Origin of the sequence: Bacillus sp. 166amftsu, from assembly GCF_900107445.1 — a bacterium.
Lineage (GTDB): Bacteria > Bacillota > Bacilli > Bacillales > Bacillaceae_G > Bacillus_A > Bacillus_A arachidis.
In genome coordinates, this window is record NZ_FNQA01000002.1 from 403,701 (window position 1) to 461,371 (window position 57,671).

61 protein-coding genes and 2 pseudogenes (2 of these 63 cut by a window edge) are annotated in these 57,671 nt (G+C 34.4%); 49 read left to right on the plus strand and 14 right to left on the minus strand.

All coding sequences use genetic code 11. The annotated features are described in order from the left end of the window. Positions 1–115, plus strand: the 3' portion of a protein-coding gene (locus BLV40_RS08825; RefSeq protein WP_090689082.1) for an alpha/beta fold hydrolase. The gene continues 800 nt to the left of window position 1, outside the view; 115 of the gene's 915 nt are visible here — the last part of the coding sequence; its start codon lies off the left edge, out of view; it ends in the stop codon at positions 113–115. A gap of 50 nt (positions 116–165) precedes the next feature. Here the strand turns inward: BLV40_RS08825 and BLV40_RS08830 are convergent, their stop codons facing one another. Both BLV40_RS08830 and BLV40_RS08835 read right to left on the minus strand, forming a co-directional pair. Next, complete coding sequence (locus tag BLV40_RS08830; protein WP_090689085.1) at positions 166–741, minus strand: nucleotidyltransferase family protein; 576 nt, start codon at positions 739–741, stop codon at positions 166–168. A gap of 78 nt (positions 742–819) precedes the next feature. Beyond that, positions 820–1,617: a lipid II flippase Amj family protein gene (locus BLV40_RS08835; RefSeq protein ID WP_090689088.1), complete on the minus strand. Its 798-nt coding sequence runs from the start codon at positions 1,615–1,617 to the stop codon at positions 820–822. 162 nt (positions 1,618–1,779) lie between these two features. Here BLV40_RS08835 and BLV40_RS08840 point away from each other — a divergent pair, with 162 nt between their 5' ends. The 8 genes from BLV40_RS08840 (at position 1,780) to BLV40_RS28855 (ending at position 9,101) form a co-directional block, all read left to right on the plus strand. Continuing rightward, positions 1,780–2,445: an HAD family hydrolase gene (locus BLV40_RS08840; protein ID WP_090689091.1), complete on the plus strand. Its 666-nt coding sequence runs from the start codon at positions 1,780–1,782 to the stop codon at positions 2,443–2,445. Between the two features lie 231 nt (positions 2,446–2,676). Beyond that, positions 2,677–4,116, plus strand: coding sequence for a GntP family permease (locus BLV40_RS08845; protein WP_090689095.1), 1,440 nt, complete (start codon positions 2,677–2,679; stop codon positions 4,114–4,116). Positions 4,117–4,224: 108 nt separating this feature from the next. Next, the gene (locus BLV40_RS08850) at positions 4,225–5,430 is read left to right on the plus strand and encodes an iron-containing alcohol dehydrogenase (RefSeq protein ID WP_090689099.1); all 1,206 of its coding nucleotides are present in this window, start codon (positions 4,225–4,227) and stop codon (positions 5,428–5,430) included. A 53-nt stretch (positions 5,431–5,483) separates the two neighbouring features. Beyond that, positions 5,484–6,923, plus strand: coding sequence for a GntP family permease (locus BLV40_RS08855; RefSeq protein ID WP_090689101.1), 1,440 nt, complete (start codon positions 5,484–5,486; stop codon positions 6,921–6,923). A gap of 124 nt (positions 6,924–7,047) precedes the next feature. After that, positions 7,048–7,773: an aspartate/glutamate racemase family protein gene (locus BLV40_RS08860; protein ID WP_090689104.1), complete on the plus strand. Its 726-nt coding sequence runs from the start codon at positions 7,048–7,050 to the stop codon at positions 7,771–7,773. Between the two features lie 95 nt (positions 7,774–7,868). Continuing rightward, the gene (locus BLV40_RS08865) at positions 7,869–8,342 is read left to right on the plus strand and encodes an SAM-dependent methyltransferase (RefSeq protein ID WP_026594281.1); all 474 of its coding nucleotides are present in this window, start codon (positions 7,869–7,871) and stop codon (positions 8,340–8,342) included. Further along, positions 8,339–8,779 (plus strand): GNAT family N-acetyltransferase, encoded by a 441-nt coding sequence (locus BLV40_RS08870; RefSeq protein ID WP_026594282.1) that lies wholly within the window; start codon positions 8,339–8,341, stop codon positions 8,777–8,779. The genes BLV40_RS08865 and BLV40_RS08870 overlap by 4 nt, the downstream gene beginning before the upstream one ends. 160 nt (positions 8,780–8,939) lie before the next feature. After that, positions 8,940–9,101 (plus strand): hypothetical protein, encoded by a 162-nt coding sequence (locus tag BLV40_RS28855; protein ID WP_176527677.1) that lies wholly within the window; start codon positions 8,940–8,942, stop codon positions 9,099–9,101. 98 nt (positions 9,102–9,199) lie between these two features. Here BLV40_RS28855 and BLV40_RS08875 read toward each other — a convergent pair whose 3' ends face one another. Next, positions 9,200–9,739: an HAD-IIIA family hydrolase gene (locus tag BLV40_RS08875; protein WP_090689106.1), complete on the minus strand. Its 540-nt coding sequence runs from the start codon at positions 9,737–9,739 to the stop codon at positions 9,200–9,202. A gap of 26 nt (positions 9,740–9,765) precedes the next feature. Beyond that, positions 9,766–10,197, minus strand: a complete 432-nt coding sequence (locus tag BLV40_RS08880) for a GNAT family N-acetyltransferase (RefSeq protein WP_026594284.1) — start codon at positions 10,195–10,197, stop codon at positions 9,766–9,768. A gap of 188 nt (positions 10,198–10,385) precedes the next feature. On the opposite strand from BLV40_RS08880, the gene BLV40_RS08885 reads away from it, so the two are divergent. The 4 genes from BLV40_RS08885 (at position 10,386) to BLV40_RS08900 (ending at position 13,901) form a co-directional block, all read left to right on the plus strand. Further along, a complete protein-coding gene (locus tag BLV40_RS08885) occupies positions 10,386–11,111 on the plus strand; it encodes an ABC transporter ATP-binding protein (protein ID WP_090689110.1) in 726 nt (241 codons plus the stop codon). Beyond that, on the plus strand, positions 11,089–12,285 hold the full coding sequence (locus BLV40_RS08890) for an ABC transporter permease (RefSeq protein ID WP_090689112.1): 1,197 nt from the start codon (positions 11,089–11,091) through the stop codon (positions 12,283–12,285). Before BLV40_RS08885 ends, BLV40_RS08890 begins: the two co-directional genes overlap by 23 nt. A gap of 280 nt (positions 12,286–12,565) precedes the next feature. Then, positions 12,566–13,141, plus strand: a complete 576-nt coding sequence (locus tag BLV40_RS08895; protein WP_026594287.1) for a YpjP family protein — start codon at positions 12,566–12,568, stop codon at positions 13,139–13,141. A 127-nt stretch (positions 13,142–13,268) separates the two neighbouring features. Then, positions 13,269–13,901 carry an HAD family hydrolase gene (locus BLV40_RS08900; protein ID WP_026594288.1) on the plus strand — a complete coding sequence of 211 codons (633 nt, stop codon included), beginning with the start codon at positions 13,269–13,271 and terminating at the stop codon, positions 13,899–13,901. A 207-nt stretch (positions 13,902–14,108) separates the two neighbouring features. Here BLV40_RS08900 and BLV40_RS08905 read toward each other — a convergent pair whose 3' ends face one another. Next, positions 14,109–15,566, minus strand: coding sequence for a serine hydrolase (locus BLV40_RS08905; protein ID WP_090689114.1), 1,458 nt, complete (start codon positions 15,564–15,566; stop codon positions 14,109–14,111). A gap of 257 nt (positions 15,567–15,823) precedes the next feature. Between BLV40_RS08905 and BLV40_RS08910 the strand changes: the two genes are divergently transcribed. From BLV40_RS08910 to BLV40_RS08930, 5 genes are all read left to right on the plus strand, one after another. Further along, positions 15,824–16,780 (plus strand): thymidylate synthase, encoded by a 957-nt coding sequence (locus tag BLV40_RS08910; RefSeq protein ID WP_026594290.1) that lies wholly within the window; start codon positions 15,824–15,826, stop codon positions 16,778–16,780. Positions 16,781–16,800: 20 nt separating this feature from the next. Continuing rightward, positions 16,801–17,289: a dihydrofolate reductase gene (locus BLV40_RS08915; RefSeq protein WP_090689116.1), complete on the plus strand. Its 489-nt coding sequence runs from the start codon at positions 16,801–16,803 to the stop codon at positions 17,287–17,289. Positions 17,290–17,475: 186 nt separating this feature from the next. Then, positions 17,476–19,461 (plus strand): penicillin-binding transpeptidase domain-containing protein, encoded by a 1,986-nt coding sequence (locus BLV40_RS08920; RefSeq protein WP_090689120.1) that lies wholly within the window; start codon positions 17,476–17,478, stop codon positions 19,459–19,461. Between the two features lie 237 nt (positions 19,462–19,698). Next, a complete protein-coding gene (locus tag BLV40_RS08925) occupies positions 19,699–20,334 on the plus strand; it encodes an FMN-dependent NADH-azoreductase (RefSeq protein ID WP_090689123.1) in 636 nt (211 codons plus the stop codon). A 111-nt stretch (positions 20,335–20,445) separates the two neighbouring features. Continuing rightward, positions 20,446–21,165, plus strand: coding sequence for a lysophospholipid acyltransferase family protein (locus BLV40_RS08930; protein ID WP_026594294.1), 720 nt, complete (start codon positions 20,446–20,448; stop codon positions 21,163–21,165). 35 nt (positions 21,166–21,200) lie between these two features. Here BLV40_RS08930 and BLV40_RS08935 read toward each other — a convergent pair whose 3' ends face one another. Then, a complete protein-coding gene (locus BLV40_RS08935; RefSeq protein ID WP_026594295.1) occupies positions 21,201–21,857 on the minus strand; it encodes a PAQR family membrane homeostasis protein TrhA in 657 nt (218 codons plus the stop codon). A gap of 191 nt (positions 21,858–22,048) precedes the next feature. On the opposite strand from BLV40_RS08935, the gene tatA reads away from it, so the two are divergent. The 4 genes from tatA (at position 22,049) to BLV40_RS08955 (ending at position 24,404) form a co-directional block, all read left to right on the plus strand. Further along, positions 22,049–22,213, plus strand: a complete 165-nt coding sequence (gene tatA, locus BLV40_RS08940) for a twin-arginine translocase TatA/TatE family subunit (RefSeq protein ID WP_026594296.1) — start codon at positions 22,049–22,051, stop codon at positions 22,211–22,213. A gap of 46 nt (positions 22,214–22,259) precedes the next feature. Beyond that, positions 22,260–23,003, plus strand: coding sequence for a twin-arginine translocase subunit TatC (tatC, locus tag BLV40_RS08945; protein WP_026594297.1), 744 nt, complete (start codon positions 22,260–22,262; stop codon positions 23,001–23,003). A gap of 154 nt (positions 23,004–23,157) precedes the next feature. Beyond that, entirely contained in the window at positions 23,158–23,409 is a 252-nt protein-coding gene (locus BLV40_RS08950) for a DUF2535 family protein (protein ID WP_026594298.1), read from the plus strand. 152 nt (positions 23,410–23,561) lie between these two features. Beyond that, positions 23,562–24,404 (plus strand): DegV family protein, encoded by an 843-nt coding sequence (locus tag BLV40_RS08955; protein ID WP_035415791.1) that lies wholly within the window; start codon positions 23,562–23,564, stop codon positions 24,402–24,404. A 176-nt stretch (positions 24,405–24,580) separates the two neighbouring features. On the opposite strand, the gene BLV40_RS08960 is transcribed toward BLV40_RS08955, so the two are convergent. Further along, positions 24,581–25,558, minus strand: coding sequence for an MBL fold metallo-hydrolase (locus tag BLV40_RS08960; protein WP_090689129.1), 978 nt, complete (start codon positions 25,556–25,558; stop codon positions 24,581–24,583). Between the two features lie 345 nt (positions 25,559–25,903). Here BLV40_RS08960 and BLV40_RS08965 point away from each other — a divergent pair, with 345 nt between their 5' ends. Further along, a complete protein-coding gene (locus BLV40_RS08965; RefSeq protein ID WP_026594301.1) occupies positions 25,904–26,488 on the plus strand; it encodes an SCO family protein in 585 nt (194 codons plus the stop codon). 51 nt (positions 26,489–26,539) lie between these two features. On the opposite strand, the gene BLV40_RS08970 is transcribed toward BLV40_RS08965, so the two are convergent. Next, positions 26,540–27,007 carry an Hsp20/alpha crystallin family protein gene (locus BLV40_RS08970; protein WP_026594302.1) on the minus strand — a complete coding sequence of 156 codons (468 nt, stop codon included), beginning with the start codon at positions 27,005–27,007 and terminating at the stop codon, positions 26,540–26,542. A gap of 218 nt (positions 27,008–27,225) precedes the next feature. Here BLV40_RS08970 and asnB point away from each other — a divergent pair, with 218 nt between their 5' ends. The 9 genes from asnB (at position 27,226) to BLV40_RS09015 (ending at position 35,574) form a co-directional block, all read left to right on the plus strand. Further along, positions 27,226–29,127 (plus strand): asparagine synthase (glutamine-hydrolyzing), encoded by a 1,902-nt coding sequence (asnB, locus tag BLV40_RS08975; RefSeq protein ID WP_003197399.1) that lies wholly within the window; start codon positions 27,226–27,228, stop codon positions 29,125–29,127. Positions 29,128–29,220: 93 nt separating this feature from the next. Beyond that, positions 29,221–29,580 (plus strand): GNAT family N-acetyltransferase, encoded by a 360-nt coding sequence (locus BLV40_RS08980; RefSeq protein ID WP_090689132.1) that lies wholly within the window; start codon positions 29,221–29,223, stop codon positions 29,578–29,580. 56 nt (positions 29,581–29,636) lie between these two features. Then, positions 29,637–29,966 carry a hypothetical protein gene (locus BLV40_RS08985; protein ID WP_026594304.1) on the plus strand — a complete coding sequence of 110 codons (330 nt, stop codon included), beginning with the start codon at positions 29,637–29,639 and terminating at the stop codon, positions 29,964–29,966. Between the two features lie 101 nt (positions 29,967–30,067). Further along, a complete protein-coding gene (locus tag BLV40_RS08990) occupies positions 30,068–31,048 on the plus strand; it encodes an N-acetylmuramoyl-L-alanine amidase (protein ID WP_090689134.1) in 981 nt (326 codons plus the stop codon). Positions 31,049–31,238: 190 nt separating this feature from the next. Next, complete coding sequence (locus BLV40_RS08995) at positions 31,239–32,198, plus strand: ABC transporter substrate-binding protein (protein ID WP_026594306.1); 960 nt, start codon at positions 31,239–31,241, stop codon at positions 32,196–32,198. 133 nt (positions 32,199–32,331) lie between these two features. Continuing rightward, a complete protein-coding gene (gene dat, locus BLV40_RS09000) occupies positions 32,332–33,207 on the plus strand; it encodes a D-amino-acid transaminase (RefSeq protein WP_090689137.1) in 876 nt (291 codons plus the stop codon). A 102-nt stretch (positions 33,208–33,309) separates the two neighbouring features. Further along, the gene (locus BLV40_RS09005) at positions 33,310–33,957 is read left to right on the plus strand and encodes a nitroreductase family protein (RefSeq protein WP_090689140.1); all 648 of its coding nucleotides are present in this window, start codon (positions 33,310–33,312) and stop codon (positions 33,955–33,957) included. A 275-nt stretch (positions 33,958–34,232) separates the two neighbouring features. Beyond that, positions 34,233–34,721 (plus strand): hypothetical protein, encoded by a 489-nt coding sequence (locus BLV40_RS09010; protein WP_026594309.1) that lies wholly within the window; start codon positions 34,233–34,235, stop codon positions 34,719–34,721. Positions 34,722–35,025: 304 nt separating this feature from the next. Next, entirely contained in the window at positions 35,026–35,574 is a 549-nt protein-coding gene (locus BLV40_RS09015; RefSeq protein ID WP_090689984.1) for a cysteine hydrolase family protein, read from the plus strand. Positions 35,575–35,639: 65 nt separating this feature from the next. Here BLV40_RS09015 and BLV40_RS09020 read toward each other — a convergent pair whose 3' ends face one another. Then, entirely contained in the window at positions 35,640–36,089 is a 450-nt protein-coding gene (locus BLV40_RS09020) for an NUDIX hydrolase (RefSeq protein ID WP_090689144.1), read from the minus strand. Positions 36,090–36,358: 269 nt separating this feature from the next. Here BLV40_RS09020 and BLV40_RS09025 point away from each other — a divergent pair. From BLV40_RS09025 to BLV40_RS09045, 6 genes and pseudogenes are all read left to right on the plus strand, one after another. Continuing rightward, positions 36,359–36,665, plus strand: a pseudogene (locus tag BLV40_RS09025) (hypothetical protein). 37 nt (positions 36,666–36,702) lie between these two features. Beyond that, positions 36,703–37,821 (plus strand): GAF domain-containing sensor histidine kinase, encoded by a 1,119-nt coding sequence (locus tag BLV40_RS09030; protein WP_026594312.1) that lies wholly within the window; start codon positions 36,703–36,705, stop codon positions 37,819–37,821. A 14-nt stretch (positions 37,822–37,835) separates the two neighbouring features. Further along, positions 37,836–38,471, plus strand: a complete 636-nt coding sequence (locus BLV40_RS09035; protein WP_026594313.1) for a response regulator — start codon at positions 37,836–37,838, stop codon at positions 38,469–38,471. A 27-nt stretch (positions 38,472–38,498) separates the two neighbouring features. Beyond that, positions 38,499–38,639 (plus strand): annotated as a pseudogene (locus tag BLV40_RS27935) (6-phosphogluconate dehydrogenase (decarboxylating)); the annotation flags it as partial. 149 nt (positions 38,640–38,788) lie between these two features. Further along, complete coding sequence (locus BLV40_RS09040; protein WP_090689149.1) at positions 38,789–39,325, plus strand: NADPH-dependent FMN reductase; 537 nt, start codon at positions 38,789–38,791, stop codon at positions 39,323–39,325. A 182-nt stretch (positions 39,326–39,507) separates the two neighbouring features. After that, the gene (locus tag BLV40_RS09045) at positions 39,508–40,302 is read left to right on the plus strand and encodes a VOC family protein (protein WP_090689152.1); all 795 of its coding nucleotides are present in this window, start codon (positions 39,508–39,510) and stop codon (positions 40,300–40,302) included. 104 nt (positions 40,303–40,406) lie between these two features. Here BLV40_RS09045 and BLV40_RS09050 read toward each other — a convergent pair whose 3' ends face one another. Together BLV40_RS09050 and BLV40_RS28860 are read right to left on the minus strand one after the other, a co-directional pair. Then, the gene (locus BLV40_RS09050) at positions 40,407–40,829 is read right to left on the minus strand and encodes a DUF1801 domain-containing protein (RefSeq protein WP_090689156.1); all 423 of its coding nucleotides are present in this window, start codon (positions 40,827–40,829) and stop codon (positions 40,407–40,409) included. Positions 40,830–40,984: 155 nt separating this feature from the next. Next, the gene (locus BLV40_RS28860; protein WP_026594317.1) at positions 40,985–41,197 is read right to left on the minus strand and encodes a hypothetical protein; all 213 of its coding nucleotides are present in this window, start codon (positions 41,195–41,197) and stop codon (positions 40,985–40,987) included. Between the two features lie 545 nt (positions 41,198–41,742). Between BLV40_RS28860 and BLV40_RS09060 the strand changes: the two genes are divergently transcribed. The 9 genes from BLV40_RS09060 (at position 41,743) to hcp (ending at position 53,017) form a co-directional block, all read left to right on the plus strand. After that, positions 41,743–42,300 carry a YdcF family protein gene (locus BLV40_RS09060; protein WP_090689160.1) on the plus strand — a complete coding sequence of 186 codons (558 nt, stop codon included), beginning with the start codon at positions 41,743–41,745 and terminating at the stop codon, positions 42,298–42,300. A 103-nt stretch (positions 42,301–42,403) separates the two neighbouring features. Then, on the plus strand, positions 42,404–43,354 hold the full coding sequence (locus tag BLV40_RS09065) for an ABC transporter ATP-binding protein (protein ID WP_026594319.1): 951 nt from the start codon (positions 42,404–42,406) through the stop codon (positions 43,352–43,354). Between the two features lie 3 nt (positions 43,355–43,357). After that, the gene (locus BLV40_RS09070; RefSeq protein WP_026594320.1) at positions 43,358–44,869 is read left to right on the plus strand and encodes an ABC transporter permease/substrate-binding protein; all 1,512 of its coding nucleotides are present in this window, start codon (positions 43,358–43,360) and stop codon (positions 44,867–44,869) included. Between the two features lie 218 nt (positions 44,870–45,087). After that, complete coding sequence (arcD, locus tag BLV40_RS09075) at positions 45,088–46,515, plus strand: arginine-ornithine antiporter (protein ID WP_090689988.1); 1,428 nt, start codon at positions 45,088–45,090, stop codon at positions 46,513–46,515. A gap of 94 nt (positions 46,516–46,609) precedes the next feature. Then, positions 46,610–46,873 carry a hypothetical protein gene (locus BLV40_RS09080; RefSeq protein ID WP_026594322.1) on the plus strand — a complete coding sequence of 88 codons (264 nt, stop codon included), beginning with the start codon at positions 46,610–46,612 and terminating at the stop codon, positions 46,871–46,873. A 105-nt stretch (positions 46,874–46,978) separates the two neighbouring features. After that, positions 46,979–48,790, plus strand: coding sequence for an McrB family protein (locus BLV40_RS09085; protein WP_090689165.1), 1,812 nt, complete (start codon positions 46,979–46,981; stop codon positions 48,788–48,790). Further along, entirely contained in the window at positions 48,780–50,630 is a 1,851-nt protein-coding gene (locus BLV40_RS09090; RefSeq protein WP_090689168.1) for a hypothetical protein, read from the plus strand. Before BLV40_RS09085 ends, BLV40_RS09090 begins: the two co-directional genes overlap by 11 nt. 398 nt (positions 50,631–51,028) lie before the next feature. Further along, positions 51,029–51,625: a hypothetical protein gene (locus BLV40_RS09095; protein ID WP_026594325.1), complete on the plus strand. Its 597-nt coding sequence runs from the start codon at positions 51,029–51,031 to the stop codon at positions 51,623–51,625. A 105-nt stretch (positions 51,626–51,730) separates the two neighbouring features. After that, positions 51,731–53,017 (plus strand): hydroxylamine reductase, encoded by a 1,287-nt coding sequence (gene hcp / locus BLV40_RS09100; RefSeq protein WP_090689169.1) that lies wholly within the window; start codon positions 51,731–51,733, stop codon positions 53,015–53,017. 160 nt (positions 53,018–53,177) lie between these two features. Here the strand turns inward: hcp and racA are convergent, their stop codons facing one another. Then, positions 53,178–53,666: a chromosome-anchoring protein RacA gene (gene racA / locus BLV40_RS09105; protein WP_090689172.1), complete on the minus strand. Its 489-nt coding sequence runs from the start codon at positions 53,664–53,666 to the stop codon at positions 53,178–53,180. A gap of 384 nt (positions 53,667–54,050) precedes the next feature. Between racA and BLV40_RS09110 the strand changes: the two genes are divergently transcribed. Next, positions 54,051–55,385: a hemolysin family protein gene (locus tag BLV40_RS09110; RefSeq protein ID WP_035415785.1), complete on the plus strand. Its 1,335-nt coding sequence runs from the start codon at positions 54,051–54,053 to the stop codon at positions 55,383–55,385. A 57-nt stretch (positions 55,386–55,442) separates the two neighbouring features. On the opposite strand, the gene BLV40_RS09115 is transcribed toward BLV40_RS09110, so the two are convergent. Continuing rightward, on the minus strand, positions 55,443–55,835 hold the full coding sequence (locus BLV40_RS09115) for a YueI family protein (protein ID WP_090689176.1): 393 nt from the start codon (positions 55,833–55,835) through the stop codon (positions 55,443–55,445). Between the two features lie 179 nt (positions 55,836–56,014). Between BLV40_RS09115 and BLV40_RS09120 the strand changes: the two genes are divergently transcribed. Beyond that, entirely contained in the window at positions 56,015–57,148 is a 1,134-nt protein-coding gene (locus BLV40_RS09120; protein WP_090689179.1) for a BA2291 family sporulation histidine kinase, read from the plus strand. 40 nt (positions 57,149–57,188) lie between these two features. Here the strand turns inward: BLV40_RS09120 and BLV40_RS09125 are convergent, their stop codons facing one another. Beyond that, on the minus strand, positions 57,189–57,671 hold the 3' portion of the coding sequence (locus tag BLV40_RS09125; RefSeq protein WP_090689182.1) for a DUF4397 domain-containing protein. Its footprint extends 267 nt past the window's final position; only the last 483 of its 750 coding nucleotides appear in the window; the start codon falls outside the window, past its right edge — the gene reads right to left on this strand; it ends in the stop codon at positions 57,189–57,191.

The window sequence follows — 57,671 nt, forward strand, 5'->3', positions numbered from 1 at the left end:
GTTCAAAAGAGACGTACAAAGTGGTAAAGTCATAGTTTTTGAAGAATGTGGTCATACACCGCATTATGAAGCGGCAGATCGATTCGCAGAAACTGTCATTGATTTTTTGAAGTGAATTAGGAAAAGGTGCTTCCGAAAAATGAGAAGCACCTTTTTTCTTTATGTTTAAATTTCAGGATGGAAGATTGTAATGTTAGGCCATTTACTCTGCCAATTCTTTTTTTGTAATCTCGTTTCATACATATTTGTGAGCTCTTTCGTTTTGAGGAAATGAGGTGTTGGCTTCACTTGCAGTGTGAGAATGTCTTCTATTCCGCAAGGGGCAGTTAGCACCACATTATCTTGTTCATCTAATGTGACTCCAAGAGCAGTCGCTGTTTCTGAGAATTTAGAAATGGCATCGACTGAAGATAAATAAGGGGGCATGTTATTGACTACATGCATGCGAGCTTGATTTTTCACGGACCACGGAATTGTAGAATCTATATGTTTAAGCCTATTTTCTAATTTTTTTTCGGTGGATTCACTAATATGTAATGGGTCAAAATAGATGATATCTATGTCTGGCGTTGGCGTTCTTACGTCATATCCATGAAGAACATCCCAAATTTTAGAACGAACAAATCCAGCGCAAACCCACCAATCAGGAAGTTGTAGGGTTTTTGCGGTCTGTAATATTTTCATCATCCAAGTATCGTTTTGTATGAGTTTAATAATATCTTGCTCTGTTTTAATATACATACATTTCTCTCCTTATTAAATATACTCTTCATTAAGTATTGCTTCTGTTAATCGAGCTGCCATAATGAGAAGCATCATTCACTGCGTAAGTTTAATAATCCATAAAATCCAATATGCACCAGGTACAAATATGAGCTGTGCTAATAATGTACCAAGAAATCTTGAAATCATAAGCCAACCAAACATCTTACTCATTGTATCAGCACCATTTTCTGATTGAAGCGCTCGCTCTGTTAAAAGGGCAATACGCGGATCTAGCAACACAGTTAATAAGATTGTAGCAAATCCATTAATAAGGCCAGAAGCCGTGATTGCTTTCGTTGCATAAGCCGGATTTAAATAAGAAGCATATAAGGCGGAAAGGACCCCCGCAGTATAAATTGCGGTTGCAAACATATTAATTAACATAATTCGTTTTGGAATGCCGCCCACTCGCATACGGTGGATCATTTCGAATTTTGGAAATCTAACATATTTTTTTGTATACTTCAATTTTTGCACATTGTTTGTTTTCATCATTCGAATGAATGAACCATCTGTTTCGAAGCGCTGAATTACATATCCAAAGAGTTTTGTTAAAGTTGGATATAGAATGATTGCGAGCAGTGTACCGATAGAAGCGGATAATAAAACGAGGCGTATCGTACTTTCTAAATTAATTGAAGCGCCACTCTTCGCTTGATCGATAATGCCACCAAGTAAAAAAGCTTGTAGCAAGTTGGATGTTCGTGAAATAAGTAATACCATCCCAACTACAGATAATGCAACGGCAATTTTCTTTAAACGAACACCTGCAAGCCGAATACTATAAGAACTTGTTTCGACGGCATGGATGATAATCGTGAAAGTCATTATAAAAGTTAATGTTGTCATCATTTTTGGTCACCATGTTTCTATGAAATTATGCTCATCATACAACAGAACGATATCTACCTTTGAATTGAGTAATAACGTGCACGAAAAAATAAAAGTTAAAAACGAATGAATATTTTGATAATATAGAAAGGATGGTGATTTGTCAATTAGGGGTGGAGAATTATGTATACAACTTTTCTATTTGATTTAGATGGAACATTAACAGATCCGAAAGAAGGAATTGTAAATTCGGTTTTATATGCATTGCGAAAAATGGGAATAGATGAACCGAATCAGAAAGAGCTAGATTCTTTCATTGGTCCACCAATTCAGCATTCGTTTGCAGGTAGATACAGAATGGACGAAAAGCAAGTAGAGCAAGCTGTTACTTATTTTCGTGAATATCTAAAGCGAAGCGGCCTACTTGAGAATTGTGTATATGAGAGGATTCCGTATATTTTACAAGAATTAAAAGATGAAGAGAAACGATTATTTGTTGCAACTTCCAAGCCTACTATATTTGCAAAACAAGTGTTAGAACACTTTAACTTGATTCATTTCTTTGAAGAAATAGTAGGTAGTAATTTAGATGGAACCCGAATCAAGAAAGATGAAATTATTGAATATATTTTGCATACCAATCCAGAGCTGCAAAGAGAAGAGGTAGTAATGATTGGGGATAGAAAGCATGACATAGTAGGAGCGAATTGTAATGGAATTGATTCTATCGGTGTATTGTATGGATATGGGAGTGAAAAAGAATTACAAGAAGCAGGAGCGACGCATATTGTGAAACATGTCGAAGAGTTGCGAAACTTTTGTGCAAAAGACAAAAGTTTTAAAATATAAAACAAAAAGGAAAATCCCTTTATAACGAGCGATAGTTAAATTGTTTTCGTTTAAAGGGATTTTTTACATGTAATAGAATAGTAATAAATATGCTATTTTAATCATAAAAATTTTGTTGGAAAAGGGGGAGGAATGTTAGGGTTTGGAGTGTTATAAAAACGATATTTTGTAATACATAGAAAAAATCTAGGGTGAAAGGATTGAATTTTCAATTAAATAGAGGTGAGAGAAGTGGAACTAGTTATTATTTTATTAGCACTTAGTTTACTTATGTTTGTTGCCTATAGGGGATTTTCAGTTATTTTATTTGCACCAATTTTTGCTCTATTTGCAGTATTCTTAACGGAACCTAGTTTTGTACTACCTTTCTTTTCGAATATTTTTATGGAGAAAATGGTAGGATTTATTAAATTATATTTTCCAGTTTTCTTACTTGGTGCGATTTTTGGTAAAGTAGTAGAAATGTCTGGAATTGCAGATTCCATTGCTAAGACAATTATTGAGATAGTGGGTGAAAAACGGACCATTTTGGCTATCGTTTTAATGGGGGCTGTTTTAACTTATAGCGGTGTCAGTGTTTATGTTGTTGTATTTGCAGTATATCCATTTGCTGCAAAACTGTTTCGTCAAGCGAATATTCCGAAGCACTTAATACCTGGAACAATCGTTCTTGGAGCTGTCACATTTACAATGGATGCACTCCCAGGATCACCGCAAATTCAAAATGTAATCCCGACAACATTTTTTAAAACAGATATTTATGCAGCGCCAATACTTGGTATTATTGGGGCTATTTTTGTCTTAACGTTAGGATTGATCTATTTAGAGAGTAGACGTAAGAAGGCGAAAGCAGCTGGAGAAGGCTATTTTGGTTTTGAAGATGGGGGTTCTGAAATGGCTGCATCACTAGTGTTAGAGCAAAAGAATCATACTGCTCTTCAAAGTATTGAAATTTCGAGATTACAGCAAGTCGTAGCATTTATACCACTTATTTTGGTAGGGGTTATGAATAAGGTTTTTACAATCACAATACCGAAGTGGTATCCAAATGGTTTTGATTTTTCTTCAATTGGAATGAAAGCGTTTGGTAAGGTAGAGCTAAGTGCAGTACTTGGTATTTGGTCGGTAGAATTAGCACTTATCATTGGAATTATAACAACGCTATTATTATATTGGAAGCGTGTGGTGACAGGGTTCCAAGCAGGACTGAATACAAGTATTGGAGGAGCGTTGCTGGCAACAATGAATACAGGAGCGGAATTTGGTTTTGGTGGTGTGATTGCAGCGCTTCCAGGGTTTGCGATTATGCGAGATAGCATTTCTGCAACGTTTACGAATCCACTCGTGAATGGAGCGGTAACAACAAATATTCTTGCTGGTATTACAGGTTCGGCTTCAGGAGGCATGGGAATTGTTTTAAGTGCTATGGGTGATAAATTTATTGCAGCGGCAGAACAATATCATATTCCGCTTGAAGTTATGCATCGTATTGTCTCTATGGCATCCGGAGGAATGGATACACTGCCACATAATGGGGCAATTATTACAATCCTTACTGTTACAGGATTGACACATAAACAATCGTATCGTGATATATTTGCTGTGACAATATTGAAAACGATTGCTGTATTTTTAGTAATTGCTGTTTATACATTTACAGGAATTTACTAATAAAATTATTAGTCTGGGAGGAAATAATAAAGCGAAGTAGAATATTAAATTTGATAATTTATGTAGTAGAAGGTTCACATTATAAAATATTTAGTAGGGAAAGAAGGGGTGGGTTACTTGCAAGAAATCGCAGAATTTCGTATGCCAAAGAACGTTTTATATGGGAGAAATTCACTAGATAAATTAGGAGAACAAGCAATTAAGCTAGGAAAAAGAGCTTTCATTATCAGTGATTCTATTATGAAAAAGCTTGGATATATTGATGCGTGCGTGAAACTACTAAAAGCAAAAAAAATAGATGTTATTACCTATGAAAATGTAAATGCCGAACCAACAAATATTCATGTTTCGGAAGCGTTAACGATATGTGCAGAGTCAAAATGTGATTTGGTTATTGGACTTGGTGGAGGAAGTTGTATTGATGCAGCAAAGGCTGTAGCAGTTCTGTTTACAAACGGGGGAGAGATTGAAGATTATGTTCAAAATCAAGTAGAAATAGAAAAGCAAGCCTTACCTCTTATTGCAATTCCAACAACATCTGGTACAGGCTCAGAAGTTACAAGTGTTGCTGTGATTACAAATACAAAAACAGATGTCAAAATGATGATTAAGCACACAAATTTCACACCACAAATAGCGATTATCGATCCTTTATTGACACGTTCTGTTCCGCAGAATATTACTGCAGCAACAGGTATTGATGCACTATGTCATGCAATTGAAGCATATCTTTCTAGATTTTCACAGCCGCTTACAGATGTATTAGCACTTGCGGCAATTGGAACGATTATGAAACATTTGCGGATTGCTTATGAAAATGGGACAAATATAGAAGCACGAGAAGCAATGATGATTGCTTCCTTACAAGCTGGCATTGCCTTTTCAAATGCGTCGGTCACTTTAGTTCATGGAATGTCACGTCCAATCGGAGCACTATTTCATGTACCCCATGGGATATCAAATGCGATGTTATTACCAGCAGTTTTAGATTTCACAAAGGTTTGTTGCGTCAAGCGACTTGCAGATATCGGACGGTACATCAATCCAAATTTACATTTACTTCCTGACGAAGAGGTTGCTAATCATGCGATTTTTGAAATAAAGAAACTTTGTTTGGATCTACGTATCCCGAATCTTAAAGAGTATGGAATTGATCAGGTTGAATTTGAAAATGCTCTTTCAAAAATGGCGAAAGATGCACTAGCTAGTGGAAGTCCGAGTAACAATCCACGCATTCCTTCTTATCATGAGGTGAAAAAATTATATCGTATATGTTTTGACTATCAATATGAAACTTCTGTGATTGTGTATTGAAAATTCTGAATATTTTTGAAATATTTCCTCGGAAATGAAAAGGGGTGCAGGAGATGGAATTAGTAATTATATTATTGGCTCTTTGCATGCTGATGTTTGTTGCCTATCGTGGTTTTTCAGTTATATTGTTTGCTCCAATTTGTGCACTATTTGCGGTTTTATTAACAGAACCAAGTCACGTATTACCTTTTTTCTCTAATATCTTTATGGAAAAAATGGTTGGATTTATTAAATTATATTTTCCTGTATTCTTACTCGGAGCCATTTTCGGTAAGGTAGTAGAAATGTCAGGTATTGCGGAGTCTATTGCAAAAACTATTATTCAGCTAGTAGGTGTGAAACGATCCATGCTAGCAATAGTTCTAATGGGGGCTATATTAACTTATAGTGGTGTTAGTTTATTTGTAGTTGCTTTTGCGGTATATCCATTTGCAGCTAATTTATTTCGAGAGGCTAATATTCCAAAACGATTAATACCGGGAACAATTGCTCTTGGAGCGATTACGTTTACAATGGATGCGCTTCCAGGGACACCGCAAATTCAAAACGTTATTCCAACCACGTTTTTTAAAACAGACATTTATGCAGCACCATTTCTTGGAATTATTGGGGCAATCTTTGTATTTCTTGTTGGTATGTTGTATTTAGAAAGAAGACGAAAAAAGGCCAAAGAAAGTGGCGAAGGATATTATGGGTTTGGAGATGAAAATCCTGAAATGGCTGCTACAACAGAAACAGAACAAAATATAAAGCCAGCTATTCCTGTTTCTGAAATTACACCGCTTCGTCAAGTACTTGCTTTTGTACCACTTATTTTAGTAGGGGTAATGAATAAAGTGTTTACAGTATTGATTCCAACCTGGTATCCAAAGGGGTTTGATTTTTCATCGATTGGATTAAAGGCGTTTGGTAAAGTGGAGCTTACCGGTGTGCTAGGCGTATGGTCTGTGGAACTGGCTCTTTTAATCGGAATTATTACAACGATAATTTTAAATTGGAAACGCTTAGTTACAGGGTTTCAAGCTGGCTTAAATGCAAGTATTAGTGGTGCATTGCTTGCTGCTATGAATACGGGAGCTGAATATGGATTTGGAGGAGTTATAGCAGCATTACCTGGTTTTGGTGTCATTCGAGATAGTATTTCTACAACGTTCACCAATCCACTTGTAAATGGCGCAGTGACTACAAACGTTCTTGCCGGGATTACTGGATCAGCATCAGGAGGCATGGGAATCGCTTTAAGTGCGATGTCAGAGAAATATATTGCGGCAGCTGAACAATATAATATTCCATTTGAGGTCATGCATAGAGTTATTTCAATGGCATCAGGAGGCATGGATACATTACCGCATAATGGTGCCGTTATCACATTGTTGGCAGTAACTGGATTAACACATAAACAATCATATCGTGATATTTTTGCAATTACAATTATTAAAACATTGGCTGTTTTTGTGGTGATTAGTGTTTATAGCTTAACGGGAATTGTATAATATTTGTGATATTGGATAAAACACGACTTTAAAGTTTAAGTAAAAGTCGTGTTTTATTGTGTGGAAAATATATAATAATAATAGAAGAATAATCTGTTATTCCAAACAAGGAGGAGAGATAATTATGAAAGTGATGGGTCTTATTGGTGGAATGAGCTGGGAGTCTTCAGCAGAATATTATCGTATTATCAATGAAGAAGTAAAGAACAGGTTAGGAGGATTACATTCAGCAAAATGTCTTTTATATAGCGTTGATTTTGAAGAGATTGAACAATATCAATCTGAGGGTGATTGGGAACAAGCAGGAAGCGTATTGGGAGAAGCTGCATATTCTCTTGAGAAAGCTGGTGCAGACTTCATTGTTATTTGTACGAATACAATGCATAAGGTGATTGGTAATATTAAAGGGAAAGTGAGTATCCCTATTTTACATATTGCAGATGCAACAGCTATGGAAATAAAAAAACAAGGAATTCGATCAGTTGGTTTACTTGGAACGAAATATACGATGGAACAAGATTTTTACAAATCACGTATAGAAGAAAAGGGTATGAAAGTAATAATACCAAATCAAACAGAAAGGGAAATAGTAAATAGAATCATATATAACGAGTTATGTTTAGGAAAGATTAATCAAACATCAAGAGATTCCTATAAAAAAATAATACATAGTTTAGTACAAAATGGAGCAGAAGGAATTATATTAGGGTGTACGGAAATAGGGTTATTAGTAAAACAGGAGGATACTCAAGTTCCTTTATTTGATACAACTTTTATACATGCTGTTGAAGCTGTGAATATTTCCTTAGGTAGCTATTTGGATGCAGTACAAGAGAATAAAATACAATAACATAATTTTATTATGTAAACTGATGTGATTGTATAGATGGAAAACATTCAGAAAATATTTTATAATGAAAGTGGTTACAAAAAGGGGGAGTATGGATGTTTTCACTTCAGCCAATTGCTTTTGTACATAATGAAAGAAAAATGATAATGGATGATGAATGGGGAGATGTACAATCTCTTATTACGTTAACTGATGCATATGCAGAAGAGAGTATACAAGGAATTGAAAGTTTTTCGCATATTGAAGTAATCTTTTATTTTCATAAAGTGAAAGATGAACAGATTCAATATTCGGCTAGACATCCACGAAATAATAAGGAATATCCGAAAGTAGGTATTTTTGCACAGCGAGGGAAAAATCGTCCAAATCGATTAGGAGCGACAATTGCAAAAGTTGTAAGGCGAGAAGGAAAATCAATTGTAGTTGAAGGATTAGATGCAATTGATGGCACACCTATATTGGATATAAAACCCGTTATGAGAGAGTTTGTACCGAATGATGGAATTACACAACCCGAATGGGCAACGAACATTATGAAAGAGTATTGGAAAGGGAGCGGAACAAAATGAAAATATATGAAGCAAAAATTACAGATTTAGATGGATTAGCGGTTGTATTTAATAATTATCGCATGTTCTATAGACAGGAATCGAATGTAGAAGAAGCAAAAATGTTTTTGCGTAATCGCATAGAAAGAGAAGAATCTATTATTTTTGTAGCAGTAGAGGATGGCCAATACCTTGGATTTACCCAATTGTACCCTTCTTTTTCATCGGTTTCGATGAAAGAGTTATGGATATTAAATGACCTTTTTGTACAAGAAAGTAAACGCGGAGCTGGAATTGGAAAGAAATTATTAGAAGCAGCTAGAATCTTCGCATTAGAGAATGGCGCCAAAGGATTAAAACTGCAAACAGAAATAGATAACAAATCAGCCCAGCGATTATATGCTGAAAATGGTTATTTGAGGGATAATCGCTATTTTCATTATGAACTAACATTCTAAAGTTAATATGGATGCAGGTGAAAACACAAACAGAACGCTATCATTCAACATATGTTGCTATTGTACAAGCTAACTCGTCTGTTCTTATAACTTATATATGATAGGGTGAAGTTGTTTTGCCACAGAATCCATACCTAAATCCACACCTTGTGATAAGCCAGTGCAATTAATTGATTTCTACATGAGCCCAGGAAATCTATATTTATTTTTTGCTGAAATGGTTGAAGTATTAGGAGTTTATTTATGTGAATCATTTGGTTTTATCCCAGTTATTGTACCAATTTCTATGAATACAACGTACAATATTATTTGTGATTGTTAGTATATTTGTATATAAAAAATAAAAAGCTTAACATATTACGCTTGATTAATGTGTTAAGCTTTTTATGTGGTACTAATTGTTGAGAAGAAGGTTATTCTTTAAAATTGTATTATATGTTGCAGCAGAATCCAGTTGACAGCATCTTGAAAGTTTTCTGCAATATAATCTGGTTCCATATCAGCCCATTTATCGCGATATGTGTGCAAAGCATCATATCCAGCTCCGGTTTGAACTAAGATCGTTGTTGCATTCACATTTATACCAGCAACGATATCAGTCCAGCGATCACCGATGACAATACATTTTGTTAAATCTAGCACATGTTTTTCTGCTGCTTGCAAGAGCATACCTGTACTTGGTTTTCGGCATTCACATCCATCTCCATGTCTGTGAGGACAAAGGTACACATCATCAAAACCGAATGATTCCAATTCTTGAATAAAATCTTCTATAGTTGCTTTCCCATCAGCAATACCAGGTTGATTTGTAAAGGAAAATAGTTTTATATTCTGTGCTTTTAATGCACGTAAAGCGTCATGTGTAAAGGGAAATAAGGTAAATTCACCAGGATAATGTACGGTAGTATCTCCTCCAATGGTTCCATCACGATCGATAAATATTGCTTGAATGTTTGTCATAATAATAATTCCTTTCAACTAGTAGATTAAAAGTATTTTACAAATCGATAACCATTTACTTCGTAGCCTAATTTTTTATAGAACGGATGAGCTTCTTTTCTTTGTGTACCACTTACAAGCCATGTTCCAATACAGTTATGTTTTTTTGCTAGTTGTTCTGCATAATCCATTAAAATTTGGCCAATTCCTTTTCGGCGTGCTGACAGATCAACACTAATAATGGATATCTCCCCATATCGTGTTACATCTTCTAAGTTTTCTCGTATGCGAAATCCGAGGAATCCGAATATCACATTATCTTCTTCGTAAACATATAGGAAATCAAACGGACTCATTTCAACAAATTGTAAGCGGTTTTGCATGTCGACATGAGAAATATTAGAGCCTTTTAATTCTTTCGTGAGTGAACAAAGTGCTTCTATATCATTCACAGTCGCTTTTCGAATGTGAGATTCCATTCTCTCAACTCCATCTATAAATGTAAATTAACAACTCCAAATGTTAAATATTCTGTTAAAAATCGTTTTTTCCTGCTAATAATACGAATATGAATATTTAATATATTAGATATATAGAATGATATTTTAAGGGGAAATATGTTATAATTCCCCTGGAGTTTATTGTAAGTGGGAAGAGGGGAAGTAATTTGTTACAGGTCAATATTCAATCGGCGGGTTATGAAGCAGGAGAAAAAACAATCCATGACATAGCATTTTCAATTGGAAAAGGTGAATTAGTCGCTCTTATTGGTGCAAATGGCGCTGGAAAAAGTACGACGATTAAATCAATGCTTGGCTTGCTTGTGCATATGGATGGCGAAATTTTATTTGGTGAAAAAGAGAATCCGTATGCCTATGTACCGGAACATCCAACATATTATGATTACTTAACGCTATGGGAGCACATTGAATTGTTAATGGCTGCACGTGGGTGTGAAGCAGGGAGCTGGGAGGAGCGGGCACAGGAGTTTTTACATACATTTCGAATGGAGAAGCATAAACACGAATATTTATCGAAGTTTTCAAAAGGTATGAAACAAAAATCGATGTTGATTTTAGCGTTTTTAACGGAACCAGACTTTTATATTATCGATGAGCCGTTTATTGGATTAGATCCGGTAGCAACACGAGAATTTTTAAATTTCTTATATAAAGAGAAAGAGCGAGGCGCAGGAATTTTACTTTGTACGCACGTATTGGATACAGCCGAAAGAATATGTGAACGATTTTTACTTATTTCACAAGGTACTTTAGTAGCAAATGGGAATTTAGAAACGATTCAATCGTTAGCAGAAATGCCGGAAAGGTCATTATTAGATTGTTTTGATGCAATCGTAAGGCGGGAACAACATGATGAAACAACAATTTTATAAAAGGTTACGTTATGAATGGCAGAGGAAATGGAAATCGATTCGATCTGTTACGGATTGGACGGTAGCTCTCTATATTATAATTCCAGCGGTTATATTTAGTGGAATCTATTACCGTTCATTATGGACACGAGAATTAACAGTTGAAGAACCTGCTTATTTTTTAATAGGTTTGTTTGTGTTTTTCTTTGCTACATATTCAAGAGGGATGCGTTCGTTTTTTGAACAAGCAGATAGCCTGTTTTTAATTCAACATCCAGTTCATATGCAAAAGTTAATAAAGTGTGGAATGATATATACATGTATTCGAATAAGTATAATGAATAGTATTGTAACGCTCATTATGTTACCTATATTGGTTAAGAGTATGGGGGCTTCTCTTTTACAAGTTGTATTATTTTGGCTGTCCTTTACCGTTTTTCGGTGCATGTTATCACTATTGGTAAGATGTATAGATGTGCGTGGTGGAAAGCGCTGGGTATTATGGATTGTAAAGATTATCGTATTTTTTATGAGTTTTATTTGCTTGGGAAGTGGTGTGTTTTTAGGTTTTAAACATCCAGTATATGCAGTGTTATTTATCATTGCATTGATTGGAATTAGTTTGATATTGATAAAACAAAAAATGAACTATCAACGTTTCTTTTTTAAGGAAGTTGAAAAAGAAAAGGAAGAGAGTATGCGCTGGACGAGGGAAATTATGCACTTTAGTGGTCAAACTACGAAGCCAAGTAATAATTCAAGACCATGGTTGTTTCCACGCTCGAAGCATATACTGGGAAAAAAATCGGATTCGCGTATTATTGAATCATTTATAAAGGAATATTTTCGATCAGGTACTTCTTTAAGTTTTTATATTAAAATTATCTTGATGAGTGCAACATCTATAAAAGTAACACCATGGTGGATTGCGCTTATTATTATCGTATTTTCCTGTGTTGCAATTGCACGTTATTCTGGTGATCAATGGAATGAGTTTGCAAAGAAAATGTTTCTCCAATTGTATTGTGAGCAAGGGAAGTTATTATGGTTAAAAGGAAGGGCAACGATGTGTTTGTTTATTCCAGCTGTTTTGATTTATGGAACAGTTATACTCGCACAGTTTTATTTATTACCAGCTATCATCATTGGTATTTTCTTATTAATCGTAATAGGCTGGATTGTATTTTTGCCATAGAAAAAGAGCCAGGATGGCTCTTTTTTAATCTGTAATAGACTGGTAAATAAAATATAAGAGAACAAAAATGCTTACGACGGAGTACATGACATCTAGAGTCATAAAAAATCCTCCTCACTATAGTTGTATTTATATTGTATGAAATCTTACTATTCCATATTCAAATGAAAAAAATATGAAAATTAATAAATTTGTAAAGTGCAAAAATTAGCATCATTTTGTATAATGGAAGAAACAACCGTTATAGAAATATAAGTAGTGAAAGAGGAGGGAATAAAAAATGCCAAATTGGTTTAGAAAAACGTTAGTCGCATTAATTACTGTGTTTACATTTGGCTTAGTGACGCCTCCTTCTATTTTGCTTGATAATGCAAAAGCGGACAAGCCTACAAGGCAACAAAATTTGGAGCAGACGTCCTATACATATGAACAAGATCGTGAGAGGTTAACCGCAGATACCTTTATCACATATGCAATGCAAGAGGCTGAAAAACAATCTATGCAAAAGTTTGGTTCTAAAATCGGTCCTGTCATTGAAGATGAGTTTAAAGATATTATTTTACCTAAAATAGAAGAGGCAATTGCAGAGCTTGCTACAGATTTACCAGAAGAGTCATTACAATCATTAGCAATTTCACAAAAACCAGCAGGTGGTAATAATGAAAAGATTTTTCATGTATATGACACAAAAACAGGAAACGACTTACTGCGTTTTCATGTAAGACGTGATCATCCACCGCAAAATGGATATTATTTTAATTTCCATTACCACCGCTTTGATGATGGTTATACAGCGCACCATGAGCTAGGAGATATTTATTGGAATACGAATATGCCGCCGAAATGGCTGTCTTAGTGAAAAAGAACAAGGGCGATGCCCTTGTTCTTTTTTGTTTTTATAGATGTGAAGGTGAAGTAGGCCTTAACAGCGAATAGAATGATGTTTAGATTTGTTTGAAAAAGAGGATAAAGGAGTATTCATTATGTTGAAATATATTGTATTTGACTTTGATGGTACATTAGTAGATTCACAAGACATATTTGTGCCTATTTATAATCAACTTGCTGAAAAACATGGGTATAAAACAGTAAGTGAAGAAGAAATTGAGCCTTTGAGAAAGTTATCTATTCCGGAAAGATGCAAACAGCTGCATGTACCACTGTATAAATTACCTGTATTAGCGCTAGAATTTTATAAGCTATATCAGCCAGCTATTAAAGATTTAGTTTTATTTCATGGAATGAAGGAAGTATTAGATGAATTAGATAGGAAGGGGTATAAAATAGCAGTAATATCTTCTAATTCAGAAGAGCATATTAGAACGTTTTTACATAATAATCAAATAGAAAATATTCAAGAAGTTTTTTGTTCGAAAAATCTGTTTGGTAAAGATAAAATCATCAAGAAATTTTTAAAAACAAAAAAAATAACAGAAAAAGATATGTTATATGTTGGAGATGAACAACGAGATATTGTTGCATGTAAAAAAGTTGGAGTAAATGTGATATGGGTTGGATGGGGATATGATGTGATAGAAACGGTCAAGGAAGATTCTCCAGATTATATGGTAAATACACCGAATGAAATTTTACATGTCGTTGAGTCAATGTATTAAAATGATAGAAAGAAAAGGGGATGCAGCAGTTTGAACCAGGTATTTATTATATTGAATTTTGGGTAACCAATATACAGTGGATTTTTATGATTCGAACGGTTTTGTCGTAGAAGTTTCTTATACGCCTAATGCTGAAATGTGGGCTCGGTCAGAACAATAAAAATAGAGGGAAGTATAGTACTCCCTCTATTTTGTATATCGGTATTTTTATTTTATTTTTGTAAATGCTAGAGGTTGTGTACTTAACATAACTGGTACGTGTAATTGAATCGTTTGGAATTCCCCATTTGTGTTCATCTCATAAGCAAGCAACACATTCATTTCTGTTTGGAATAAGTCTAATGTTGCACAAAACATATCGTAGTGATAATGCTGTAATTGGACTTTCATTTCTGTAAATTGTAAATATAACTCTTCATTTTGCTTATATACTTCTAGTGTTCCATAAGCTGGATGTTCAAATGTTCCAGTATAGTCTCCTAATGTATGAGAAGGCACTGTTCCTTTTACTTGCTCTGGAAGTGATTGGTTTACTTCTTTCATCATTTCCTTCAATTTAGCGGTGTCTTCTATAGCGCGCTTATGCCAATCAATTGTTTCTAATCCAAGGAGTTCATCATAAATTTGATTTGCAAGATAACTAGGAAGTAATGTATTTCCAGAGTTGGTTAATATAACAAGACCTATATTTTCTTTTGGAATGAATGAAACAAGTGCTGTAAAACCATCGATATTTCCGCCGTGATGGATCACTTTATAACCTCGATAAGCACTAATAAACCAGCCAAGACCATAACTATTTAATGGAGATTCAGGTGTAGATAAAATAGGTTGATCAGGAATTGTATTGTGCGGTGTATACATTTGTTGTAGTAGTTCAGAAGATAGTAATTCATGCTCTCCAATTTTTCCTTGATTTAGATGGAACAGCACCCAATTTGCCATATCTTCAATTGTAGAATTGATGCATCCAGCAGCTCCTACAGTGTCAATATTACGGAATGGTACTTCTTGTATTTCCCCATCTTTCTCAACGTAAGGAAAAGCATAGTCATTCGTATCTTGTGAGTCTATGACAGAGAAGTTTGTTTGTTCCATTTGAAGTGGTTCTAATATATGTTCTTTGGCGTATTGTTCCCATGTTCGATCTGTAATGTTTTCTACCATATAGCTAATTGTTGCATACATTAAATTGTTATATAAGAAAGCGGTACGGAATGGAGCATCGAGTGATAAATGCTTTATTTTTTCAACGAGTTCTTTTCGCTTTAAGGAAGAGTTGTACCAAAGAGCATCATGACGACTTACGCCAGAGCGGTGGGAAGCTAAATCTCGAGCTGTAATTTGGGAGCTTGCAAATACATCGGATAAAGAGAATGTAGGAATATAAGCTTGGACAGGAGCATCCCAATCAAATTTTTTCTGCCCTGCTAATAAGCTTAAAGAAAGCGTACCAAACGCTTTTGTCGCAGATCCAATTGCAAAATGTGTTTGAGGAGTAACCGGATCTTTCTGTTCTAAATTTCGATAGCCAAATCCTTCTGAAACAATGACCTCACCATCTTTTATTACTGCTACAGCAGCCCCAGGGACGTGTAAATCTTTCATCATTTTTTCAATTGTTGTTTGTAATGTACAAACAACAGGGGTTTTTGTTTTACTCATGCTTCTAACCTCCAAATATTATTTTATACTTCCGCACTATATTTTCTTTGATAAGAAGTTAAATCCCTCTGAAAAGATGAAAAGTTAAGAATTTTGTAAGATTCATTAAAATTGAGATTCCAAATTAAAATTCAGTTAATACTTATTATATTGAAATGTTTTTTTATATGTTTTACGGAGAGTTTTGCATGCAGAATTATTTTTTGTATGATAAACTCCATATAGGAAATAGATGCGAAAGAGGGTTTTTCTTACATATGAAACATGCTGAATATGAATACTTAAATTTATGCCGCCATGTTATGGAGCATGGTACAAAAAAAGAAGATCGTACAGGAACAGGGACTGTATCTGTATTTGGATATCAAATGCGTTTTAACCTTAGTGAAGGATTTCCTTTATTAACGACAAAACGTGTACCATTCCGCTTAGTAGCCAGTGAGCTTCTTTGGTTTATGAAAGGTGATACAAACATTCGTTATTTGCTTCAAAATAACAATAATATTTGGAATGAATGGGCGTTTAAAAACTGGGTGGAAAGTGATTCTTATAAAGGACCAGATATGACAGACTTTGGACTTCGTTCTCAGCAGGATGAAGAATTTAAGAAACACTATGATGAGCAAATGGAATTGTTTAAAAAGAATGTATTAGAAGATGATGATTTTGCAAAGCAATATGGTTCTTTAGGAGATGTGTATGGAAAGCAATGGCGCGCGTGGAAAACAACAGCTGGAGAAACACTTGATCAGTTAAAAGATGTAATTGAAATGATTAAGAAAACACCAGATTCTCGTCGTTTACTCGTTTCTGCATGGAATCCTGAAGATGTGCCAAGCATGGCATTGCCTCCATGTCACACGCTATTCCAATTTTACGTAGCAGACGGAAAACTATCATGTCAGTTGTATCAACGAAGCGGTGATATTTTCCTTGGCATTCCATTTAATATTGCAAGCTATTCGTTGCTAACACATTTAATTGCGCATGAATGTGGTTTAGAAGTAGGAGAGTTTGTTCATACAATTGGAGACGCGCATATCTACACAAATCATTTCGAGCAAGTGGAAAAGCAATTAGCGCGTGAACCACGCCCATTCCCGACGTTAAAATTGAATGCAGATGTAAAGTCTGTTTTTGATTTTGAAATGGAGGATTTAACATTAGAAGGCTATGATCCACATCCTGCAATTAAAGCGCCTGTCGCAGTGTAAACATAAAAGGAGATGAAAATATGATTATTTCATTTATGGTCGCAATGGATGAAGATAAAGTTATCGGTAAGGATAATAAGTTACCATGGCATTTACCAAGTGAATTGCAATATGTTAAGAAGACAACAATGGGTCACTCACTTATTATGGGAAGAAAAAATTATGAGGCAATCGGAAGGCCACTTCCGGGAAGACGAAATATTATTGTAACGCGTAATATGAATTATCATGTAGAAGGTTGTGAAATTGCGCATTCAGTAGAAGAAGTATTTGAGCTATGTAAAAATGAGGAGGAAATTTTCATATTTGGCGGAGCGCAAATTTACGAATTATTTTTACCATATGTAAACAAACTTTATATAACGAAGATTCACCATTCATTTGGAGGGGATACTTTCTTCCCAGAAATGAATATGAAAGAGTGGAAAGAAGTTTTTGTAGAAAAAGGCGTTACGGACGAAAAGAATCCATATACATACTACTATCACATATATGAAAAACAACAATAATTATAAAAAGATTGATGTGGGATGTTCACATCAATCTTTTTATTTGGATAACAAGATAAGACTTTATGGATGAACTTTCTTGGTGATATAATGGGAGAGGTTGTAAGTTTTAGGATTTTAGCAAAATTCTATAAAAGAAAGATTTCCATTTATAAATTCTTTGTTTAGCTAAAGGAGGAGAATCGATTGAAAAAATTATGGGGATTGCTTTTTCTTTGTTTTACACTCATGCTAGTAGGGTGTGGGAAAGAAGAGAAGCCAGAACAAGCATTTGATACATATGCAAAAGCGTGGAATAAGCAAAAGTTTGCAGATATGTATGATCAATTATCAGAAAATGCAAAAAAAACCATTTCAAAAAAAGATTTTACAGAGAAGTATCAAAAGATTTATGCAGGTATTGAAGTTAAAAATTTAAAAGTAGAAACAGGAAAAGTTAAAGAAGATAAAGAAGATAAAGGACCAGTTCCTTTTAAGGTGAGTATGGATACAGTTGGCGGGAAAATTTCCTTTTCGCACGAAGCAAAACTTGTGAAAGAAAAAGATGGAGATAAAGAATCTTGGAAAATAGATTGGACTCCAGATTTTATTTTTCCAGGGATGACAAAAGACAGTAAAATACGTATGCAAACAGTTCAAGCGAAGCGCGGAGAAATATATGATCGTAATGGAAAAGGGCTCGCAACGAATGGAAAGGCGTCTGAAATTGGCATGATTCCAGGACAATTAGGAGACGCTGCACCGCAGACGAAAGAAATAGTAGCAAAATTACTTAATATGTCTGTAGAGGAAATTGATCAAAAGCTTACAGCTAAATGGGTGAAACCAGATTATTTTGTACCACTCGGTATTTTACAAGAAGGTGCAACGCAAAATGATTATATGGATTTACCAGGAGTCTCATCTCGTCCAGTAAAAGTTCGTACATATCCATTAGGAGAAGCTTCAGCACACTTAACGGGATACATGGGAAAAGTGAATGCAGAAGATTTAAAGACCCTTCAGAAAAAAGGTTATCAAGCGGATGATCCAGTTGGGAAAGCTGGATTAGAACAAGTATTTGAAGCTGAATTGCGCGGCGAAAAAGGTGGTCGTGTCTTTATGGAGGATGCACAAGGGAAAGAGATGAAAGACTTAGCTAAAAAAGAAGCAAAAGATGGAAAAAATATTACTTTAACAATTGATAGTACAGTTCAAGAAAAAATCTTTAATGAAATGAAGGGAGAGGCTGGTTCAAGTGCAGCCATCAATCCGCAAACTGGTGAAACAATTGCGCTTGTAAGTAGCCCTGCATATAACCCGAATATAATGGTAAGAGGTGCGTCAAAAGCACAACGTGAAGCGTGGGATAATGATCTGAAAAAGCCAATGACGAATCGCTTTACACAAGCATCGGCACCAGGTTCTGTATTTAAAGCAATTACAGGTGCAATCGGTCTTGAAACGAAAACAATTGATCCAAAAGAGGAATTGAAAATTGAAGGATTACAATGGACAAAAGATTCTTCATGGGGAAATTATTATGTAACACGTGTAAAAGATGCAAGTCCAATTGATTTTGATAAAGCAATGAAGTATTCTGATAACATTTACTTTGCACAACAAGCGATAAAAATTGGTAAAGATAAATTTGTGAGCGAAGCAAAGAAATTCGGATTTGATGAAAAATTACCAATTGAATACCCATTCCCAGTTTCAACAATTGCAAAAGATGGTATTAAAAATGATATTCAAATGGCCGATACAGGGTATGGGCAAGGCAAAGTATTAATGACGCCTCTTCATTTAGCATTAACGTATGCACCAATTGTTAATGAAGGGAATATACCGTCTCCACACCTTATTAAAGATGATAAACAAGTTAAACCTTGGAAAGAAAATGTGATTTCTAAGGGAAACCAAGAGATATTAAAAAATGCGTTAACAAAAGTAATTAATGATGAAGATGGCACAGGGAAAATTGCTAAAATTGACGGTATGACTCTCGCTGGAAAAACGGGAACAGCTGAGTTGAAAGAATCGAAGGAAGCAGATGGAAAAGAACTTGGATGGTTCGCTGCTTTTGACGTAAACTCACCGAATATGATTGTTACAATGATGATTGAAGATGTGAAGGGCCGGGGTGGAAGTAATGTTCCTGGTGAAAAAGTGAAACATGTTTTTCAAAAGTAATACTTAAGAAAAAGCTATCTCCTTAAATGGGAGATAGCTTTTTTTCGTGTAGATTTCATAATGAAATGTGAAGATTTAATGAAAGGAGATGAAAGGTTTATTTACTTACGAAAAAAAAGTAACTATTTTTTATTGACAAAAAAAGAATGGTTTTGTATGATACTTACATAAGGTAAGCGATTTACTTTTAAATAAAAAATCTCAAATTAAAGATATTAATTAAGGGAGAGAATAAAAATGACAAAAGTACTATTTATTACAGCAAATCCAAATTCAGCAGAAGCATCTTTCGGTATGGCAGTAGGGGAAGCATTTATCGAAACGTATAAAAATGAACACCCACAAGATGAAGTGGTAACAATTGATCTATTTAACACAACAGTACCAGAAATTGATGCAGAAGTATTTGCAGCTTGGGGGAAATTTGCAGCAGGTGAAGGCTTTGAAGCATTAAGTGAAAGCCAACAGCAAAAAATTGCAGCAATGAATACAAACTTAGAAACATTTATGACTGCAGATCGTTATGTATTTGTAACACCAATGTGGAACTTCAGCTATCCACCAGTAGTAAAAGCATACTTAGATAACCTATCTATCGCAGGTAAAACATTTAAATATACTGAAAATGGTCCAGTTGGATTATTAGAAGGTAAAAAAGCACTTCACATTCAAGCTACAGGTGGCATTTACTCTGAAGGAGCATATGCAGCAATGGACTTTGGACGTAACCACTTAAATGCTGTATTAGGATTTATGGGGGTATCTGATACAGAATACCTTGCAGTTGAAGGAATGAATGCAAATCCTGAACAAGCACAAGAAATTAAAGAAGCAGCAATTGCAAATGCACGTGAAGTAGCAAAACATTTCTAATATAGAAAACTCAAAAATGTCCAAACGCTTGTCGTTTGGACATTTTTTCTTCTTTTTCCTTCGTTTGTCTAGTATAATTAATAACGGAAAGATAATAGGTGGGGGTTCTATATGATTCAAACGTTTTTTAAAATCTTTTATTTAATCTTAATTGTAATTGGTATTACACCGAGGCTATGGCGTATAAAGCGTAAAGCAAATACGATGTCGCCACAAGAAAAAGATCGCCTTGTGCATAAAACAACAAGCTGGTTTGGTAAGAAAATGGTTCGTGTAGCCGGATCGACTGTACAAGTAAACGGACTTGAAAATGTGCCAAAAGATAAGCCTGTACTTGTTGTAAGTAATCATCAAAGTGACATGGATATTCCCGTTTTACTTGGGTACTTAAATAAACCAATTGGATTTGTTTCAAAAGCAGAAATTAAGAAATTTCCGCTTGTACCAACTTGGATGGAATTGATGAATTGTGTATTTATGGATCGTAGTAATCGTCGTCAGTCTCTTCAAGCCATTAAAGACGGAATTGAACTTTTAAAAAATGGTCATTCGATTGTAATTTTTCCAGAAGGAACACGCAGCAAGGGCTGTGAAATGGGAGAATTTAAAGCAGGGAGTTTTCATCTTGCGGTAAAGTCTGGTGTCGCTATCTTACCCGTAACATTAGATGGGACATATAAGATGTTTGAAGCAAATGGAAACCGCATGAAGCCTGCGCATGCAACGGTAACCATTTCCAAACCAATTACACCTGAACAATACGCAAGTATGGATGTAAAAGAATTAACGCAATATACGAAAGATATTATTGCAGCTCAACTACATAAGTAATAAAAAAATCTCAGCTTGTTCAAGCTGAGATTTTTTTATGCAACAGGCAATACATAAAACAATACACAGAAAAACATCATTGTGCTACCACCTAATACAAAAAGGTGCCAAATCGCGTGGTTGAAGGGGAGTTTTTCCCAAAGAAAGAATATAGCCCCTACTGAATATAAAATCCCGCCGGTTAACAATAGTGAGAATCCGTGCCCAGTTAAATTTTCATAAAGTGGTTTGATAGCGACAATAATGAGCCAGCCCATAATGACGTAGCACAGTGTTGACATTTTAATAAAACGGCGTACAAAGAAAATTTTAAAGATAATTCCACCGATAGCAAGCGTCCAAATAATTGCAAGTAATGTCCAACCAAGTGGGCCACGCAGTGTAATAAGTAAAAACGGTGTATAGGTGCCAGCTATTAATAGGTAAATAGCAGAGTGGTCTAAAATCGTAAATAATTTTTCTACTTTTGGATGATGGATGCTATGTAATAGCGTAGAAAATAAATATAGTAGAAACATGCTCACACCGTAAACAGTAAATGCAACAACAGCAGAGGCTGTGCCATGCTTCGAAGCATGAACAATTAATATGATAAGGGCAGGAATGCTTAAAATAGCACCAATGCCATGGGTAATCGCATTAGCAATCTCTTCTTTGACGAACTGTGTCATTCGTGTTATTTTTTGCGCCATGGTTTAAATCCTTTCTCAGTTAATGAAATAAGATGTATTTTCTTTACCTTATCATATACAAAAGAAATAGAAAATGAAAATTGTTTAAGTGATTATATTTTCAAATTTTTTTGACAAAAGACAGCGGATACATTGACGTTTACAAACTTTTTTGACAAAATAAAATTAAGTGAGATTAAGGGGGAAGTCATATGCCAAATATTGGGGTTCCAGGATTGATATTAATTTTAGTACTCGCTTTAATTATTTTTGGTCCAAAAAAGTTACCTGAAATTGGACGAGCTTTTGGGGAGACATTAAAAGAGTTTAAAAGGTCTGCAAAAGGTTTACACGATGATACAGATGAAAAAAAATAAATTTTGTTTCTATGCCGTATAGTGAATGGGGAATGTGGTGAGAAGAATGAACAATCAAGAGATGAGTGTCATAGAACATCTTGGAGAGTTAAGGAAGCGACTCATTATAACAGCGCTGACGTTTCTGATTTTTATTGTCATTGGCTTTTCATTTACGAAAGAAATATATAATTTTATCGTAAAAGATTTGAATATGAAATTAACTGTTTTAGGTCCGAGTGATATTTTATGGATTTATTTTGTAATTGCAGCTGTCTTTTCAATTGTCTGTACAATACCAGTTGCAGCTTTACAAATTTGGCTATTTGTAAAGCCAGCATTACATGAACATGAACGAAAAATGACAATTCTGTATATACCGGCATTATTTTTATTGTTTATTGGAGGACTTTGTTTCGGTTATTTTCTTATTTTGCCATTTATTTTACAATTTTTAATGAGTCTCGGTGAGGATATGTTTCAGACAATGTTTACAACGGATAAGTACTTTTCATTTGTTATGAATATGACTGTACCGTTTGCAGTGATTTTTGAACTTCCCGTCATCGCAATGTTTTTAACAAGCATAGGAGTTCTCAATCCGATAGCACTACAAAAAGTGAGAAGATACGCATATTTCATTTTAATTGTAATTGCTGTTTGTATTACGCCACCAGACTTTATTTCTGATTTTTCAGTAGCGGTACCTCTTCTTGTAATTTATGAATTAAGTATTACAGCATCAAAGTTTGTGTATAAGAGGAAAATGAAACGAGAAATGAATAAAGAATCAAAAAGTGCCTCATTATGAAGGCACTTTTTTAATATATTTGTTATACTATACTTGTAATCGTATACAATATAAAGAAGAAAAAAATTGTGGAATCCCCGAAATTTAGACAAACTTTTCACCAATGTAAGTTTATACTAAAGTTATAAATCCAACAAAAAAGAGGATTGATATCGTGATCATGAAAAGTTTTTATTTCACCCATTCAACAGGGAATTGTGTCAAAATATTTGAAATCCCTGTCTTACACGCACAACATCCGTTAGCATTTCTAATTCAGTCACGTCTTCAACTATTTATTGCTAAAATTCAAAAACAAAAACAACCGAGATTCTCATACTCTTTTCGCGAATATTTACAAAGTTGCTTAAAGTGGAATGATTATTCAAATGTGTATCAAACAAATTCACTTGAAAAAAATGCATAATCTAAAATAGAGACAGGGCAAATGTGCTCTGTCATTTTCTTTTTGGGCATAAAAACCAAAGAATTTTGTCGAAAATAAGCTCAAACTGTTGAAAGCATTGTGAATACTAGTATAATAACAAGGAGAGCGTATTGGAAAGGGAAGAAAAAAATATGCAAAAAATAAAAATTGTAACAGATTCAACGGCAGATTTATCACAAGATGTGATTGAGAAATATGATATTCATGTTATCCCATTATCTATTTCTGTAAATGGACAAACATATTTAGATCGTGTAGATTTACAACCTGATGAATTTATTGAGGAAATGATAAAATCAGAAGAATTACCAAAAACATCACAACCTGCTATGGGATCATTTGTAGAAATGTATGAAAAGCTAGGAGAAGATGGCAGTCAGGTACTTTCTATACATATGACAAGTGGAATGAGTGGTACAGTTGCAACGGCAAATAGTGCTGCATCAATGACAGAAACAAAAGTTACTGTTGTTGATTCTCAATTTATTACACATGCTTTAGCATATCAAGTAATTGAAGCTGCGAAAATGGCTCAAGAGGAGCGCTCGTTAGAAGATATTTTAAATCGTCTTGATGAAGTAAGAAAGAATACTCGTTTGTATGTAGTTGTGGATACGTTAGAAAATCTAGTAAAAGGTGGACGTATTGGAAAAGGAAAAGCATTCATTGGTTCTTTATTGAATATTAAACCGATTGCTAGTCTAGATGAGGGTGTATATAATCCTGTAACAAAAGTGCGTAGTCAAGGACAAATCGTAAAAACATTATCCAAACTATTTGAAGAAGAGACGGCAGGAAAAGTAATAAAGGCAGTTGCTATTCCTCATGCAAAAGCAATTCCCCTAGCAGAAAGCGTAAAAGCAGCTGTTGAAAAAATTAGTGGGTTTACACAATCAGAAATTTTTTATACAACTCCAGTTATTAGTACTCATACAGGACCAGGCGCAATTGGATTTATGTATTTAGCAGAGTAAAAAAAAGCTACTTGAATGAAATCATTCAAGTAGCTTTTTTTTACTAATATAGAAAATATGAGATAAGAAGAGTAATCAAGGCGCTTCCGCTAATGATGCAACGTTTTTGTAAATATTTTTCCATGAAAACACCCTTTTTGTTTTTTCTCTATATAATGTATTTTCAAAAAAAGTTGTTATACATTAAGATGTTTGAACGCTTGAGTATGCTCTTTTTTCTTATTTTTGGATGGGGTCGAAATATATGTCTGCCCAAGAAACAATACATGAAGTTGGTCCCACGGTAACATACGTAAGTTCCAGTTATTACGAAGTCGTGTAATTGCCTCTTTAGGCGTCTCATCAGCAAGTGCAAACGTACCGTAATGCATTGGGATGAAATGCATTGCTTTTACATCTAGAAAAGCTTGTACTGCTTCCTCTGGAGAAACATGTGATACTTTCATAAACCATTCTGGTTCGTATGCACCAATAGGCATTAAGGCAATATCAATAGAAAATTGGTTGCCAATTTCTTTGAATCCTCGGAAATAGCCGCTATCACCGCAAAAATAAATCGTTTCATCTGTTGTACCATTATTTAAAACCCACCCACCCCAGTGGGTAGTGTTCATATCAAACAATGATCTTCTCGTCCAGTGCTGCGCTGGTACGAAGTGAAAGTCTACATCATTAATTTTTGTGAATTCCCACCAATTATATTCTTCTACTCGCAGAAACTTTTTTTTTGTAAATAACTTTTTTAATCCAGTAGGTACTAAGTATAGAACATCTGAATTCAATTGACGAAGTGTGGCAAAATCTAAATGATCATAATGACCGTGTGAAATAAGGACAATATCAATTTGGGGCAATTCCTGTAATGTAAGGCCGGGATTCGTTAACCTTGGCACAAGTTTTATTTTGTTTGACCATACTGGATCTGTTAAAATGTTGAGTCCATTCGTTTGTATAAGAAATGTTGAATGACCTATCCATGTAATCGTTGTTTTTTTAGTGTTCGTTCGTAAAAACTGAGTATGCTTGACAGGTGATTGTTCTACTAAATAAGAAAAATCTTTTTTGCTTTGTTTTCGTTCTTTACGCCAACGTAAAAAGGAACGAATTGGTTTTTTTGTACTAACATTATCCATGTTTTCATACCGTTTTACCATGAACATCACCTCATTTAAAATCTCTGTAGTTGTATTGTACCGAAATGTTGTAAAGGAAAAAAGTGAGAAAAATTGATCGTCGATTAAAAAATTGTAAAAAAATAGTGCGGCCATCTTTACAAAGTGAGTGACTTATTGAAAATCGTTATGTAAAGAAGTAAGAAGGGAATGATATTAGTAAACAATGAAATAATTGTCTAGTAATTCGCTCAAAAATAGGAAGTAACATACCTAAATTCGTACGATTTCGTGAACAAATGCGATAAACAATTTTCTCATAGTGTTTACTTTTGTTATGATAAGCATGTCATACATAAATTAAAGAAAGAGAAGAGAGGTTTGAAAATGAAGCGTTATCAAAAGCTGATTGGTCTCATAGTTGTTTTTTGCTTCTTTATACTTGCAGGATGCGGCTCAGGGTCAAAACTCCGTAAACCATTAAATTGGGATTTAGAAACTTTTGAATACATAAATCAAGACGGTAAACAGTTTGGAACAAAAGATTTAAAAGGAAAAGTATGGGTGGCTGATTTTATGTTTACAAATTGTCAAACGGTTTGCCCTCCAATGACTGCGAATATGGCAAAGTTGCAGAAGATGGCAAAAGAGAAAAAGCTAGATGTGCAATTCGTTTCATTTAGTGTAGACCCTGAACTTGATAAGCCAGAGAATTTGAAAACATTTATACAAAAATTCACAGAAGATACAAGTAATTGGAACTTGCTAACAGGGTACTCATTAGAAGATATCAAGAAATTCTCAAAGGATAATTTCCAATCACTTGTAGATAAACCAGAGAATGGGCAAGTTATCCACGGAACATCATTTTTCTTAGTCGATCAAGAAGGTAAGGTAATGAAAAAGTATAGCGGAATGAGCAATACACCATATGAAGATATTTTACGTGATATGGAACGGTTATTGAAATAAAAGAAGGATGCTGAGCATCCTTCTTTTTGTATATGGAAAAATATATAATGGTTAATCTATCGATAAAATGTCGTGCTGTTGTGGAAGTTTTGGAGCGCGGATTTCTAAAATGCCATTTTGATAGGAAGCTTTTGCGTTTTTTTTCTCAATTAAATATGGAAGTTTAATCATGCGAGAAGCTCCTGACATGGAGCGCTCACGGCGATAGTAATTATGTGAAACTTCATCTTTTGTTTCTTCCATGAAATCTTCCGTAACAGAGATTTTTAAGTATTCGCTTTGAATTTCTATTTGGATTTGTTCCTTTTGAACGCCTGGGAGTTCTGCTTTTATGACTAGGTCTTCGCCAGCTTCATATAGGTCTACAGGAAATGTTAATAAACGGTTTCCTTTTTGAAAAAAGTGATTCATATCTGCAATTACATCACGCAATGGTGTTTGTTCAAAAAAATCATCGATTTGCTTTAAGTAACTACGAATTGGTGGACGAGACGAAGAATCTTTTTTTTCATCACTCATGTTTTTTGCCTCCTAGAAATCAATTTGCAATATCATATGACAAATGTGTGCAAATGTGAGTGCCTATTTTTCATGTTTGTTCAAAAAAATTGGGTAAAATGTGAAATGGAGTGATTTTTTTATAGTTTTTATCGCCATATTGAGTTGATTATGCTAGTATAAATAGGGTTGATATAGTAGTATAGAAACAGAATGAAAACTGAAAGAGGGTAAGAAGAATGTGTGGTTTTGTAGGATGTTTATGTGAAAACCCTAGAGAGTTTTCAGAAACAGAAAAACATCAATTTGAAAATATGAACACGATTATTTTCCACCGTGGTCCAGATGACGAAGGATATTTTCGTGATGAACATGTACAATTTGGCTTCCGCCGTTTAAGTATCATTGACTTAGAGGCAGGACATCAGCCACTAACGTATGAAAATGATCGATATGTAATTATTTTTAATGGTGAAATTTACAATTATGTAGAATTACGTGAAATGTTACTTGAAAAAGGCGCAACATTTGCAACACAATCTGATACAGAAGTTATCATTGCATTGTATGCACATATGAAAGAAAAATGTGTAGATTACTTACGTGGTATGTTTGCATTTATGATTTGGGATCGTGAAGAAAAGAAACTTTTCGGTGCACGTGACCACTTCGGTATTAAGCCACTATATATCGCGCAGCAAGGTGATACAACATTCTTTGCTTCTGAAAAGAAAAGTATTATGCATGTAATGCAAGACAAAGGGGTAAACCCAACTTCATTGCAACATTACTTTACGTACCAATATGGACCAGAGCCAGAAACACTAACTGTTGATATTAATAAAATTGAACCTGGTCATTATTTCGTAAAAGAAATCGGTAAAGAAATGGAAATTCATCGTTACTGGAAACCGTATTTCAATGCTTCAAGTGCAACAAAAGAGGAGCACATTCAAGCGATTCGTGATGTATTGTACGATTCTGTAAAAGTGCATATGCGTAGTGACGTACCAGTAGGTTCATTCTTATCTGGTGGTATTGATTCATCTATCATTGCTTCTATTGCAAGAGAAATGAATCCAAATCTTTTAACATTCTCTGTTGGTTTCGAACGCCGCGGCTTCAGTGAAGTTGATGTTGCAAAAGAAACTGCAGAAAAACTAGGTGTAACAAACCATAGTGTCTTCATTACAGCAAAAGAATTCATGAATGAATTCCCAAAAATCATTTGGCACATGGACGATCCTTTAGCTGATCCAGCTGCTGTACCATTGTACTTCGTTGCAAAGGAAGCTCGTAAGCATGTAACAGTAGTTCTTTCTGGTGAAGGTGCAGACGAGCTGTTTGGTGGATATAACATTTATCGCGAGCCAAATTCTTTAAAAATGTTCTCTTACATCCCTACTCCAGGGAAAAGCGTTTTAAAAGCATTAAGTGGTGCGCTTAAAGAAGGATTTAAAGGGAAAAGCTTCTTAGAGCGTGGATGTACACCAATTGAAGAACGTTACTATGGTAATGCGAAAATCTTCCGTGAAGAAGAAAAAGCTGAGCTAATGAAGTATTACAATGAAAGTGTAAACTATATGGATATCACGAAACCATTGTACAATGAAATTAAGGATTATGACGATGTTAGCAAAATGCAATATATCGACATGTTTACATGGCTACGTGGCGACATTTTATTAAAAGCTGATAAAATGACGATGGCAAATTCATTAGAACTTCGTGTACCGTTCTTAGATAAAGAAGTGTTTGACGTTGCGTCTAAAATTCCAACAGAATTAAAAATTGCAAATGGGACAACAAAAGCAATTTTACGCGAAGCAGTGCGAGGAATCGTTCCAGATCATGTATTAGATCGCAAAAAGCTAGGCTTCCCAGTACCAATTCGTCACTGGTTAAAAGATGAAATGCATGATTGGGCTGTTAATATTATTAAAGAAAGTAAAACAGAGCATTTAATCGACAAACAGTACGTATTAAACTTACTGGAAGCACACTGTGCGGATAAAGGTGATTATAGCCGTAAAATTTGGACAGTACTTGCGTTTATGGTATGGCATCAAATTTATGTAGAGCATAAATACGATACAAATGAGTTTCATGAAGAAACAAAGCGTGCGTATAGCTTAGTTTAAGTAGAAAAACCTTAAGGTCATATACGACCTTAAGGTTTTTTTCATAAATATGTATTATGCTTGATACACTAATAGTAAGAGGGTGGACAACATATGATTACGTTTGAAAAAGTGAATACAGAGACAAAAAGAGTTGTTGAAGAAATGTTTGCTTCTCATGGTTTTAATAGGAAGAAAGTTCAATATTGTATAAAAATTGATGATACATATATTGGTGTAATGGATTATACAGTACAAGGTGAACACGCTGTATTATCTAATTTAATTATTCATTTTGATTACCAAGGTTACGGATATGGAACAAATGCTTACTTTACATTTGAAGAAATGATGAAGCATAGAGATATAAAAGATATCCAGGTACTAAAAGGAGATCTAACTGAACAAGCTAAATCTTTTACAGAGGGACTCGGCTTTATATGGAATGGTGAAATATACATGAAGCGCTTCTAGAAGGAAAAAGGATACCTGAGATAAGAAATGAATATAAGGCAGGTGGATGTATGACGATGACGTCGGGTTTTTTACTAATAGGGGGGTGTTTTGTTGTGGCAGAACTTTGCCAAATTTTCATTCGGAAAATGATGCGTAAAAAACGCAAGCCGTATGAATGGCAATACATTCCCGTATTTTTTATTTTGTTTTTCACTTTATATTTATTGCAAAATACGATAAATTTTCCGCCAATGTTAAATATTTTTTTGAAGTTTGGCTTAATATATAGTGGCATTGGAATAGCTATTTTATTTTGTTTGTTTTGTATACGACATGTTCATTATCAGTCGTACATATTTATTTTAAATTGGCTTAATCGAGATGATGGAAACCGCCTTACATAAGGGGGTTTTTTTTATTTGTTTTGTAACCAACTTTTTATGTTGTACATAAAATAGGACGAGCATAATTATATGCTCTATTAAATACAGAAAGGAAATGGCATATGAAATTAGTTATAGACGCAGGTCATGGTGGATACGATTCCGGTGCTGTTGGTAACGGTTTGCAAGAAAAAGATTTAACACTTCAAATTGCTAAGCGTGTTCGAGATATTTTACTTGCAAATTATACAATTAATATTAAGATGACACGCGATAGTGATGTCTTTATCCCGTTATCAGAACGTGCCAATATTGCTAATTCTTTCGGAGCAGATTACTTCATCTCATTTCATATTAATAGCGGCGGCGGAACAGGTTTTGAAAGTTATATTTATAATGGACTATCAGATAGTAGTTCTGCAGCAGCTAAACAACAAAAGATGCATGCGGCAGTTAATCCTGTTTTAACAAAATACGGTTTGCATGATCGTGGTGCGAAAAAGGCCAATTACGCAGTACTAAGGGAAACGACTATGGATGCATTATTAACAGAAACAGCATTTATTGATACAACCTTTGATGCAAATTTATTAAAAAATCCGCAGTTTATAGAAGATCTATGTCAAGCGTATGCAAAAGGAATCGCTGCAATTTTAGGGTTAACGGAAAACCAAAATCCTCCAAATCCGACTCCTCAAACAAAAGGGGTGGCATATATCCGTGGGCAGAACGTAAATTTAAGAAGCGGCCCATCAACATCATCCCCAGTAATTCGTCAGTTAAATTATCCAGAATCCTATGTAGTTTATCAAGAAAGTAACGGTTGGCTAGATTTAGGCGCAGGCCAATGGATATATAATGATCCATCATATATTGATTACGTGAAATACGGGAATAGTGATGGAAGCCCGATTGGAGTGGCAAATATTCTAGGAACGAACGTAAATTTAAGAAGTGGTCCATCGACATCATCAGCAGTAATCCGGCAGTTAAATTATCCAGAATCCTATTTAGTATACGCAAACCAAAATGGTTGGCTAAACCTAGGAGGAAATCAGTGGATATATAATGATCCATCTTATATCAAATATGATCAATATTAAAATATGAAAAGATTATGAATAGAATCGAATAATACCCTGCCTCGAATGTCTTGCAGTCAGAAGAATTTAGAGGGAGGGATTTTTTGAGGAAATATATGCTAGAAAAGTTTTTTAAAATATATTGACAACATTTATCCAATACATTAACCTTTAAAATGTCAATGATAATCAATTTCATCTAGGAGGAAGTATGATTCGAACTAAAAATATCTTTATGCTCTGCATCGTAATGTTAATGGTTATGATTGCAGGGTGTGGCAAAGAAGAGAAGAAAGAAACGAATGAAGCAAAAGGAAAAGATTCGTATGTAATTAAGCATGCGATGGGAGAAACAACGATTACGGGGACACCTAAAAGAGTGGTTGTCCTAACAAATGAAGGCGCGGAGGCACTTTTAGCGGTCGGAGTTACACCGGTTGGTTCTACAAAACCAAGAGCTGGTGATGAATGGTATCCACATGTAGCGAAAGAATTGAAAGATACAAAAGTTGTAGGAACTGAGCGTGATGTTAACTTAGAGGCAATTATGAAACTAAAGCCTGATTTAATTATTGGGAATAAAATGCGTCATGAAAAAGTATATGAACAATTAAAAGAGATTGCACCTACTGTTTATGCTGAAACACTGCGCGGAGATTGGAAAGAAAACTTTACGTTATACACAAAAGCTGTAAATAAAGAAAAAGAAGGGCAAAAAGCTCTTGGTGATTATAAGAAGCGTATTGAAGGAATAAAAGAGAAACTAGGAGATAAAGTAGAATCTAAAGTTTCAATCATTCGATTCGTTCCAGGTGACGTTCGTATTTATCAAAAGAATTCATTCTCTGGTGTAGTTTTAAATGATATTGGATTTAAGAGACCACCACTTCAAGATAAGGATGATTTTGCGATAAAAGGTGTTACAAAAGAACAAATTCCGAATATGGATGGAGACTACTTATTCTATTTCACATCCGATAAAGATGCTAAGAAATCGAATGAAGGAAATACAATAGCGAAAGAATGGACAGAAGACCCACTCTTTAAACAGTTACAAGCTTCCAAAAATAATAAAGTATTTGAAGTAGATGAAGTTATTTGGAATACAGCTGGCGGCATTAAAGCTGCGAACCTTATGCTAGATGACATTGAAAAATACTTTTTGAAATAGGTAAAGTAGAGAAAAACACATCACTATTTAAAGGGTGATGTGTTTTTTAAGTCTCAAATAACAGAAAATTCTTTCTGTTAAACAGGGGAAAGTTGTAAAATGGAATTAATAAAAGTAAAGGAGTGAAGAAATGATGAATGGTGCTCACAAAGATTGGATTTTGTTTAATGGTAAAATTGTAAATACCAAGGAAGAACAGCCAATGGTTGCATTAGAAGAGAGAGGTCTACAATTTGGGGATGGGATATATGAAGTATTTCGTTTATACAACGGGAAACCTCACTTGCTAGATTTACATTTAGAGCGATTTTTTAAATCTATGAAGGAAATTCATCTTGTTCCACCCTTTACAAAAGAAGAATTAATTCAGCAACTTCATCAATTAATTGAGAAAAATCAATTTCAAGAAGATGGTAATGTGTATATTCAAATTTCAAGAGGCGTGCAGCCGAGAAATCATATATACAAATCTCATTTAGAGCCAATGTACTTTGCAAATATTGTACCATTCCCAAGACCAATTACTACTATGGAAAAGGGTATCAAAGTAACAGTGGAAGAAGATATTCGCTGGAAATTTTGCCATATCAAATCTTTAAATCTACTACCTAATATTATGATTAAGAATAAAATTAATGAAGAAGGGTATCAAGAAGCAATATTAGTTCGAGATGGGATTGTAACAGAAGGGTGTCATTCAAATTTCTTTATTATAAAAAATAATAAGGTGATTACACACCCTGCAGATCATTTTATTTTACATGGGATTACTCGTCATCATGTCATTTCATTAGCAAAAGCCCTACATATTGAAGTAGAAGAGCGCGAGTTTTCATTACAAGAAGTATACGAAGCAGATGAATGCTTTTTTACCGCAACACCTCTTGAAATATTTCCTGTCATTCAAATAGGAGCCGAGCAATTTGGTAATGGAGAAAGGGGGCCAGTTACGAAGCGGTTACAAGCTTCTTATGAGGAGAGTATTGCACCTTTTAAAGTTACTAATTGAACGTGAAAGGAAAGAGGAGCTGGTATTCTTCCAGCTTTTTTTTGTGGTATAATTGATCGTAAGGTGATTTCTGAAAACGCTATAAAAGGGGATTCTATGTATATGAAATATGAAGCATTTAAAGAAATAATTCACGGAAGACGAAGTGTCCGAAAATTCACAGAACAAGAAGTATCTGTTCGTGATATAGAAGAAATTATTGATTGTGCTCGTTACGCACCAAGTGATACGAATTCACAAACGTGGGAATTTATTGTCATTATGAATCGGGATAAAATTAAAAAAATTGAACAAATGACATGGGATGCTTTACATAAGTTGGCTGCACAAGCAACGGAAAAAGGTGAAGAAAAAGCAGGTAAATTACTTACACGTTCGTTTGGACCATATGCAACAGCTTTTTCTGATGCACCAGTTTTAATTGTATGCTTAGCTACACCATACGAATCTAAGTTTCGCGAAAAAATATTTGATCCGATTGACTTCGTTCCAAATTCAGTATGGGAAGAAGAAGGGATTAAGAGTAGCTGTTTAGCTGCACAAAATTTAATGTTAGCAGCATATGCAAGAGGACTTGGGACTTGTCCAATGACAGGGCCTGTGTTATTGGCTCAAAATCAACTGCGACAATATTTACAAATTGAGCCTGAGAAACAAATCAATATGGTAATTTCACTTGGTTATCCGAAAGATCAAGCGAAAAAACTAGCGCGAAAAGAAGTTGAGGATATTACAAAGTTTATTTTTTAGAGTGCTGTGCGAAAAATTAGAAAAGACATTGGTGCATCCAATGTCTTTTCTAATTTTTCTAGAAGGGGATATTTTTTACTAATAATGGGCTAAAATGAGGAATAAGAAGGAATTTCTAATTATTTCTTGAAAAAATTAATGATGTTAAAAAAGAAAATATGGTACAGTAGTGATGAACAGAATGTTTGTTCACGGAAGTTTAAAAAAACTGAGCTTAGAACAGAGAGTTATTTCTGTATAATAAATAAAGAATAAATTTACAGGGGGGATGAATTTTGAAAAAATTCATAATCGCTGGATCGTCTGCTTTGTTATTGGTTGGGTGTGGTGTCTCAAACGGAAAAGAAGAAACCCAGCCGGTAAAAGAAGAACAAGTTGTGAATGCAAGTGAAGAGAGTGTAACGCCTTTTCCTGAGGGGACAATGCCGATTGGCGAGGGAAGAGTAAAAGTAATTACACCAGATGGCACTTCAGAGGGTGGGAATATACCAACTGTATTTGTAAAGAAAGACGCCCTCATTCAGCAAGTTGAATTAGAACTTACTCATTTTCAAAATGATAAAGAGACATTTGTATTCGTAGATAAAATATTTGAAGATAAACATCATGTTACTAACATGACGCAGACAACAGTAGAATTAAAACAAAGCACGTTAGAGACAGGCTACCATACAATAACGGCAGTTCAATTTGAAAATAATGATCCATCAGGAAAAGTTATTAATTTTGTGCAGGCTAAATTTGAAAATAAACCAGCGTTTTAAAATAGCTAACATGTTATGCATAATAAAAAGTACACTACTGAAAAAGTAGTGTACTTTTTGTTTTATCTGTTTTCGTAAAATGGGATTGTCAAGCGAAAGAATCTTACTGGATGATAATAAAAAGTGCAATATTACCGACGTATTCCAATCGATATATCCAAATCAAATAAAAATGACAAATACCTGTATCTTATATATAAATGCTTCGTAGGGATTTGTTTGAAAATGTCGAATAAAATATATTGAGTCGTTAAAACTCGTTTTCTATTGTTTAGCGTGAAACAAGTAGGGAGGAGAATAAGTGATGAAGCGGGCGCTTATAAATATTGATTATACATATGATTTTGTAGCAGAAAATGGTGCTTTAACGTGTGGAAAGCCAGGGCAAGATATTGAAAAGCATCTTGTAGCGATTACGAAGGAGTATATTGAAAACGGAGATTATGTTGTGTTTACTATTGATAAACATGAAAAGAATGATTCCTATCATCCAGAGACACAATTATTTCCACCACATAATATAGCGGGTACAAAAGGAAGAGATTTATACGGAGAGTTGCAAGATCTGTATGAAAAATATCAAGATAATGAGAATGTATACTATATGGACAAAACACGTTATAGTGCTTTTGCTGGAACGGAATTAGAAATGAAATTAAGGGAAAGAGGAATACAGGAAGTGCACCTTGTTGGCGTATGTACGGATATTTGTGTTCTCCATACAGCGGTGGATGCCTATAATAAAGGGTTTCATATCGTTGTACACGAAAAAGCAGTGGCCTCTTTTAATGAGCAAGGACATGAGTTTGCAATTGGGCACTTTAAGTCTTGTTTACATGCTACAGTGGAGTAAAGAAAACTAAAAAATGAGAGTTATGTAAAAAAGACTTTTAAAAATAAAAGTCTTTTTTATATGTTCTATATGGATACAACTTGCTGTTGAATGAGCTTTTTAATAAATGGACTAATATTTTCTGGTAATTGATGCAAGCTGAAAAATTTAACTTCTAAAGATTCAATACCATCAGCTTGTAATACGCCACCTTTTATTTCTTTACACATATAAGCGATTGTGATGGGATAAAATTCATCACCGTTCGGTAATTTTACAAAAAACTCTTTTCCAGAAAAAACACTTACTAAATTAAGTTCTCCTATCTCAATGCCAGTTTCTTCGAAAACTTCACGTCTTCCTGCATCTTCTGCTGATTCACCTAATTCAATAAAACCACCAGGAACGCCCCAAATACCACTTTGTCTTTTCTGAAGTAAAATTTGTCCTTGCTCATTTAGAACAGCAACAGCAACCCCTGCTAAATTAAGTGGATGTGGACCTACAATTTTACGTAAATCTTCAATATACCCCATAGTGTTATCCTCCAAATGAAAATAGATTAGAAATTCCCAATTATGTATTCTATAGTGTATTACTGTATACCTTTCTACGATTTAACTTTTAGAGCTGTGACGAGACAATATACCTTTTAAATATTAAAATTTCACATACCATAATATATTTAGATTGAAAAATACATGATTAAAATATCAAACAAATAATTCGACCCTTTTTGACTAATTAATTTAATAAAGACAGAAAGAGATCATCGTTCATTGATATCTATAAGAAGGAATAGAAAATGCGTAATATATTTCAAAAGCTAGTAAATCGTCAAAATGGTGTTGCTCAGTTTGGACCTTGATATTTTCTCTAAACCAATGAACATGAATAGTTTTAAAGTGGATGTTCCAAAGGATTCTGATCAATATATCGTGCAAGCAGATTTACCAGGATTTCAAAAAGAAAACATTCAAGTCGATTTTGAAAGAGAGGTATTTGTGAATCAAGAAAGAATTGCGGCAGCATTTAAAGACGGTGTTCTTACTGTCTCATTACCTAAACTGAAGCTGATGTATTTAGCTTCTTTTTTTGTTTGTAGTATTTAGAAATTTCTTAATGTTATAATGATAATTGGTGATGAACATGAATTATGATGAAAAGGAAATGCGGCGGTTAGAAGCATTGAAAGAAATTGCGGAGTTGTTAAATGAGGCAACTGATTTACAGGAAATGTTAGAGGAAGTATTACATACATTATTACAAGTGATGAATCTACAAACAGGCTGGGTATTTTTTATTGATGAAAAAGGAACGCACCGTATGCTTGTTGATAGGAATTTGCCTCCAGCACTCACATGGAATGAAAAAAAACCGATGTGTGAAGGGGATTGTTGGTGCGTGAATCGATTCGTAAATGGACGTTTAGAAAAGGCAACAAATATCATTGAGTGTAAGCGAATTGAAGATGCCATTGAATATAATTGGGGAGAGACGGAAGAGATTACACATCATGCGACGATTCCTCTTCGTGCTGGTAGCGAGAAGTTCGGTTTACTTAATGTTGCTTCCCCACATAAAACGTATTTTTCAGAGGAAGAACTAGCCTTATTAGAAGCGATTGCATTCCAAATCGGAACAACAATACAACGAATTAAGTTAGTCGAGAAAGAGCGTAAATATGTAGTTGTAGCGGAGAGAAATCGACTTGCACGCGATTTACACGATTCGGTGAAACAATTGCTATTTTCCATAATGTTAACGGCTAGAGGTACTCTTGATATGACAAAGGATAAAGAATTGCAAGGTATGCTTAGTTATATGGGGGAATTATCACAAGAAGCGCTAGAAGAGATGACGTTATTAATTTGGCAATTACGACCAGAGGGATTAGAAAAAGGGCTGGCAGAAGCAGTGCAGAATTACGGAAAGTTATTAGGTATTCAAGTAACAATTCGAATTGATGGAGTTATTTCAATTGGTGATGAAATAGAAGAAGTGCTGTGGCGTATAAGTCAGGAAGCATTGCATAATTGTAAAAAACACGCTTCGTGTGAGAGAGTATCAGTTTACTTAAAAACAGAAAATAGTAAGTTGAACTTTCAAATTGAAGATGACGGCATTGGGTTTGTTAAAGAAAAAGTTAGAGATTCAGCGCTTGGTTTAAAAAGTATGAAAGAACGAATTGAACTATTGAAAGGAACATTTCGAATAAGAACGAAGCTAGGACAGGGAACAAAGATTGAGATTCAATTACCGGTTTGAAAGGGAGAAGTTCATTGAAAATTAAACTATTACTTGTAGAGGATCATCATATCGTTAGGAGAGGGCTTGTATTCTTCTTAAAAACGAAAGAGGAATTTGAAATAATAGGAGAAGCAGAGAATGGGGAAGAGGCGTTAGAGTTGATTCGAAAAGAAAGGCCAGATGTAGTATTAATGGATTTATCAATGCCAAAGATGGATGGGATTGAAGCGACAAAACGTTTGAAACAATATGACGCCACAATTAAAATACTTATGTTAAGTAGCTTCTCAGAGCAAGATTATGTTCTTCCGGCACTAGAAGCGGGCGCGGATGGCTATCAACTAAAAGAAGTACAGCCAGATCAACTGGTTGCTTCTATTATCGCTGTATATCAAGGAAATGCGAATCTTCATCCGAAAGTAACTCCTGCTTTGTTAGGAAGACCAGTAGTGAAAGAGGAAAAGCAGGATAGTTTATTTATGCTGACAAAAAGAGAAAGAGAAGTACTTTGTGAAATTGCGAAAGGAAGAAGTAATAAAGAAATAGCAGCAGAGCTTTATATTACAGAACAGACTGTAAAAACACATGTTTCAAATGTACTTGCGAAATTGCAGGTAGATGATCGGACGCAAGCTGCGTTGTATGCTGTGAAGCATGGGGTTGTATAGGAAGGACCTATTATGGGAGAAGAAGTTATATTACAAGCGTCTTCTCCAGTTATTGCAATGTCAATGTTCATGCGTTATCGTTCTCAAAAAGATGATACATTCCACGGAAAAGTTGTTTCAGCACTCCGAAATCAGTTTGGCGGACATGCTGTTGTGAAGAATGATTAATTGATATATCAAGAACTCATACAAAAGTATGAGTTCGTTTTTTAATTTTCATACTATTTTCTCAAAGCTTTTCCCTCTATTTGTTGATTTCCGCATAGAATATTCTGATATTATAGAGGTAGAACTTAAAACAAAGGAGAGAAACACACATGAAATTAGTCGTAATTAACGGAACACCACGTAAGTTTGGGAGAACTCGTGTCATTGCAAAATATATTGCAGAGCAATTTGCAGGGGAATTATATGATTTAGCAACAGAACAGTTGCCTTTATATAATGGGGAAGAATCACAACGAGAATTAGAAGCAGTAACGAGATTGAAAAAATTAGTAAAAGAAGCTGATGGTGTAATCCTTTGCACACCTGAGTATCATAATGCAATGAGCGGTGCGCTAAAAAACGCATTAGATTTCTTAAGCAGCAGTGAATTTGTCCATAAACCAGTTGCTCTATTGGCAGTTGCAGGCGGTGGAAAAGGCGGTATAAACGCACTTAATAGTATGCGTATTGTCGCGCGAGGCGTATATGCGAATGCAATTCCAAAGCAAGTTGTATTAGACGGTTTATACGTGCAAGATGGTGAGCTCAGTGAGGACGCAAAACCATTAATTCATGATCTTTTCAAAGAGTTAAAAGCATATATGAGCGTGTATAAAGAAGTGAAAAAGCAATTAGGGGTGGAATGATAAGCGTTTGCTTTGTTACGAATCTTAAGATGAGTTTTTAGGAGTTAATGGTCAATTGTCCATTGGCTCTTAGGTAAATATGAAAACGATACCATTAAAACTGGTTGCAGATTCATAATATAAACGAATGAGTAGTTTGCTAAATTTATCGTATTGATTGAAAACACGGTGGGGGAATGAGGATGATTACACATTTTTCAGAGTTGAAATTACAGACAGTATCTATTCAGGGGGTAGAACAAGTATATGCAAAACGTCTTGGAATTCCAATTTTATCAAAAACAAATAAACAAATAAGTTTTAAATTAACTCCATATGTTTCATTAGTTTTTGAAGAATCATATGAACCACTTTCTCCTGCTCATTTTGCTTTTCAAGTACCATTTTCAAAGTTCTATGAAACAGTAAAGTGGATTCAAGAATCAGGTTTGCTTATTGTAAGGTGGGAAGACGGTCATGAAATTGACGAAGAGGATGGTCGATTAAATTTATATTTTCGTGATGGAGATGGAAATCTTCTTGAAATTATTGCACATAAATATATTGAAGAAGATGTTTTAATTCCATACACACCTTTGAACATTTTGTACTTAAGAGAAGTAGGATGCCCAGTAAAAAGTGTGCCAGTATATAGAGAGTGGCTAAAATCCAATTTATTTATGAAAACATTTGAAGATGGTGAAATATTTAACTTTGTAGTTGGTGGTACGGCTCATGTTGTTGCAAGCTGGAAAGGAAGACCTTGGATTCCAATTGCAATGAAAGCTTTGCCGCCGAAAATGCATATTTCATTTGGGACGCCGAGTCTTGAGTTCATTCAAATGGTCCAGAAACATCTAAGAGGAAGCGATGTACCATTTCATTTTCATAATAATGAAATATCGTTTGTTCAAGAAGGATATTCTTTTTCTATACAATATACGCCTCATTTTAAAGCTGATATTCTTAAAAAGTTGAATTTACCACTTTCTATTTAAGTGGTATTTTTTGAGTTGTTATTATTGATGAGATTTTATAAGGGACTAACCTAAAAACAGGTATTTTGATGTGAGTTCAAAATACTTGATGCTTAATTATTACATTAATGATTCGGATACGTCTTTTTCAAAAAATTTATAGATTGTTTGATTAGCACTTTTAGCACATTAATATCAATGTCTGCTACTTTATTAATGTATACACACGATTTCCCAGATGTATGTTTTCCAAAGTCCTTTAATAGGTTTTCTCGCTCAGGATCACCAGTTGCGAAGTATAAACTAATCTTGGCTTTTCGGGGTGAAAAGCCTACTAATGGCGCATCCCCTTCATGACCAGATGCATATTTATAATGATATGTACCAAATCCAATTATACTTGGACCCCACATTTTTGCTGGATAACCAGTTGTTTCAGTAAATATATCTAATAACTGATATGCGTCTTCTCGTTTTTTTAGGCTGTCAACATTTTCAATAAACTCGATTACACTATTGTTGGTTTCTGTTGTTTTGAGTTTGTACATAAAAGAATCCCCCCTTTTTAGATATAGGTTTTATCGCATATTTCATTATAATACATAGTTTGAATCAAAGTTACAGAATCTCTTGTATTCTTAAAAGAAATAAAAACTTTTGAATAAAAATTTAATTTCTATTTTCATCAAAAAATAACACAAAATTATTTCATTTCATCTAACTTCTCTTTTTTTCTAAGTAAATCGGTTTTTGTTATATCTCTAGAAATAATAAATAAAAATGAGTTAACCAAGACTAAAATGACATCTATACAAATGACCCAAGAATCACTTTTTATAAAAGAATTAGTCATAACCAATATTAATAAGCTAATTCCTGAAATGAAACGTATTTTGTTTTGTCCTATTTTCAACATAAAACCATCTATTTTTCACTATATTACAATATTCTTGTTGTATTTAATATATATCAAATTATAAACAGGTAATGAATGCATTAAATGTAACCTTTTATCCCGAATAAACGAGAAGGAATATCCTCACCTCAAGATGCAGAGAGAAACAAGGAAGTTGGGTGGAAGATCGACTACACGTAAAAGCCCGATTGGTTCAACTAACCAACAGTTGGGGATGAAGACCTCCCTACTGTTGGAAGTTTCACTTTATTTTGATACCCCAAAAATATTCTTGAAATAAGGAGAAACTTCCAATAAAACCATTGTATGACGAGAGAGAAAATACAAAATCTATAAAGGAACTATATAAAAAGAGGATGTGAAACAAAATGGGAAAAACAAAAGCGTTAGGATCAGCGAAACATAAAGGGAATCAAACTCAGTGCCATACATCTTCTAAAAAAGGGCGTAATGCTCAAAACGCAGGACAACGCAGTCACTAAAAAATACTTCTGTCTCCCTTTCTTTTTCTATATAATATAAAGAAAGGGAGTGTAAGCTTATATATGAACAAATGGATACTATTTATTATCTTATTATTTTCACCATTATGCATTGTGTATATGACATATCGAATGAAAAAAGTTGCTTATGAAAAAGTAAGTGATAACGCTCCATATGTATTAATTTTAGGTGCAAAATTATTTGGGGATAAACCTTCTTTATCTCTTCAAAATCGGTTAGATGTAGCTTTAATGTATTTAAATTCTCATCCGGAAACAAAAGTAATTGTATCTGGAGGACAAGGTGAAGATGAGGATATTCCTGAGGCTCACAGCATGCGAAATTATTTAATACAACATGGAATTGAAGATGGACGTATTTTCATTGAAGATCGCTCGACAAGTACTTATGAAAATCTAAAGTTTAGCATGGAATTATATCATGTAACGCACGCGGTGGTTGTAAGTAATACATATCATCTATATCGAACAAAAATTATTGCTAAACGTTTAGGTATGCAAATGGAATCACTTGCAGCACCAACGCCAAAGCGCTCAAAGAAGAAAGCTTATATACGTGAGTATGCAGCAATTATTAAAACAACATTATTCGATCATTAGAGCTCAAGTAAGGGCTCTTTTTTCATGAATAAAAAGCGTATCATTTGAAAAGAAGATAAGATTCTATCAGAATGAAAGAAATGATAATAAGGGAGTTGTATTTGTGATTCGATTTGAACACGTTTCAAAGGTGTACAATGGAACGAAAGTGGTAGACTCGTTGCATTTAGAAATTAAAAAAGGGGAGTTTTTTGTCCTCATAGGTCCGAGTGGTTGCGGAAAAACGACCACGATGAAAATGATTAATCGTTTAATTGAAACGACAGAAGGCTCAATTTCTATCGACGGAAAAGATATTCAAGAATACAATATTCATGAATTACGTTGGGACATTGGGTACGTTCTGCAACAGATTGCCTTGTTTCCCCATATGACAATTGCCGAAAATATTGCGATTGTACCTGAAATGAGAAAATGGAGTAAAGAAAAAGTTCGGGAGCGTGTGGATGAGTTACTTGATATGGTTGGATTAGATCCAGATGTGTACAGAAATCGTATGCCTGATGAATTATCTGGTGGACAAAAGCAGCGTGTAGGAGTTGTAAGAGCACTAGCTGCCAACCCGAAAATTGTTCTGATGGATGAACCATTTAGTGCTCTAGATCCATTAAGCCGAGAACAGTTGCAAAAGGATATTGTAAAATTGCAGAAAAAAATCCAAAAAACCATTGTGTTCGTGACACATGATATGCAAGAAGCGTTAACACTTGGTGACCGAATTTGTGTGATGAAAAAAGGGAAGATCGTTCAATTAGATACACCAGAAGGAATCATACATAGTCCCGTAAATGATTTTGTAGAAGAATTTATTGGAAATCGTGTGCGCCCTTGGTATGAAGGAAAGAGCATTGAAGATGTGTTGCCATTTGTGAGTGATAAACAAGTAGAAAATGATGTTATACCTCTATCGACAAATGCTTCACTGCAAGAAGCTTTGATTCGTTTGGAAGCAGAAGAAGCTGTTCCAATTGAAAGAGATGGACAATGCATTGGGACGTTAACAAGCCGTCATATTGTGGCATATTTGACTGGACAAATGAAGGAGATGGGGTAAATCGTGTCTGCATTATTACAAACATTTCAAGAACGAAAGTTAGAATTACTTCGCGCTCTTATTGAACACCTTCAAATTTCACTTATTTCTTTATTTTTTGCAGTAATGATTGCCGTTCCGCTAGGCATTTTGTTAACGCGTCGAGAGAGAATTGCTGAATTCATTATAGGAACATCTGCAGTTATGCAAACAATTCCTTCATTGGCTTTACTAGGGCTTTTAATTCCCCTAGTTGGTATTGGAAAGGTGCCAGCAATTATCGCGTTAGTTGTATACGCGTTATTGCCAATTTTACGAAATACATATACGGGAATCCGTAAGTTAGATCCATCGCTTATTGAAGCAGCAAGAGCGATGGGAATGAACAGTTTTCGAAGATTATGGAGAATAGAACTTCCACTCGCATTACCGATTATAATGGCTGGAATTCGTACAGCGATGGTACTAATTGTCGGAACAGCTACGTTAGCTGCTTTAATAGGGGCTGGGGGGCTTGGAAAACTTATTTTACTCGGTATAGATCGAAATGATCATGCTCTTATCGTATTAGGGGCTGTACCAGCCGCATTGTTAGCTTTATTCTTTGACGGTGTACTTCGGATGTTTGAAAGCACTAGACGATCTCCTAAGCGATTTATAATGGCAATATGTATCATTGTGGTTGTTATAGCTGCACCATTTTTAGTGAATACGCAAAAGAAGGATATCGTAATTGCTGGGAAGCTTGGGTCTGAACCGGAAATTTTAATGCAAATGTATAAACAACTGATCGAACAAGATACTGATTTATCTGTAGAGCTTAAACCTGGGCTTGGGAAAACAGCATTTGTTTTTGAAGCTTTAAAATCGGGAGAAATTGATATGTACCCTGAATTCTCAGGGACTGCATTATCTACTTTTGTAAAAGAAGAACCAAAGAGTACAAATCGCAAAGAGGTATATGAACAAGCCCGCCAGGGGATGGAAAAGAAATATCAAATGGTGATGCTAAAGCCGATGGAATATAACAATACATATGCGCTTGCAATGCCAAGAGATATTGCAGAGCAATATAATGTAAAAACAATTTCAGATTTACGAAATGTTGCAGCAAATGTTAAGGCTGGATTTACATTAGAATTTGCAGATCGGGAAGATGGATATAAAGGGATGCAAAAGGTATATAACTTCCAGTTTCCAAATGTTAAAACGATGGAACCGAAGTTACGTTATAGCGCAATAGAATCTGGTGATGTTACTGTCATTGATGCTTATTCTACGGATAGTGAACTTGAGCAATATGAACTGCAAGTACTAGAAGATGATAAAGGATTGTTTCCACCGTATCAAGGAGCTCCATTGTTAAGAAAAGAGACACTTGAAAAGTATCCTGAACTTGAGAAGACATTAAATAAACTTGCTGGGAAAATATCAGATGAAGATATGAGAAAAATGAATTATGAAGTAAATGTAAATGGTAAAAGTGCAGAAAAAGTAGCGAGGCAATTTTTAGAAAAAGAGGAGTTAATTCATTAATATTTACAAGAAATATACAATTTAATGATTGAAAATCGACCGTTCGTAATAAAATGAACGGTTTTTTTGTGCATACTTATACATTTTTTCAAAAAAGTATTCCCTTTTTGCTGATTTTCTTTTAGAATAAGTAATGTTTTCCTGAAAAAATATAATAGAAACGTCTATTAGAGAAAAAGGTGACTTTAATAGTTGAATGGATAAACATAACACCTAGAATGACAGATGGGGTGGTACCAATAGAAAAGAAATTAGGATTTTTTCCATTAATTGCATTAGTAGTAGGAACAATGGTTGGCGGGGGTGTTTTTAGTTTACCGCATGATTTAGCAGTAGGCGCAAATAGTGGCGCAACGATAATTGGATGGTGTATTACGGCAATGGGAATGATTCCGCTTGCACTTGTATACCAAACGTTAGCAAGACAAAAACCAGAACTTGAAGGTGGGATTTATAGTTATGCACGTGCAGGGTTTGGTGAATATGTCGGTTTTAATAGTGCATGGGGCTACTGGCTTGCAGGGATTTTAGGAAACGTAGCTACGATTATGTTATTGTTTAGTACACTTGGATATTTTTTCCCTATTTTTAAAGGAGGAAACAACGTTGCATCCATCATTGGTGCATCTCTATTATTATGGACACTTCACTTCCTTATTTTAATTGGAATTCGTGAAGCGTCTATTATGAACTTTATTGCAACAATTGGAAAACTTGTTCCGATTTTATTATTTATTGTCGTTATGATTACAGCGTTTCGCTGGGATACATTTACACATGATTTTTGGGGAGAGGGAAGTATTTCTATTTCTTCTGTCCTTGGTCAAGTGAAAAATACGATGCTTGTTACACTTTGGGTATTTATTGGTGTAGAAGGGGCAGTCGTATTATCTGGAAGGGCAAAAAACAGCAGGGATGTTGGAAAAGCAACGGTTGTTGGATTGATTTTAGTTATGTCCATCTATATTTTAATTTCAGTTCTTTCCATGGGAGCTATGACAAGACAAGAGCTTTCCGTGCTAGAAACGCCGTCAATGGGCCATGTATTAGAGCATGTTGTTGGACCATGGGGTGCAATTGCAATTAATATCGGATTGGTTGCTTCACTTATTGGGACATTAATTGGTTGGTTCTTACTCGTTTCTGAAATTTCACACGTAGCAGGGAAAGATGGCGTATTTCCAAAAGTATTTACGAAGACAAATAAAAAGCAGACACCACATGTTGCATTATGGATTTCAAATGGTGTGGCACAGACTTTGTTTATTATTGTATTGTTTTCGGAATCAACGTATCAAATGATGTATTTTATCGCATCTACATCTATTTTACTTCCGTACTTATTATCAGCACTTTATCAGTTGAAATTAGTTGTAACGAAGGAATTGAAAAGGGCAAGACTGAAAAATGGAGTACTGGCTTTAATTGCCGCATTATACTCTGTATGGCTGATTTATGCAGCAGGTTTAAAAAACTTATTACTTGTCTCAATCGTATATGGTATTGGACTTGTTGTTTATGTGTTTGCTCGAAAGGAAAAAGGAAATCGCTGTTTTTCTGGCATGGAGAGATATGTCATGGTTGTAATCGTGATTGCAGCGGCAGTATCGCTTTATATGCTTGTAACAGGTAATATAGAAATGTAAAAAAGTCCTTCTGAAGGACTTTTTTCTTTGTATACAAGGAATTTTAGTTTATTTACAGAATATCTAATATATAAGATGTTTAGGAGGGATGAGAATGGAAGAAAAAGAGCAGCTGTTAAGAATTGTGGAATTAGCAAGTGATTTACGAAAAGTATTAGTGCAAGAATCATTTTTTAATCATCATCCCGAACTACGTGGAGTAATTGAGAATTTAGCTAGTTCTGTTGAGACCTTAGCAAGCCTGCAGCAGAATAAAGATGAAAATGCGGAGGATAAATTACGATACGTACTTGCTAAAATGAAAATTTCTTACAATGCGATTATGCAGGAGAAAAAAGCTTTTCCTTCTCAAATATAAATTTTATTTTTTATAACCTGACGGAGTACGTCGGGTTTTTTTGTTTCTAGTTTTCTTTTGCAGTTCATACAATAAAAATAGTATGAAAAAAAGAAGGTGAGTATAGTGAAGCTACATAAAGCTCTCCACCCAAGTTTTATAAAACGGATGTATCATATGAGGTTTCTTGGGAAATTTGTTGAAAGTCAGGAGGAGAATAAAGATACTTTTTCTGTACAATGTCTTTCACAAATCCCATCTGTTTTGAAATCACAATTTGAAAATGAAACGTATTTGTTTGAAGGGCTATATGCCAACAAAAAAAATGAGAGAATATTTGCGGATTTAAAGAAAAAAGGGTTAGAAAGACAAATAGTATTGTTTCGACTTTATTATGAAAGAGGGCATTTGTACGTTGAATTAATATGTACAGAGCAACGGGAAATTGCGAATGCATATAAAATCATCCCATCGCCAAGATTAGCCGGGTATAAAAAGAGAGAGTCGTTAGAGCGAAAACTAGGGAATGGATTTTTATCTTTTCTTATTCCTAAATTTCCACACGACTTTGAAGTACCACAGTTGTTATGGTGTGAAGGAAGATTATATGGGAATTTATCTTTAAAATCATCCATTAGTTCAATCGCGTATTGCGAACAAAAAAAAGAATGTAAATATATCGAAATGGATGATTGGACCAAATATATAGAAGTGAAAGCGGATGATCATTTGTATTTTGTTCGAGAAAATATGTATGATCAGCTTCTAAAGAAAATTCTAGAAGAGGGAAAAAAGGTGGAAGTAGTGGACATAAAAGTGCAAAAAGAAGAAACAGAATGGAATGAGCGTGAATCTACATTTATACAATATGTACAGGATGTCATCAATAATAAAGACTTGTATTTAGATGCAACGGATATTTTTAATTTTCATATTAGTGTAAAAACAAATCTATTAACAATTCTTGCTGGAATCCCAGGAATCGGAAAATCACGTTTGGTGCAGGCATATGCAGAAGCATTAGGATTAACATATGGGGAAGAATTGTTATGGATTCCGATTTCTCCATCTTATCAAGAACCACACGATATACTAGGCTATCTTCATCCAAATGGAACATATATCGAGAGTGAAACGAAATTAATTCGAACATTATTAAAAGCGAATGAGAATCCGAATCAACTTTATATGATTGTATTTGATGAAATGAATATGTCACATATTGAGCATTGGTTTACACCATTTTTATCTATTCTTCAATTAGAAAAGAAAAATCGTATTCTTTCTTTATATGAGGAACGGACTGGGATAGAGAATAAAGTTCCATCCAAAATTGAAATTGGTGAAAATATTATTTTTATCGGGACTGTGAATTTTGATGAAACAACGAAAGAGTTATCGGATCGCTTATTAGATCGGGCAAATCTCATTACGCTTCAAAAAATTCCATTTTGTGAAATCAATCTGCAGCAAAATAAAGGGACACAAATTCCGCCCTTACAAGTGACAACCGGAGAATTTCGTCTAAATTGGTTACGAAATAAAGAGATGATGGATGTGTTTTCGGAAGAAGAATTAGAGTTATTAGATAAATTACATGATTTAATATCATCACATGACGCATCGAAAGGCGTTTCTTTTCGATGTGCTGCTGCGATTGCAACTTATTTGCAAAACATTCCCCAAAAAGATACTCAATCATATATGATTAGCCGAGAAGAAGGTTTTGATTTACAAGTGAAACAACGTATTTTAACAAAATTACGAGGTACGGAGGTGACAATTGGTTCACTTCTTCGTGATGATGAGAAAAAAGGACGATCGTTAGTAGCGTTATTACAATCTCCACTTGCAAATTGTGTCTCCGCATTCGAACATTCTCTAGCTTATATAAGGCAAAAACGGCGTGAATTGGAGTTGTATGGGTATGCAAAATGAGGAGCAGCACGAGACGGAAATTGTAGACACAAATGATAAGCTCCCGTTTGTATTAAAATTAATTATTGGAACAGAGGGAAAGGGAGACTTTGTATTTCTGAATCGCCTTTGTAAATACACGACAACAATGACACATTGTGTTTATAAAGTACAAGAATTAAAAGCATTACGTTTGATGTTACATTATCAAAAACCAGTCCGTGTCACTTTTGTATGGAATAAAGTGTATGAAGGGCAAAAAGGTAAGAAAGAATGGCAATATGAATTGCATGAAAAAAAACAAAAAGTATTATTATATGAACATGGAAAAACAGACTTTTTTTATCCATGGCGCTGCGGCTTGTATCATTTCGAGGTGCAAGTGGAAGAAGATGTATATTATGGAGCATTTCAAATTGTCCCCAAAAATTTTTTGGATGATCAATTTGAAATGATTCAAAATTATGTAAAATCAATTTTAAGTGAAATTATGTTAGACCGTGGTTATTATAAAAAGACATTTTCAACACTAATTGATATTGAAGATTCTTCTTATTTAATGTTACTTCGCATGCTACCACAAAAAATGAAAAAAATAAAACAGCTATATAAAAAGGTTGAAGAGAACACGAAGTATATAGATAGATATGATTGGGAGGTACGAGAACGAAAAGCAACGATGAAAAGTGTAATAATGAGGGAGAAAAAGCTTACTGCTAAGTATTATAATCGTAGATTTATCGAACAAACAAATAGTTTAGAGAATGCCTTTCTAAAATTTACAACGAAACAATTTTATCAATATTTGCTTGAAGCTCAGGCTTTCTTACACAAAACAATTGAAATACTAGAAGGAACAATACAGACCAAAAAAGAGGAATTCCAATCTGTGAAAATAATTATGCATACTATTGAAAGAAATGGATCTGTAACGGACAGGGAGAAGCAAAAATATCGAAATATTCATTTGTTAAAAGAGGCAGACTTGCGGAAAGCATCTGTGAAAATACAAGAGTATAAAATTTTAAATCATATTGTACACCAAGCTATACTGTACTTTCAAAATTTGTTGAATTCTTCATTTTGGAGAGGGATTTCTGAAAAAACAAATATAACTATGCATGCTTTACCTGTTACACATCGGGAATTATTATATCATTTAGAATTTCTACCACGTTATAATCAACAATCTCCAGCATTATTATTTGTTTATAAACCAACGTTTTTAGTGTATGAGTATTATGCATTTTTCATCATCATTTCTATATTGCAACAATTAAAATTTAAAGATGATATTCCACTTCTCGAACAAATTCAAACTTATTTTTACTTAGATGGTTTACAAGACGGTACGACAATTGTTTTAAATCGTGAAAATATCCAAATACATGTAGCGTTTAATGACCTTATTGAAACACATCCACTCATTGCACTTAGTAAAGGTAGCCATTTTTATAATGGAGAGGACACGAAAAAACCAGACATTCGTTTAGATTGTTATGTGAAACAAGGAGAGCGCTATGAGTACCAGTCTTCTATTATTATTGAAGTGAAATATAGCCCCATGTTTAATATTTTTCAGCCCGTAGGCAATACAAAAGCAACAGAACAGATGTATAAATATTGGTCTATTAAATATGTAGAAGAACAGGATGGAAAACATATTTTTCACCGAAGGGCGATCCATGAAGTGATTTGTGTATACCCAGGCAGTCATATGCATGGGAAGAAAATAGAAGCAGGTTGCGGAATCTTTCTGCAATTATATCCATATAAAACAAAGCAAGGAGAAGAAAAATTAGCTGGAAATCATGGTCTTGTGCAAATTTTTGAGAAATGGCTAAAAACGGTAGTAACATAAAAAGACGGCACTGAAAAAGGGATTGTTTTGAAAAAATAACGTGCATTGTCTCGGTATGTTGAAAAAATAAAGGGGTTCGTCGCCTGTAATAGTGGGTAATGGGCTCCTATTTCTTATAAAGTGGACTTTTTATGTAGGTGAAGTGAATTTGTGTATTTTATATGAAATGTTAAACATACACTTTATAAGTAAAGAGAGTCTAGCATAAATATAAAGCATCTTTTATTCTTGTAAAAATTTTTTATAAGTCTAAAACTTGAATAGGAGAAGATTTTATTTTATAGAATATGTAATGAAGTAGTGAATAGTTTTAGGTTGCATACGAAGGTTTGTTCTTATATGATAGATAGTGAAAGCGTTATCAAAAACTAGAACGGCGATGGGAAAGGCGGGGAAATATGTTCCAGCGTGTTCAAACAAAGGAAGAACATTTTTGGTTCGAGCAACTGTGGGGAGATTTTTGTGAAGAGAGAGATTTAATGTTTGTAGAACGTAATTTAAATCCATCACGATTTTTATTAATAGAAGGCGGGCAATATATCGGTACAGTAGAATGTATTCGATATACGACACCTGAACAATCTAATTCTGAGTTTTTTTATCCATTTTCTAAAAATGAGTTGGTGAAAGGATTAAAAAATGTTTATGAAATTGGAAAGTTAAGCATTGCGAAAACGTCGCGTGGAAGAGGGCATTTCAAAAGGTTAACAGCTATTTTATTTATACATGCTTTGGAAATGAAAGCTGAGTGGTATATTGCTGTTGTTACAAAAAGAATGTATATGTATTTACTTACACTAGGGTTTCCAATTGAACCAATTGATGACCCATTTCCTTTTCATGATGCATTACAGGGGGTGCCTGTTCGAATTCATGCTCGAAAAGGAGTAACGCATTTGTATTCTTTAAAAGAATTTCGGGATATTATTCAAGGGAATGCTCATGCACAGGCATTAATCAAAGAAAACAGTAAAAACATTATGTTAACAAGGTGAAGTGTCACAAATTTTTACAAATTATTGTGATTGATATCACATCCTTTTTTCTTCATGTATATTACGCTTTAGTTGTAATGATTGATTAGGAGAGGGTGGGATGATATGTTTTGCTATCAATGTGAACAAACGCCAACAGGCGGATGTAAAGTAATGGGTGTTTGCGGGAAGAATGAAACAATTGCAAGTTTACAAGATACAATTGTGTTTGGATTAAAAGGAATTGCGGCTTATCGTACCCATGCTGCACAGCTTGGGTATACAGATCAGTTTGTGGACGCTACGACTCATGAAGCGTTATATATGACATTAACAAATTCTAACTTTAATGAACAAGAACATATTGATATGGCTATGAAAGTTGGGAAATCAGCTTTACGGATAATGGAACTGTTAGATGAGGCACATACGAATTATTTTGGTGTTCCAGAGCCTGTTCAAATTACACAAAACCGTGTAGAAGGTAAGGCAATTGTTGTTACTGGCCATAATCTATTTGCATTAGAGGAATTATTAAGGCAAACAGAAGGAAAAGGAATTAATATTTATACTCATTCGGAAATGCTACCAGCGCATGGGTATCCACAGCTAAAAAAATATAAACATTTAAAAGGAAATATTGGTAAGGCATGGTATGATCAGCGACGCCTCTTTGAAAAGTTTACTGGTGCAATATTGGCTACAACGAACTGTGTTATGCCAATTAAAGGATCGTATTCTGATCGCTTCTTTTCATATGATATTGCAGGCCTTGAGGGTGTACAGAAAATTGAAAATGATGATTTTGCACCATTGATTCATAAAGCGCTAGAACTTCCAGAAGTACATATGGAGTCGGATGAACAGCTGGTAACAGGTTTTCATCATAATACAGTATTATCATTAGCATCAGAAATCATTCAGGCGGTGAGAGAAGGGAAAATTAAGCGTTTCTTTGTTATCGCAGGTTGTGATGCACCAGGTAAAGGTGGAGAGTACTATCGTGAATTAGCAATGTCACTTCCGCAAGAAACAGTTATATTAACGACATCGTGCGGGAAATTCCGCTTTAATGATGTGAATTATGGTGTTGTGCCAGGTACGGAAATTCCACGTTACATTGACTTAGGGCAATGTAATAATTCTATATCTACAATAAAAATAGCAGCTGCTTTAGCTGATGCTTTTCAATGTGAAGTGAATGAATTGCCAGTTAGTATTGTTTTATCGTGGTTTGAACAAAAAGCGGTTGCGATTTTACTTGGGTTATTTAGTCTCGGGATTCAAGATATTCGTATTGGACCAAAGGCACCTGAATTTATTTCACCTGGTGTGCTTGATGTATTACAAGAAACGTTTGGTTTAAAACTTATTACAACTGCAGCAGAAGATATGAATATGATGTTATCGTAACAAAAAGGATGTCTTGTAATGAGACATCCTTTTTGTATAAAGTGAACTTTCCATCAGTGGAGCGCCGTATTCTTCGCACCGATAAGAATAAGTAAAAAAGCGCATGAAAATTGACCGGGGGGAGTCAATTTTCATGCGCGAACACACGATTGGGAAAGAACTAAAATCCGAATATACTTAAAATCATTTTACGACGTTTCGGCTTTTCTTCTCGTTCATATGTTGGCGTGATATCAGGTGTAATGTATATTTGTTCTTTTTTCTCAAGGGCAGCTTCTAATTTTTGAATTCTATCCATCATTTCTTCCATTTCTCTGCGATGTTGTAGCAATTGGTAATTGACGACATCATCTGCTTTATCATGCAGTTGTTCTTCTATACGATTTAAACGGTGTGTAATTGTATTTAATTGTGTAACAAGTTGATCAAAACCAATTGACGGTTCTACTTGTGAAATGGTAGCTGGGGATGAAGGTTGTTCTATTTGAGAACGATGAAACTCTAACATTGTATCTAAGTCGTCTTGAGTAAAAATAAAATGACCGTATTTGTTTTTTTCTATGTTGAGATTCAATTGTTGTGCAATCCGAACCACTGCCTTTGGGCTAACACCTAACTTTTTCGCAATAATGGGTGTTTTATATTCCAAGGTAAATCCCTCCTATATATATCCTGTTGAATGATTTCGAGGTACTAAGCCTCTTCCCTGCATGGATGACAAAAGAAGTGAGGAATCGGCAAAGAAAGTGTTTTTTCACGAAAATTAGTTTTTTAACATATAAATATTTCTAAAAAGAGAAAAAAATGTCTCTTTTTAGAAATTACTCCTGTTTGACGGAAAGAAGATAATTAGATTATCATAAATATAAATATCCTCTTTATGTATGCATATAATGTATAAAAAGGTGATAGCGAATGTAGAAACTTGTAAGATGATAAGAAGAGCTTTTTCGTTTGAATAAATTTAGTAGGAGGTGGCTTCCTTGCTTACAGGGTAAGTAAGGAAACGTATTTGGACATATATAGTATAAGTATGGTGATTGTTTTGATTGCCTTAACTGCATTTTTCGTTGCGGCTGAATTTGCAATTGTGAAAGTAAGAAGTTCACGCATCGATTTTTTAATTGCAGAAGGGAATAAACGTGCAGCTTCTGTGAAAACAGTCATTACAAACTTAGACGAGTATTTATCAGCTTGTCAATTAGGGATTACAGTTACAGCTCTTGGACTTGGATGGTTAGGAAAACCGGCGATAAAGCACATGTTTGACTCGCTTTTTGCAAGATGGGAAGTGCCTCCCCAGGTTGCTGATGTTTTAGCTGTGACTCTAGTGTTTATGTTCATTACTTTTTTCCATGTTGTTGTGGGAGAATTAGCACCCAAAACATTGGCAATTCAAAAAGCAGAACAAGTGAGCTTACTTGTTGTGAAACCGCTTATTTTCTTTTATCGAATTGCTTTTCCATTCATATGGCTTTTAAATGGTTCAGCTCGATATGTAACAAAAATATTCGGTTTACAGACTGCAAAAGAGCACGAGGGAGTCCATTCAGAAGAAGAATTACGGTTATTAGTGTCAGAAAGCTATAAGAATGGAGAAATTAATCAATCTGAATTTAAATATGTAAATAAAATTTTTGAATTTGATGATCGTATTGCAAAAGAAATTATGGTCCCGCGGACAGAAATGCACATTTTAGATAAAGATATGTCTGTTAAAGAAGCATTGCAAAAAATGTCCAATGAGAAATATACAAGATACCCAGTTGTTGATGGGGATAAGGATCATGTTATTGGTTTTGTAAACTTTAAAGATATTTTCACAGATTTTGTGAAACATGGTGCTTTTAGTAAAGAAACAGTGCAGCAGTATATTCGCCCCATTATACTTGTCATTGAATCGATAGCAGTTCATGATTTATTTCTAAAAATGCAACGAGAGCGTACACATATTGCTATATTAATTGATGAATATGGTGGGACATCAGGTCTTGTAACGGTTGAAGATATATTAGAGGAAATTGTTGGTGATATTCAAGATGAATTTGATATAGATGAAAAACCAGAAATTCAACATATTAGTGAAACGAAAACAATTCTTGAAGGAAAAGTACTTGTTAGCGAAGTAAATACATTATTAGGTTTATCAATTGATGATGATGACGTTGATACAATAGGTGGATGGATTTTAACAAAGCACTTAGAAATCTCAGAAGGTGACATTGTTGAAATTGAAGATTATAATTTTTGTGTTAAGGAATTGGATGGTCACTACATTAAGCAAATAGAAGTGACAAAGCGAGTAGTTCCCATTCTAATTTCAGAAACCGAGCAGCCAATATCATTACAGGAACAGGTAAGTTCTTAAAAAATAACAAAAGGTACACTTGCTGTTTAAGCAAGTGTACCTTTTGGTTATAGTGTATTATTCCATCTCTTGTTTAAAAATAGTATCTTCAACATAAATTTGTTCTTTATCTACCGCTGTACTGTGTGCAAGAACTAAACCAATTGGTGTATGTGTACCTTTATTTTGAACGATTGTAAAAGGTACATTTTTTTCGTTTGCTAATTTAATGTATTTTGATAAATGTGGGTAAGAGATGCTGCCGTTTACAAATAGCTGTAATGATTGAGAAGTGCGCATACTGTTAGCTACTTCAGTATAAACGTTGCTTCGCATCACTTGACCGATCGTTAAAGCGATTTCTACACGCTCACGCAATGTGTTTAAGTACATATTGCGTTCTTCTGGTTTGTTTTGCTTTTGGCCATGAATGCCTTCTTGGAGATAATCATCCACATTTTTATTTACCATATTTTTCACACCTTTCATATCTTATTGTACGCAAGAAATGAAAAGTATGCAAAAAAAAGTCATTTCAAATACCATATTCAAATTAACTTTATCAACAGAAATTAACAAAATGTGACAACAATCTCTTAACGAAATCTGTTTTTTGTGTTAATATTCAAAATATATAGGGTATTCGTCGCATGGAAATGGAGGAAATGGGGGTTTTTCCAATCGATAAGGATATTAAAGAAGTATTTTGTTCGCACTTGAAAAACAATAGGCATCAATTCGTAGAGAACTGGAAAAACAAAATGATAATCTCCGAAGAAGATCCATTTAAACAAGAAGTAACACGAAACGGTGAGAATGTATTAGAGTTAATTGTCGAACTTATTATGGAAGAAAGGGATATAACTCTTCTACAACCGTTATGTGAAAAAATGGCAATTGAGCGGGCGGGGGCAGACGCAAATATTGGAGATTTTGTTTATAACGCGAATGTAGGAAGAAATGAACTATTTGAAGCAATGTGCGAATTAGATGTAAAGGCTCGTGAGCTAAAACCAATTATAACAAAAATACATACTTGTTTTGACAGATTGATTTATTATACGGTTTTAAAATATTCGGAAATTATATCGAGAAATTTAGAAGAAAAACAGCAATATATAAATGAAACACATAAAGAAAGGTTGACGATTTTAGGACAAATGTCAGCTAGTTTTGTTCATGAGTTTCGAAATCCATTAACCTCAATTATGGGGTTTGTGAAATTATTGAAATTAGATCATCCGAATTTATCATATTTGGATATTATTTCACATGAATTGGATCAATTAAATTTTCGTATTTCGCAATTTTTACTCGTTTCAAAAAAAGAAATGTGGAATGAGTCTGAGCGATTTTGGCTAAATGATTTGTTTCATGAAATTATTCATTTCTTATATCCAAGTTTAGTTAATACGAATGTTTCAATTGAAAAAAACTTACCGTATCCTATTTCATTTATGGGATACCGTAGTGAAGTGAGACAAGTTTTTCTAAATATTTTAATGAACTCAATCGATGCTCTCGAAGTGATTAAAGAAAATCGTAAAATTATTATCGATGTATGTGAAGAGGAAGAAAGGATTCATATCGTTATTAAAAATAATGGCCCAATGATCCCAGCAGAAAGTATTGAAACGATTTTTGAACCATTTGTCACGACAAAGAAATTAGGAACGGGTATCGGTTTATTTGTATGTAAACAAATTGTTGAGAAGCATAATGGATTAATTACATGTCACTCTAATACAGAATGGACAGAATTTCAAATTTCATTTCAAAAGTAAAGAGAAAAAATTCTACACCAACGGGGATGGTGTAGAATTTCTAATTTGTAAGAATCACTGCTTCTAACTTTGGAGATTGATTCGAATAGCCTACTAATGAGAATGTATAAATTGTGTTTGGCTTTACTTTGACATCTGGAATGGTTATAAGAACCTCTTTAGTATCAGCAAGAGAGATCTCAATATCAGCTGTTCCAGGGCTCACCTGTAAATAATCTGTTATTTGTTTAAATAAGACATTTTCAAATAAATGATCCCCACCTTTTATAGATATGTGAACAGCAGGAGTATCAGGTGAAAAATGTGAAAACCTTATTTTTGCTTGACCAGATTGTAAAGGTGTATTATCAAGCATTGGTTGCAATTGTATATGTGTATCAGTACTAATTGCTGCAAGCGTATAGGAGTGGTTGCCCATCATAGGAACAAGTGCTGAGAAAATAGGTGTTTCGCTACCAACAGGAACAAGATCAACTCGGTACTGCCCTTGAGCTAAAGACAAATAAGGGCTGTATTGTTTGAA

Coding starts and splice junctions, on each gene's coding strand:
- BLV40_RS08830 (WP_090689085.1), bottom strand. CDS start 741: ATGTATATTAAAACAGAGCAAGATATTATTAAACTCATACAAAACGAT.
- BLV40_RS08835 (WP_090689088.1), bottom strand. CDS start 1,617: ATGATGACAACATTAACTTTTATAATGACTTTCACGATTATCATCCAT.
- BLV40_RS08840 (WP_090689091.1), top strand. CDS start 1,780: ATGTATACAACTTTTCTATTTGATTTAGATGGAACATTAACAGATCCG.
- BLV40_RS08855 (WP_090689101.1), top strand. CDS start 5,484: ATGGAATTAGTAATTATATTATTGGCTCTTTGCATGCTGATGTTTGTT.
- BLV40_RS08860 (WP_090689104.1), top strand. CDS start 7,048: ATGAAAGTGATGGGTCTTATTGGTGGAATGAGCTGGGAGTCTTCAGCA.
- BLV40_RS08865 (WP_026594281.1), top strand. CDS start 7,869: ATGTTTTCACTTCAGCCAATTGCTTTTGTACATAATGAAAGAAAAATG.
- BLV40_RS08870 (WP_026594282.1), top strand. CDS start 8,339: ATGAAAATATATGAAGCAAAAATTACAGATTTAGATGGATTAGCGGTT.
- BLV40_RS08875 (WP_090689106.1), bottom strand. CDS start 9,739: ATGACAAACATTCAAGCAATATTTATCGATCGTGATGGAACCATTGGA.
- BLV40_RS08880 (WP_026594284.1), bottom strand. CDS start 10,197: ATGGAATCTCACATTCGAAAAGCGACTGTGAATGATATAGAAGCACTT.
- BLV40_RS08890 (WP_090689112.1), top strand. CDS start 11,089: ATGATGAAACAACAATTTTATAAAAGGTTACGTTATGAATGGCAGAGG.
- BLV40_RS08895 (WP_026594287.1), top strand. CDS start 12,566: ATGCCAAATTGGTTTAGAAAAACGTTAGTCGCATTAATTACTGTGTTT.
- BLV40_RS08900 (WP_026594288.1), top strand. CDS start 13,269: ATGTTGAAATATATTGTATTTGACTTTGATGGTACATTAGTAGATTCA.
- BLV40_RS08905 (WP_090689114.1), bottom strand. CDS start 15,566: ATGAGTAAAACAAAAACCCCTGTTGTTTGTACATTACAAACAACAATT.
- BLV40_RS08910 (WP_026594290.1), top strand. CDS start 15,824: ATGAAACATGCTGAATATGAATACTTAAATTTATGCCGCCATGTTATG.
- BLV40_RS08915 (WP_090689116.1), top strand. CDS start 16,801: ATGATTATTTCATTTATGGTCGCAATGGATGAAGATAAAGTTATCGGT.
- BLV40_RS08925 (WP_090689123.1), top strand. CDS start 19,699: ATGACAAAAGTACTATTTATTACAGCAAATCCAAATTCAGCAGAAGCA.
- BLV40_RS08930 (WP_026594294.1), top strand. CDS start 20,446: ATGATTCAAACGTTTTTTAAAATCTTTTATTTAATCTTAATTGTAATT.
- BLV40_RS08935 (WP_026594295.1), bottom strand. CDS start 21,857: ATGGCGCAAAAAATAACACGAATGACACAGTTCGTCAAAGAAGAGATT.
- tatA (WP_026594296.1), top strand. CDS start 22,049: ATGCCAAATATTGGGGTTCCAGGATTGATATTAATTTTAGTACTCGCT.
- tatC (WP_026594297.1), top strand. CDS start 22,260: ATGAACAATCAAGAGATGAGTGTCATAGAACATCTTGGAGAGTTAAGG.
- BLV40_RS08955 (WP_035415791.1), top strand. CDS start 23,562: ATGCAAAAAATAAAAATTGTAACAGATTCAACGGCAGATTTATCACAA.
- BLV40_RS08960 (WP_090689129.1), bottom strand. CDS start 25,558: ATGGTAAAACGGTATGAAAACATGGATAATGTTAGTACAAAAAAACCA.
- BLV40_RS08965 (WP_026594301.1), top strand. CDS start 25,904: ATGAAGCGTTATCAAAAGCTGATTGGTCTCATAGTTGTTTTTTGCTTC.
- BLV40_RS08970 (WP_026594302.1), bottom strand. CDS start 27,007: ATGAGTGATGAAAAAAAAGATTCTTCGTCTCGTCCACCAATTCGTAGT.
- asnB (WP_003197399.1), top strand. CDS start 27,226: ATGTGTGGTTTTGTAGGATGTTTATGTGAAAACCCTAGAGAGTTTTCA.
- BLV40_RS08980 (WP_090689132.1), top strand. CDS start 29,221: ATGATTACGTTTGAAAAAGTGAATACAGAGACAAAAAGAGTTGTTGAA.
- BLV40_RS08985 (WP_026594304.1), top strand. CDS start 29,637: ATGACGTCGGGTTTTTTACTAATAGGGGGGTGTTTTGTTGTGGCAGAA.
- BLV40_RS08990 (WP_090689134.1), top strand. CDS start 30,068: ATGAAATTAGTTATAGACGCAGGTCATGGTGGATACGATTCCGGTGCT.
- BLV40_RS08995 (WP_026594306.1), top strand. CDS start 31,239: ATGATTCGAACTAAAAATATCTTTATGCTCTGCATCGTAATGTTAATG.
- dat (WP_090689137.1), top strand. CDS start 32,332: ATGAATGGTGCTCACAAAGATTGGATTTTGTTTAATGGTAAAATTGTA.
- BLV40_RS09005 (WP_090689140.1), top strand. CDS start 33,310: ATGAAATATGAAGCATTTAAAGAAATAATTCACGGAAGACGAAGTGTC.
- BLV40_RS09015 (WP_090689984.1), top strand. CDS start 35,026: ATGAAGCGGGCGCTTATAAATATTGATTATACATATGATTTTGTAGCA.
- BLV40_RS09020 (WP_090689144.1), bottom strand. CDS start 36,089: ATGGGGTATATTGAAGATTTACGTAAAATTGTAGGTCCACATCCACTT.
- BLV40_RS09030 (WP_026594312.1), top strand. CDS start 36,703: ATGAATTATGATGAAAAGGAAATGCGGCGGTTAGAAGCATTGAAAGAA.
- BLV40_RS09040 (WP_090689149.1), top strand. CDS start 38,789: ATGAAATTAGTCGTAATTAACGGAACACCACGTAAGTTTGGGAGAACT.
- BLV40_RS09045 (WP_090689152.1), top strand. CDS start 39,508: ATGATTACACATTTTTCAGAGTTGAAATTACAGACAGTATCTATTCAG.
- BLV40_RS09050 (WP_090689156.1), bottom strand. CDS start 40,829: ATGTACAAACTCAAAACAACAGAAACCAACAATAGTGTAATCGAGTTT.
- BLV40_RS28860 (WP_026594317.1), bottom strand. CDS start 41,197: ATGTTGAAAATAGGACAAAACAAAATACGTTTCATTTCAGGAATTAGC.
- BLV40_RS09060 (WP_090689160.1), top strand. CDS start 41,743: ATGAACAAATGGATACTATTTATTATCTTATTATTTTCACCATTATGC.
- arcD (WP_090689988.1), top strand. CDS start 45,088: ATGACAGATGGGGTGGTACCAATAGAAAAGAAATTAGGATTTTTTCCA.
- BLV40_RS09080 (WP_026594322.1), top strand. CDS start 46,610: ATGGAAGAAAAAGAGCAGCTGTTAAGAATTGTGGAATTAGCAAGTGAT.
- BLV40_RS09090 (WP_090689168.1), top strand. CDS start 48,780: ATGCAAAATGAGGAGCAGCACGAGACGGAAATTGTAGACACAAATGAT.
- BLV40_RS09095 (WP_026594325.1), top strand. CDS start 51,029: ATGTTCCAGCGTGTTCAAACAAAGGAAGAACATTTTTGGTTCGAGCAA.
- hcp (WP_090689169.1), top strand. CDS start 51,731: ATGTTTTGCTATCAATGTGAACAAACGCCAACAGGCGGATGTAAAGTA.
- BLV40_RS09110 (WP_035415785.1), top strand. CDS start 54,051: ATGGTGATTGTTTTGATTGCCTTAACTGCATTTTTCGTTGCGGCTGAA.
- BLV40_RS09115 (WP_090689176.1), bottom strand. CDS start 55,835: ATGGTAAATAAAAATGTGGATGATTATCTCCAAGAAGGCATTCATGGC.
- BLV40_RS09120 (WP_090689179.1), top strand. CDS start 56,015: ATGGAAATGGAGGAAATGGGGGTTTTTCCAATCGATAAGGATATTAAA.